We start from the raw sequence: 41876 nt of genomic DNA on the forward strand, positions 1-41876 counted from the left end.
TATTCCACGCCTCCTCGTGTCAGCGCATGATCCGCCCGATCCGTATCAGCACCCCGCTGGGGTCGCTGACCGCGAATTCATAGGTGCCCCACGGCTTGGCATGCGGCGCGTCCGGTTCGATGATCCGGTCGCGCACCCGGTCGGCGACGGCGTCGACATCCTCGACATAGAGGTACAGGCCGAAGGGATTGTCTTCCACCCGCGCCGGCCAACCCGGCATGTGATTGAGGTGGAGGTGCCAGCCACGGCCGTCCTCCAGGATGCGATACGCCCCGAAATCCGCCGCCACGGAAGGGCCGAGCAGCGCGTAGAAGGCGGTGCTGGCTTCCATGTCGCTGGTCGGTACGATTGCCACCGCATGATTCGCCATGCTCTATCCCCTCACATCCATCGCGCGAGCGTGGCGCATATCCGCCCGCTAGTCGAGCAGCCTCAAAGCGGATCGCCTAGGCGGCAGCGTTCCAATTCGACCGGATCATGCGCGCAGGTCAGCGTCACCTCGTCGCGCCGCTCGATCGACAGCGTGCGCAGCCGGGCCTGGTTGGCGATGCGGCTGGCGGCGTCGACCTCCATCAACCGCTGATAGGCGCGCAGGCCGGGCGTGCAGCGCCGCCGCGCCTGCCGCATCTCGCCACGATAGAAATAGGCGTCGCCGGCATGAAGCAGCCAGCGGCCGCCATCCTGTCGGATCGCAACCCCGGCATGGCCCCATGTATGCCCGGGCAAGGGCACCAGCAGGATTTCGGGCGGCAGACCGGGCAGGTCGCGGACCGAATCGAACCCGAACCATGGCTCGCCCCCGGCACCATGAAGCCGCCAGCGGGTGATGCCGTCCCATTGCCGCGACCGCCAGCGGTTGCGCGCGACGATGCCGGCATGGGGGCCGGCCGCATCGTCATATTCGCGGCGCATCACATGCACCGTGGCATTCGGAAAATCCTCCAGCCCGCCGGCATGATCGAAGTCGAGATGGGTGAGCAGGATGTGGCGCACGTCGCGCGGATCATGCCCCAGCGCCTCGATCTGGCGGATCGCGGTTTCGTGTTCGCGCAGGCGGATGTTGAGCATCGCGCGCCATGGCAGGGTGATGCGCGGATCGGGATGGCGATGCGGATGCGCGACGTCCTTCAGGCCATAGCCCGTATCGACCAGCACCAGACCGCTATGATCGGTTTCGACCAACAGGCAATGGCACACCAGATGCCCCAGCGGCCCGCGACTGCATCCGTCGAACAGCGCCCCGCCCAGGGGGCAGTCGGTGCCGCAGTTGAGGTGATGGATACGCATGTCGCCCCAACCGGGGTCCGATCGGCAGGTTCCGTATTTTTACCATTTCTATCAAATGGATAACTATGCTTTAAAATGGCACTGACCTGGATCAGGATCGGGAACCCCGGCCGCCCGGCGAACGCTGGTGGGCGATACGCAAGAGAGGATGTTCCATGTCGGTCAGGCTATTCGCGACCGTGTTCGGTCTTGTCTTTCTGGTGGCGGGGGCGGCCGGCTTCGTGCCGGGGCTGTCACCGCTTCACGCCCATCCCGACCTTCATGTTACCGCCGCCTCGCGGCTGGCGCTGGGGCTGTTTCCCGTCAACATCCTGCACAATCTGGTGCATCTGGCCTTCGGCGTCTGGGGCCTGCTCGCCGCGCGCAGCATCGCGGGGTCGTTCGGCTATGCGCGGGGCGTGGCGGTGATCTATGCCGTGCTGACGCTGCTGGGGTTGATACCGGCGACGAACACTCTGTTCGGGCTGGTGCCGCTGTACGGCAACGATATCTGGCTGCACGCGCTGCTGGCGCTGGTCGCGGGCTATTTCGGGTTCCTGCATACCGAACATGACCGCGCGGACCGCATCCTGCCACGCTGAACGCCAGCCGCCACGTCAGGCGGCGTTCCCCTCCGGCTCGCTGAGAGAAAGCGGGATGGCGATGGTGCAATGGACGCCGTCGGCCTCCAGCCGATAGGTGGTGCGGGCGTTCATCTGATAGGGTAGCGCGCGTTCGATCAGTTCGCGCCCCTGCCCCGTGCCTTGCGGCGCGGCGCCCTCGGGCGGCATCGGCACGCCCGTCTCGCGCCAGTCGATGTGCAGCCAAGGCCGCATCTCCGCGCTGGCCGGTTCGAGCGACCAGCAAATCGTCAACCGCCCAGCCGGATGCGCCAGTGCCCCATATTTGGCGGCGTTGGTCCCCAGTTCATGCAGCGCCATCGCCAGCATCTGCACGGTCGAGGAGCGCAGCCGCACCCCCGCCGGCCCGTCGAGCGTCACCCGGTCCGGCCCGCCGCCCAGCGCCGACACCTCGGTGCGGATCAGGTCCTCAAAGGTCACGCGGTCATGGTCGTTGAGCCGCGACAGAAGGTTCTGGACCCGTGACAGCGCGTCCAGCCGATCCCGGAACTTCTCGTCGAACTCGGCCAACGTCGTACTCGACCGCGCGGTCTTCTCGGCGGTCGAGCGCACCACCCCGATCAGGTTGCGGGTCCGGTGCTGCAACTCCGCGATCAGCACCTGTTGCCGCTCGTCCCACATCCGGCGATCGGTGGTCTCGACGATCGCACCGACCATGCGGGTCGCGCGCCCCCGTTCATAAAAGAACCGCCCACGGCTCTGGAGCCAGTGGATCGAGCCGTCGGGGTGGACGACGCGAAACTCATGGGCGAACGCGCCATTGCCGACCCGCGCGGCGTCCAGCAGCGTCTCGGTCTGCGCCCGGTCGTCGGGGTGAACGCGCGCGATCCAGTTCTCGTAGCTGGGCCGCACCTCGTTGACGGCATAGCCCTCCATGCGGAAATGCTCGTCCGACCAGTGTATCTCGTCGGTGGTGACGTCCCAGTCCCACAGGCCGAGGCCCCCGACCTCGACCGCGTTGCGCAACCGCTCCTCGCTGCGTTCGATCCGGTCCTGCACCAGCTTGGCGTCGGTGATATCCTCGCCGATACCGCCGATCAGCCGGATTTGGCCCTGTTCGTCGGCGATCGGAAAGCCGGTATCGCGAAGCCAGCGGATCGCACCGTCACCGGGGCGTCGGATGCGATATTCCACGACACCATGTTCGCCGCCGCGCACGCGCCCGATATGGTGTTCGGCGCGCGGCCGGTCGTCGGGAACGATCATCGCCAGCCAGCCCCGATAGTGATCGCCCGCCAGCATATGGTCGCGCGCCAGGCCATAGATCGCCTCGAACGCCGGGGTCAGATACTCCCATCTCAGCGTGTCGGCATCGCGCAGCCACAATATGTCCTGCGACGCTTCGCCGAACCGTCGCAGCCGTTCCTCGCTGGCACGCAAGGTCGCCTGGATGCGGACATGCTCCATCGCGGTCCACAGCCGCTCGGCGACGTCTTCGATCAGGGCGATGTCACAGCGTGTCCAGCGCCGGGGTTCGGCGCTGATCACACCCAGCGAGCATATCGGCGCCTTCTGCCCCTTGTGCGGCACCACCGCGATCAGCGCGCCGATCCCCAGTTCGCGCAGCCGCCGCCGCTCCGCCTCGCCAAGCTCCGCCACCGTCGATACGTCCTCCAACGCCAGCGCCCGCTCCAGCGCCGCCCGCGCCGCCTGCGGGAAATCGGACCGCCGGATGCGGCCCGGCAACGGCGGGGTGCGATCCCCCCCGACCTGGTCGACGATGTCGATCCGGTCGGTGCCCGGCGTACCATGCGCGATATAGCATCGGTCGAGCGCCAGCCGCTCGGCCAGCAAGGCCAAGCCACAGCGCGCGACCCCCGCGACATTGGTCTCTCCCCGCAACGCGTCGGACAGCTGGAGCAGGAACACCTGGCGTTCCTCGCTTTCGCGCAGCGCCTTCGACCGCTCCTCGACGCGGACCTCCAACTCGGACTGGCTGATCCGCGCCGCTTGCAGGGCGCGGCTCATCTGATAGCCCGCCGCCGCGAAACGGCTCAACCGATCGAGCAGCCGGCCGTCCTCGCGGTCGAACTTGCGCCTGGGATCATGCGCGATGGTCCAGAGCGTGCCGATCGGCTCGCCCGCATGGAAAATGGGGACCAGCAGCAGTTCGTGGACCGGCGGCTCGAGATCGCCGCCGCCGAAGAAGCGCGCGGGGTTCTCGAACAGCTGCATCTCGCGACGGGCCACCACGACGCCGCATGGGCTGGCGTCGATCGGCATCACCCCGCCGCGAAACGCGGACCAGGCCCCCGCCAGCGCAACCCATTGAAACCGCGTACTACCGTCCGCGCTCTCCAGCAGGCTGACGCCGGCAGAACCGGCCACGCCCGTCGCGACCAGACATTCGCACAGTGTCTGCAACAGCCTTTCGGGCCGGGACGCCAGCTCCTCGGCCAGCGTCGCCGTGACATCGGCCTCCAGCCGGTGGTCGGCGGCACGCGTCGGCCGGTGCGCCAGTGCTTCGGTGATGACCACATCGTCGAGGCGGCAGAGCGGGTCCGGCGCCGCCCATGACGGATCGGTGCCGGGTCCGGGTTCCCCGCTCCTGTCGGTCGCCTTTGCGAACGCGTCCATATCCGCCACCTCATGGTTCGCCCCATGCCCATGGTGGCGCGGGGCCTGTCGGCCCATGCGGGCATATTCCATGCCCGGTGGCATCCACGCAATCCGGCTTGGGGACGCGCGCCTGCGTCAGGGGACGGGACCATCCGATCGATCGCGGCGCGATCCCTGGCTAGAGATTGGCCTGGTCCTCGACCGGCAGATCGTCATCGGGGCCATAGTATAGCCGGGCGCATTCCTCGGCCAGACAGCCGCCTTCGATCACGATATCGTCGCGATAGGCATCGGCGATGAAGCCGAGCGTGTCGACATGCCGTGCCTCGAAATACATGGGGTGGACGTCGGCCCGCCCCGCGCCATAGACGACGCGGCCGACCTTGGACCAGATCGACGCCATCGTGCACATGCCGCAGGGTTGCAATGTCGAATAGAGCGTCGCGTCGCGAAGCTCCATCTCGCCCAGGCTTTCGCAGGCGCGCCGGATCGCCATCATCTCGGCATGGGCGGTCGCATCGGGCAGTTCGTGCGTCTGGTTGCGCTCGGCGGCCAGCACGGCGTCACCGCGAACGATCACGCAGCCCAGCGGAGAGGTCGACGGATCGCTGCCCTTGGACCGCGCGACCTCCAGCGCCAGCCGCATCCATCGTTCATCGGTCGCCTTGTCCATGCGTCTCCACTCCCATCATGCCGATGGTGAACGCACGGGATCGGTTTCCAGCGCCGCAATGAGACGGACCCGGCCGCGCCCTGTCGAGTTTTGAACGTGGGCAACCACAGGAACATGACATGAAGACCGGCAATGCGGTGGTGATCGGCGGGCTTCTGGCCGGCCTCGTGACGACGGCCGCGATGGTGGCGGGGCGCAAGTCGGGCGTGCTGGGCAAGACGCTGGACCGCGATTCGGTGGACTGGATCGATCGGCATACCGGGTCGCGCGCGGTGATCGGCGATGCCGGGACCAGTGCGGTTGAGCTGGCCAATCATCTGGGCGCCTCGGTCGGTTTCGCCGCGCTCTATCCCCCGCTGCGCCGGGCGATGCCCGATCTACCGCCCGCGACGCTGGGAGCGCTTTACGGCACGGCGCTGTATGCGGTGAACATCGCCGGTATCGCGCCGATCCTGGGCATCACCCAGGGCGAGATCGCCGCGGGCGCGCGCAAGGCGACCAAACGCTGGGCGATCCATGTGCTGCAAGCCGTGGTGACGGCGGTGGCCATCGATCGGCTGACACGGGGCGATTCGGGCACGGCGGCATAGGAACCACCCCCTCGCCCCCCTTCGATGCCATGCCGTCGATGCGCGGCATCGGTCGCGCGGTCGCAAAAGGCGAAGAGGGTTCCGAAACCCTCTTCGCATGCAAGGTTTCACGCGCCGGCGGAGAGGGGCCCCGGCGGCACGTGACCGGAAGGATCAGCCGACGTTGATCCCGCTGGTCTTGATCAGCCCGTTGACGCCGTTCGGGAAGAACCCGCCCGAGGCAACCGACGCACCATTGGCGTAGAGAATACCCAACGCCTCCTCAGGGGTGCGTCCCAGGGCGATCCAGTTGCTACCGTCGCGCAGGACGATGCGCGAACCGAAATTCTCCGAACCATCGAACCATCCGATGCCGTGATCCAGGTCGCGGGGGCCATCGAGCCGGTTGCGAGCCTCCGCCATGCGCCAGGACCGTTCGAACAGGATCTCGGTCTCCGGCAACGATCGCTTCTGGAGAATCGACCGCTGGTACAGCGCATTGCGGATGACGCCGTCACTCGCCCCGGCCCCGGCGGCCAACGCCGCCACCGGCCCCGCCATGCTGGTGCCGACCTGATACCCTTGATCCTTGGCCGTGGTCGTCGCCACCGACGAGAGGGCCACCGCCCCCAGCAGGAATTCGTCCTGTGAGGCATAGGGGTTGAAATAGGTGGTCGGCGCAGTCGTGGAGGGAACGCGCGCGATCGCGTCGAACGGTCCGTTCTGCCCGCCGGCAATATTGATCGCCGGCTGCGCCGTCGCCGCCGATCCCAGCGTGCGACGCAGGAAACCGATCCGGCCGATCACGGCGTTGGCGATCTCGTTGACCGCCGCCTGCGTCATGGGGTCGGTGAAGGTCACCGCCTGCCCCCCGCTGACGCTCCCCGCCGTGCCGGTGCCGGTCGTGAGGGTCGCGGGCAAGGTGCCGCCGTTCAGGCCACGCACCAGATAGGCACCATAGAGATAATGGACCTGAAGTACGAAGTTCAGCCGGTCGTTGTCGGTGGCGGTATAGGCGGGCGGCCCGGATTGCGAGCCGGTCGCGGTTCCCGTGGACGTCGGCGTCGGCGTCGGCGCATTTTCCGAACCCACGACGTCGTCCTTGCAGCCTTCGAGCAGAGCCAGCCCGCCCGCCATCACCGAGGCGGTGCCGAACCAGCGGATCATCTGGCGACGCGTGGCATCGAACGCGCCCAGTTCCTTGTCGGAAATCGTCATGTCATCCCCCTTTGGGAATCAGTCTGTTGCGGTCAGTTCGCGGCGCTGGTCTTGATCGTCCCGTTGATCCCGGTCGGGAAGAACCCGCCCTGGGTCGCCGCGGCCGAGGTCATGAACAGAACGTTGAGCGCCTGCGCCGGCGTACGCGTCAGGTGAAGACCATCGTCGCCCGTCAGGCTGAGCCGCGCCGTCGTCTGGCCGTTGATCACGACCGGCGACATGCCGCGATCGGTCGTCGTCGGACCGTCGATGGTGTTGCGCCAGGCGGCGATGCGGTCGACCATCGTCACCAGCTCGGGTCGGGTGGTGGAGCCGGCCATCAAAATGGTCCGCAGCGTCGTGACGTCGTTGGCGGTGGCCATGGCCAGCGCCAGCATCGACGATCGCAGGATGACATGGGTGAACTGCGACGCCAGATTGGCGAGCGTGGTCGCCTGCACGGCCATGACCGTCTCCGCCGCCAGCGCCAGGTTCAACGGCGAGGCATAGGGATCGAACGTCTCGTTCGGACCGATCGCCCCGGCCATGCGGAACATGGCGGTGAAACGCTCCGCCGTCATGTCGATCTGCTTCTGTGCCGGGGCATCCGCCCGCAACAGGGCACGCAACATCAGCGTCCGGTACCAGAGCGAATCGCCGATTTCCTGGATTCGGGCCTGGATGTCGCGGGTTCCGACCGGAAAGGCCACCTGCTTCGCCGAGGTCGCCGAGACGCCCGGCTGATCCGTGGTTTCGCCCCCCCGGATATATTGCGCGGGCAACTGACGATTCACGCCGTAAATGGCCAGCTGCAGCATGTTGGTCGACAGATAATGGAGATTCAACGCGACCTGCAGTGCCGTCACGTCCGACGACACCAACGTCTGCGCCGATGCCGATCCAGAGGTGCCGATGATCGCCATGCCGGCCAACATCGCGGCGAAGAGTTCGCGACGCCCCGTTCCTACGGGAACGTCCTGGTCCATGGATATGGTTTCGATGTCTTTCATTTCCCTCCCCTTTTTGTTCGCCGCCGCGCCCTGTTGACCGCCGGCGTCACGCGATGTCCGACCCTCTATGGGGTCATAACATCCACCATCGACGACACTTCCTGGCGCCTCACCACAATTTCGACGCCGGATTCGACCTATATGCACGTTTTAAGTTGTCGGACTTTAAAAGTCTAGATACATTGCGTATCGCTGAGCAACAAAGTTGCCGTAAACGTTTTAGGGGGAGGTTAGGATGCTGTCCATACGCGGGCTCGCAAGCGGGGTTGCCTTTACTGCACTGGTCGCTGCACTTCCGGTCGATCCGGCCGCAGCGCAAAAAGCGCCGGATGCCACTCAAAAGGCGCAGAAAATTCTGACGGGCAAAAAGCCGCCGAAGCAGAAGCGCAAGCTGACGAAGCGCGAGGAACGACTCGAAAAGGACGCCTCGAAAAGCAGCGAATCGCAGCCCAAGGTCTATAACGACAATGGCCGCCTGCAGGGCGATATCGTCGTCATGGGGCTTCGCGAGAATCTGAAATCGGCGCGCAGCGCCAAGCGCCGCGCCTCGCAGATCGTCGACGTCGTCGTCGCCCAGGACATCGGTAAGTTGCCTGACAAGAACATTCCCGAGGCGCTCGCCCGCGTCCCCGGCGTCACGATCGACCGCAATCGCGGCGAAGGCGGCGATGTCCTGATTCGCGGCCTGGGCGGCGTCATGACGACGATCAATGGATCGCCGACCTTCTCAGCGGGCGACCGCACCACCTATCTGAATGACATCTCGTCCGACATGGTTGCGGCGATCGAGGTCTATAAGACCCGCACGCCCGATCAGGTCGAAGGCAGCCAGACCGGCGTCATCAACCTGACGCTGCGGCGTCCGACCGATTTCAAGAAGGGCGCCACCTACGCGTTCAGCGTGCGCGGCGACTATGCCGATCAGGTCAAGAAGGTGAACCCGTATGTCAGCGCGCTGGTCGCCTATAACGCCGACACGGCTATCGGCCAGCTGGGTTTTTCGGTGAATGGTTCGTACAACTACGTTCAATATAACGAGGCTATCCGGTGGAATGGGTTGCCAGAGATTCCACGCGATCCGCGACTGACCTTCCTGCCAAGCACGGCTCCGCGCAATGTCTATATGCCTTATGCCGTCGGCTTCTCCGGCCGCGACGGCTGGTCCAAGCGCGCGGACGTCAAGGTGTCGACGCAGTGGCGCCCCGACGACCACTGGTCGATCACGCTGGAAGGCGGCTATCTCAAGCAGCGCATGTTGTGGTCGGACAACCAGTTCGACCTTCCGATCGCCTATTCGTCGTCGAACGCCCCGCCGCCGATTTTGTCCAATGTCGTCCTGAGCGACGACGGCCGCCTGGTCAAATCAATATCGGGAACCTCGCTCGACCCCTTCGGCCCTGGCCGCAATTCCGGTCTTCATGAAAGTACGACCTATAACGGGCGCTTTCAGGTCGATTTCAAGAATGAACGATTCGAGTTCAACAGCTGGCTCAATTGGACCCGCGCCGAAAACGATTCCAATAATATCTTCCACTGGATTCGGTTCAATCAACAACCGGATTTCGATGTGATCTTCAACGACACCCGGGACCCCTTGGGCGGATCGAACCTCACGTTCAAGAACCTGGATCTTCTTGATCCGAACAACTACCTCTATATCGACGGATTCAACCAGGGTAAGCAGTATACATATAGCTCGGACATCGAAGCAAAGTGGGACCTGAAGGTATATACCGACTCCAGCTTTATCGACTATCTGAAGACGGGTTTCCGCTATAACAACCGCACCTATTCCCGCGAAGCGGGCGGCCGCGGATCCTATGCGAACCTTCGCATTCCCATTGCCAGCCTGCCCAACTATAAGCTCGTCAGCAACGGGAAAGGCTTTCAGGGCTCGCCGTCCGTGACCACCGCCGAATGGTTGATCGGCGACAGCAATTCTATCCGCAGCAGCTTCGCTGACATCCGCGCGCGGCTGGCCGGCATCTACCCCGAATTGGCGACGCCAAATCCAGAATATAATCCGCTGGATGCGTTCGGCGGTTCGGACGGCAGTTTCGCGGGCTACGGAATGCTGCACTATAACGTCAAATTGCTGTTCCCGATCGACGGCGTGATCGGCGCGCGCCTCGTCAACACGCTGACCAATCTGACGGCTCTCCAACGGCAGACCCAGTTCGTCAATGTTGACAACCGACTGGTCGAAACGACGACGGAGGTGATCAACCGTCCCAAGGGGAATTACCTGGACATCATGCCCAGCGTGAACGCCATCATTCACTTCACGCCCAAGCTGCAACTTCGTACGGCCTATACCTCTGAAATAGGACGGCCGAGCGCCTATCAGATCAATCCGCGCCTGGTCCTCGACCTGCGAAGCCAGGGCAATCCGACGGGGTATGGCGGCAATCCTCGCTTGGGGGCCGTTACGACTACCAAATATGATGCCTCGCTCGAATGGTATTTCGGGCCGACCGGCTTGGCCAGCCTGGCCGTCTGGCAATGGAACCAGTCCGGGCTGGTCGGGGATCGCACGTTACCCGAAATATTGCCGGAAGCACCGAACGCCCCCGTTCTGATCCGCCGCCCCTATAATCTGGGGCGAGGCCGTCATCGTGGCATCGAAGGCAATCTCTATACCTTCTTCACCTTCCTGCCCGGTATCCTCAAGAGTTTCGGCGTCCAGGCCAACGGCACCGTCAATCTGACCCGACAGGCCTATCCGCGCTTCCAGGATGAAACGAAACTCGACAGCGAAGTCGAGTTCGTGTTCGGCCCTTATCTCAACGTGCCGAAATACACGTACAACCTGATCGGCTTCTTCGAGAAGGACGGACTGAATATTCGTGTTGCCTATAACTGGCAGTCTCGCCGCCAGTGGGAAGTGAACACGAACAATCCATATCTCAACCGGTTCGTCGATCCGGTCAAGCGACTGGACGCCTCGATCAACTATGACGTCAACAAGAATCTGACACTGGCCCTGGAAGGAGCCAATCTGACGGCCGACGGCAACCGCAGCTATTTCGGTTCCTATGACGTCCCGCAGGATGTGCGCGTTTTTTCGCGCAACATCAGCTTCTCGGTCCGCACCCGCTTCTAAAGCCATCTCGCGGCACAACCAGACGGGGGCGGCAACCACGATTGCCGCCCCCGCCCTGGCTTAAACGGGCTTGCGAGCGAAGTGCTGGCCACCCCAAAGAACGACGCACATCGACTATGCGCCTCGGGCGGTCACGCCTCACTCCTCCGCGAGCGGCTGGGACAGGACCGGTGTCTGTTGATGCTGGACGACCCGCCACACCTCGTGTTCCAGGCGGCGGATCACCGAGGTGCAATGGGCTTCATAAGCCTCCTCGCCCCGGCTTGCCGCGACGTGATAGCCGATGACGATCAGCCCCTCTTGCGGCCGCGACACCTGCCGCTTGCTCAACTCGGCACGCTCCCACACGGGCGTGTCGGCGACCGCCGCGATCGCGGCATCACCGTTCAACACGAAGGGTGGCTGCGGCAGGACCATCACCACTTCGGGATCCACCTTTTCCCGGTAATTGTCCGGCCCTTGGGTCCAAAGGCTTTCCTCAAAACTCCAGACGCGCTCGTCGTCCATGGCATATGCTCCCGGTTGAAATGGTCAGGATGTCGAGGGCCCGGCCCCCAGGCGTCACTCAGGCGAAATCGCCCCTCGCCGCCGCTTCGTCCTCCGCGCGCTCGGTGATGGCCTTTTCATCCGAGACATCGGGATGGGCAGACGACGTTTCCGCCCGCTCCTCGTCACGATGCTCTTCGCCTTGTTTAGCGGCGTTCTGAGAGTGGGGATCGGACATGACGGCTCCAACGGCTATCGCCGACGCTTCGCTGTCGGTCAGATGCACAACGCCGAGCGACGCGATCGGAGCCAATGCGGCAGAAATTCCCGTCAAGGACAATACTGGACAGCTTGAGCGCGAAGCACGGGCGGCTTGAGAGCGGAGCCCATTCAAATAGCCAAAAGACGCTATGCGACCATCGACCGCCTATCGCAATGGCGTGGTGCTTCGCTTCAACGTGTCGCCCTTGTGGCGGCCCGCTCAGCGGCGAACACTGAACCGCCCCGGGTTTGCCGGAGGCCATGGGTTGTGAGTTACGCTGCCATATCCAGGTTCTCCGCGGCAGCATAATATTGCTCTTTGGCTTCGGCAGGCGGGATGTTGCCGATGGGCGCCAGCAGCTGGCGATGGTTGAACTGGTCGACCCATTCGAGCGTGGCGTATTCGACGGCTTCAAAGCTGCGCCACGGCCCACGCCTGTGGATCACCTCGGCCTTGTAGAGGCCATTGATCGTCTCTGCCAAAGCGTTGTCATAGCTGTCGCCGACGCTGCCAACCGATGGCTCGATCCCGGCTTCGGCGAGGCGCTCGGTGTTCTTGATGGACACGTATTGCGACCCCCGGTCGCTGTTATGGATGAGACCGCCCCGATGGGCCGGCCAGCGATCATGGAGAGCCTGCTCCAGGGCATCGAGGACGAAGCTTGCATGCGCCGTTCTGCTCGCCCGCCACCCCACGATCCGCCTGGCGTAGATATCTATGACGAAGGCGAGGCAGACGAAACCCGCCCAGGTCGCGACGTAGAGCCTGCCCCGGCGAAGGCCGGGGTGAAATCCGACACCCACAGCATGTTCGGCGCTGGCGCGTAGAACCTGCGGTTGACGTGATCCAGCGGGCACGGCGCTGCCTTGTCGCTCATCGTCGTGCGAACCGGCTTGCCCCGGATCACGCCCTGTAGACCCATATCGCGCATCATCTGCCGCCAGACCTTGCGGACGCCGTAGACCGCGGAGTTCTCGGCGAACACGCGAGCCACCTCGGGCTTGAGAACCTGATCTCGCTGCGCCCGCGCCGACAGGCGCATTGGATCCTGCCGCTGCGCGACACGCTCGAAATACGTCGATGGGCGATCGGCAAGACGCGGCAGATCGGCTCGACCCCATAGGCTTTACGGTGAGCGTCGATGAAGGCGATCATCGCCGGAACGGGGCGGTCGAGCTCCCGCCTGGGCAAAATATGCGGATGCCTTGCGCAGGATCTCGTTGGCCTGTCGCAGCTCGCGTACTTCGCGTTCTAGCGCCTTCATCTTGTCAGCGACCTCGGTCGGAACGCCAGCGCGCTTGCCGCTGTTCACCTCCGCCTTCTTTACCCACTCAGGCAGCGTCTGCGGAACGCAGCAGATCTTCTCGGCAATGGGCACTACCGCTGCCCATCGCGATGGGTGATCGCGCTCGTGATCCAGCACCATCCGTACCGCTCGCTCGCGGACCTCAGGCGCAAAACTTGTTCGTCATCTTGCTCATACAGGCTCCACCTTCTCAGGCGCCGAAGCCTCCAACAAACCCGGGGCGGTTCCAAGAGCACGTCAGCTCCAAAACAGAACCGGCTTGAGGATATCCGCTCAGTAGCCTTTCCACGGGATCCTAGCCGCGTCATAGCGTGATTGAAGATGCCGCAGATCGTGGCGCCAGCACACGTCGATTACTCGCGAGACCGCGCGTTTCAGACGTCGCCGGTCAATGTCGAAGGGGCTTTTGTGGCTGTACTATTCACGCAACGATCGGGAATATCGACACGCCACGATCCGTCGTTCGTGATGAGGTTCGCCCGACTGGGATTCGCGATCCTCGCCTTGTCGGTGTTGTCGGGCTGCGCGGCACTCAACCACGGCATCCTCAATGCGCAGGGACCGGTTGCCGGTCACGAGCGACATCTGCTCCTGGTCGTGTCAGGTATCCTGCTTTTCGTATGGGTCCCGGTGGTCATCCTCGTGCCCTTGATTGCCTGGCACTATCGGCATTCGAACGCCAAGGACGCCTATCGACCAAAATGGGCGTTCTCCTGGCCGCTCGAAGGGTTCATCTGGATACCCCCGATCGGCATCGTCATCCTGCTCGCCTTTCTGCTCTGGCCGGCGACGCAGAAGGATGATCCCTATACCCGGTTGACCGGACAAGGGACCCCCGTTCGCGTTCAGGCTATCGCGCTCGATTGGAAGTGGGTGTTCATCTATCCCGATCAGGGCATTGCCACGGTCAACCAGCTTGCCATCCCGGCGGGTCGCCCGGTGGCAGTCGAGTTGACCAGCGGCACGGTGATGCAATCGCTGCTGCTGCCGCAATTGGCGGGGCAGATCTATGCGATGGCGGGCATGCGGACGCGGCTGAACTTCGCGGCCGATCACCCCGGTCGCTATCTCGGCGAGAACGTACAGTTCAACGGCGGCAAGTTCGCTCACCAGAAGTTTCCCATCGTCAGCATGACCCCGGACGCCTACGCGACCTGGGTAGCCCGCGCACAGCGGGGGACCAAGGCACTCGACGCCTCCGCCTGGGCCAGGCTCTCGCGGCGGGACACCACCGGACCCGAAACGTACGCCCGCATCCCACGCGACTTCTTCAATCACGTCGTGACCGCGACGGGCGGAGCTTCGCACCCCCATTCCGGTCAGCATCCCGCCACACGAAAGGCGCACTGAGCCCGTGCAGACTGCTCATCCTCCGATCTGGCCTGAGGTTCTCGGCCGCTTTAGCTGGCACGATCTGCCCTTCGTCCGCGCCTGGGAGAACCCCACCGCCAGCGAGATCATCGGCGCCGGTGCCGCATCGCTCGTCATCATCGGCTTCGTCGTCACCGTCACGCTGCTGACCCGGTATCGGCGCTGGGGCACGCTGCTCGAATGGGTGACCAGTCTCGATCACAAGAAGATTGGCATCATGTATGTCGTCATCGCGTTGGTGATGCTGTCACGAGCGCTGATCGAAGCCGTGCTGATGCGCATGCAACAGGCCGCGGCCGTCGGCGATCCGGGCTTCCTGTCGTCCGACCACTTCTCGCAGCTGTTCTCCACCCACGGCTCGATCATGATCTTTTTCATGGCGATGCCCTTCCTCACCGGCATCATCAACTATGTCATGCCGCTCCAGATCGGCGCGCGCGACATGGCGTTCCCATGGGCGAACTCGGTCGCGCTGTCGCTGACCGGGGGCGGCGCGGTTCTGATGATGATCAGCCTTGTCGTCGGCCAATTCTCGACCGGGGGGTGGAGCGGGTATCCGCCCTATACCGGCCTTGCCTTCAGCCCGGACGTCGGACCTGACTATTGGATATGGGCCGTAACGCTCGGCTCGATTGGCTCAACGCTGGCCGCCATCAATATCGCCTGCACCATCTTCAAGTTCCGGGCACCCGGCATGACGTATATGCGGATGCCGCTGTTCTGTTGGACGAGCCTGTGCACCAGCATCCTGATGCTGTTCGCGATGCCGGCACTCACCGTCGCGACCGCGCTCCTCGCCCTCGACCGCTATCTGGGGTTCCACTTCTTCACGAACGACCTCGGCGGCAACATGATGAACTATGCCAACCTGTTCTGGCTGTTCGGTCACCCTGAGGTCTACATTCTGATCCTGCCGGCCTTTGGCGTCTATTCCGAGGTCGTCTCCACCTATTCCTCGAAGGAGCTGTACGGCTATGTCTCGCTGGTACTGGCGACGATGGCGATCGCGGTGCTTAGTTTCACCGTCTGGGTGCACCACTTCTTCACCATGGGGCAGTCGGCCAACATCAACGCGGTCTTCGGCATCGCGACGATGACGATCGGCGTGCCGACCGGGGTCAAGATTTATGACTGGATCTGGACCATGTTCCGCGGCGAGGTGCGCTTTGCCGTACCGATGCTCTATTCGCTCGCGTTCATGATCACCTTCGTCATCGGCGGTTTTACCGGGATCATCCTGGCGATCCCGCCGCTCGACTATGTGTTCCACAACACGCTGTTCCTTGTCGCGCACTTCCACAATATGCTGATCCCTGGCCTGCTCTACGGCATGCTCGCAGGCTATACCTACTGGTTCCCCAAGGCCTTCGGGTTCCGGCTGAACGAGCGCTGGGGCCGGGTGTCGTTCGGGTGCTGGGTCGCAGGCTTCTACCTCGCCTTCATGCCGCTCTACGTGCTCGGCGCCAGCGGAATGGCACGGCGGACGCACGAAATCTTCCAGCCTGAATTTCGGCCCTGGCTCTACGTCGCCGGCTTTGGCGCACTGATCCTGCTGGCGGCACTGGCCGCGCTGGTCGTCCAGCTGGTCGTCAGCATCCGTGAGCGGGAGGAGAACCGGGTGTTCGCCGGCGACCCCTGGGATGGTCGCGGACTGGAATGGTCGACTTCGGCACCGCCTCCGGAATACAACTTCGCCATCATCCCCCATGTCGGGGGGCGCGATCCATTCTATGATGGAAAGCGCAAGGACGGGTATTATGAGCGCCATGCCCATTACAGCGCCATCACCGTGCCCAAGAACAGCATTACCGGATTGATGATCGGCGTCGGTGCGACGGCGGCCGCCTTTGGCCTCGTCTGGCATATGTGGTGGCTGGCCGGCCTCTCGATGCAGGCTGTCGTCTCGGCGCTCATCCTGCGCAGTTTCGTGCGTGACAGCGACCGTAGCATTTCTGCGGCCGAAGTTACCAAGACCGAGCATCGCTGGCACGCAGCGATCGATGCGGCTGATCCAACGCCGCGTCCGCTGGAGCTGACGCATCGCAATACCGGCCTTGCGGAGATCCCGGCATGACCCAGCCTTTGCTTCGCCACGCCGGCATCAATCTGGGCGGCACCGAGCAGCATCCGAACGCCAATGCCGAGAGCGGCATCTTCGGCTTCTGGATGTTCCTGATGAGTGATGCGATCATCTTCGCATTGCTCTTCGCCGTCTACGGCACCGCCGTGGCGGCGACGGCGGGCGGCCCAACCCCGGCGAGCGAGTTCAAGCTTGGCAGCGCCTTTGCCGAGACGCTGCTCCTCTTGACCAGCAGCCTGACGATGGGGCTGGCGGTACTTGCCATGAAATATGACGCCGCGCGGCGCCCCGTCTTTGCCTGGATGGGCATCACCTTCATCCTCGGCGTCGCCTTCCTTGCGATGGAGATGCATGACTTCAGCACGATGTTCTCGGATGGCGCCTACCCCACGCGAAGCGCCTTCCTGTCGGCGTTCTTCGCGCTGGTGCCGCTCCACGGGCTGCACGTCTTGGCGGGATGCATCTGGATGCTGGTCATGGGCGGGCAGGTCCTCGCGTACGGCTTCGACACGCGGGTCAAGATCAACATCCTGCGCCTCAGCCTGTTCTGGCATTTCCTCGATGTGATTTGGATCGCCATCCTGACCGTCGTCTATCTTCAAGGGCACGTGCTGTGAACGAGCGTCGTCGCGAAACCCGGACGTATCTGATCGGCTATGCACTGGCCTTGGCGCTGACGCTTGCCGCTTTCGCGGTCGTTAAATGGCCACTGGCTGCGGCCGGCACGACATTCGGGATCATCCTGGGCCTGGCCCTCGTGCAGGCGATCGTGCAGTTCCGCTGCTTCCTCCACATCAGCCTCGCCAAGTCGTCACGCGACGACCTGCTATTAGTGCTGTTCGCGAGCCTCATCGTCACGCTGATGGTGGCGGGCACGCTGGTCATCATGTTCAACCTGCGCGACCGGATGATGTAGCGATGGAGGGAATCGCAACCACCTGCGCCTCGATCTTCGGCAGCGGCAAGGACCTAAGCGTCGCGCAGGAATGTGCGCGTGCGGTGCTGGTGCTCGCCTACGGCCTGTTGACGGTTCGCGTGGTCGGCCGGCGCATCTTCGGAAAATGGTCGGCACTCGATATCGTCGTGTCGATCGTGATGGGATCGAACCTCAGCCGGGCGCTGACCGGAAGTGCACCGCTGCTCGGCACCCTTGCGGCTACCACCGTATTCCTGCTTCTTCACTGGCTGCTGGCGCATCTGGCGGCCCGCTTCCCCGCCATGTCCCGCCTCCTCGAAGGGCAGGCCATCACGATCTTCAAGGAGGGTAAGGCCGATCATGGCACCCGCCTGCGTCACTCCGTGTCCGAGGCGGACCTTGACGAAGCACTGCGTCAGTCTGGAGTGTCGAGCGTGAACGACGCATGCCAGGTCACGCTCGAGCCAAGTGGGAAGATCACCGTCCTGAAACGCTGATCTTCCCTGCCTGCGTCAGACATCCAGTCGCTTGGCTGCGCGGTGCGCCAGATAGCCTAGTCCAGCTACACCGAGGGCATAGAATGCCGTCCGGTGGCGGTCGGTGAAGAACTCCATGCTCCGACGCCGCGAGCTGTCGTCGAAGCGTCCATGCGCGTCATAGTCGCCGGGTACCGGCTCGAATAAATTAGATGGCGCATTTGTGGGCAACGGCTCGTCCGTCAACTGCCCCTTGTAGCCGGCCTTGGCGAGGTAGCGGTCGATCAGCCCCGGCGCGACACGATTGCCGAGGATCGCCTTCACCGACGAGAAACCCAGCCACACGTCACGGCGCTTGTGGGTGGCGGCATAAAAGATCGCCCGCGCCGGAACCTCTGGCTCGAAGATTGGTGCGACGGGGCGTGCCTTCTTGCCCATTTTATTCAAGGCCCAGTCGAACTGGGGCGTGTTGACCGCTGGCAGGTCGACCACCGTCAGGTGTACGTCGATCTTGTCGTGGATGATCTCGGAACGCAGCGAGTCCGTGAACCCCCGGATCGCTGCCTTCGCCCCGCAGTACACCGATTGCAGCGGCACCGATCGGTAGGCGAGGGCGGAGCCGACGTTGACGATCGTGCCACGGCGCGTCCGCATCCGCTTCAATGCACTCATCATGCCATGGACCTGGCCGAGATAGGTGACCTTGGTGCCACGCTCGACTTCCTCGGGCGTCAGCTTGGCGACGGGCGCAAAGACGGTCGCCATGGCGACGTTCACCCATACGTCGATTGGCCCAAGCTCACGCTCGGTGCGATCGGCTGCCGCCTCGACCGCTGCTGCATCGGCGACATCCGTCGGGATCGGCAAAGCACGAACGCCGTACCGGCGCAGTTGCTCTGCTGCGCGCTCCAGCCGATCGGGATCGCGTGACAGCAACGCGACGTCATAGCCTTCGCTCGCGAACTTTTCGGCGGTTGCACGCCCTACTCCTGCCCCGGCCCCGGTGACGACAACGACTTTGCTCATGCCTGGCTCCTGATTGATCGAAGTTGGGAACAGCGCTCGATCGACGGGGTTCCGGCTTTTGCCATGATGGCATCACTTCGCAGCGGATTCACAGATGGCTGAGAACACGCACTACGACCTCATCGTGATCGGCAGCGGCCCTGGCGGTGCAGCGCTTGCGCAGCGGTTGGCACCTACCGGCAAACGTATCCTGATCCTCGAGCGCGGTGACTATCTGCCGCGGGAGGAAGCGAACTGGAGCGGTCAGGCTGTCTTCGTCGAGGGCAAGTATCAGGCCGACGAGAAGTGGGTGAACAAGGATGGCGGCACCTTCGCGCCGCAGCTCCATTACAACGTGGGTGGAAATTCCAAGGTCTACGGCTCGGCCCTGTTTCGCCTGCGCGAGCGCGACTTCGACGAGGTCGAGCATGCCGGCGGTGTGTCTCCTGCCTGGCCGCTGTCCTATCAGGATTTCGCGCCGTGGTACGACGAGGCGGAAGCTCTGTTCCACGTCCACGGCCGACGCGGTGAGGATCCGCTCGACCCCGGTAGCACCGCTTACCCCTTCGTGCCGGTCAAGCATGAGCCCAAGGTGCAGGAGCTGTCCGACAAGCTGACCGCATTAGGGCTTCACCCATTCCACCTGCCGCTCGGCATCCTCCTCGACCAAAAGGAGGATGGCTTTGCGACGCCCACCAGCGTGTGCATGCGCTGCTCCTATTTCGACGGTTTTCCATGCCTGCTGAACGGCAAGGCGGACGCGCAGGTGATGTGCGTCGACCCGACCTTGCGCGATTATCCCAACGTGACGTTGCTGACCGGTGCCTATGCTGAGCGGCTCGATACGGATGCCAGCGGACGCCGGGTGGAATCGATCCTCGTTCAGCGTGACGGCCGACAGGAGCGCTACAGCGCGGATACGGTCGTCGTCGCCTGCGGGTCGCTGTCTTCCGCGCTGCTGCTCCTGCGCTCCGCCAACGCGCAGCACCCGAATGGCCTTGCCAACGGATCGGATCAGGTCGGCCGCAACTATATGCGCCACGAGATGTCGATCGTCATGGCGGTAATGAAACACGTCAACGAGACCGTGTTCCAGAAGACGTTGGCGCTCAGCGACTTCTACTTCGACAGCGGCGATCCCGACTATCCGCACCCGCTCGGCCTCATCCAGATGTGCGCCACCAGCCATGCCGACCAGATCAAGGGTGAGGCACCAATGGCTGCGCTCATGAAGCATCTGCCCGACATGCCCTTTGCCGAGATGGCGCGGCACTCGATGGATTTCTGGCTCCAGACCGAGGATCTGCCGATCCCGGAGAACCGGGTCTATTATCAGGATGGTCAGGTCCATCTCGACGTGACCGAGACCAACGAAGAGTCGCTCAAGCGGCTGAAGGCCAAGCTGGAGCAGGTGCTGTCCGATATTGGTTGGCCTGCCATGCTGATCGAGCGTTCGCTCTACCTAGGCAAGGACATTCCGCTGTCCGGCACCGCACATCAGGCGGGCACCTGTCGCTTCGGCACCGATCCGGCCACCTCGGTCCTCAACCTCGACTGTCGCGCGCACGAGGTCGATAATCTCTACATCACCGACGCCAGCTTCTTCCCCTCGATCGGCGCGGTGAACCCCACGCTGACGATCATCGCCAATGCGCTTCGCGTCGCCAGCATCATCGAGGCCCGGCTGTGACGACCGCAGCCGTCGCCGCGCTGATCGTGCGTTACGGCATCGTCATGCTGTTCTTGCCGTTCAGCGCGCTCGACAAGATCTTCTCATTCGATCACGCTGTGAAACAGGCGCAGCAAGTCTTCTCGCCACGCTGGCTCGCGATCTTGGTCCTGATCGTCGGTCTTTTTATCGAGATCATCTGCTGCGGCGCCATCGTGCTTGGCATCGCCGACCGCGCTGCCGCCTTCGTCGTTGCAGGCTACTGCGCCCTGACGGCGGTCCTCTACAAGCAGTTCTGGAAACCGGGCGACTTTTTCGCTGATCCCGGCGGCAAGGGACGGACCCTGTTCTGGGACTTCCTCAAGAACCTGTCGCTCGGCGCAGGCTTTCTCCTCCTCATCGTCGGCACTGACGGTTCCGGGCTCCAGCCCTTCCTCGATGCGCCCTTCGCCTCCAGCCACCCTTATGGGAGATGATCTCATGTCCGATGCCGGCCCCAAACCATCCGTGCCCTACCAGCATCTCTACACCGACGAGAACGGCGTCAGCCGCTTTCGCGAATGCGCGCTGGAGAATTACGAGCTGAAAGGCGTCGGAGACGCTGATCCGCAGTGGAATGACAAGATGGAGCGCGGCGAAGCGACGGTCGTCTTCACCGTACAGCCGGTTGGCTGGGTCGGCGACTGGCACGAGAACCCAGCCCCACAGTGGATCGTCGTTCTGTCGGGACGCTGGTGGATCGAGGCCATGGACGGCACGCGCATCGAGCAGGGCCCGGGTGAATTCTCGTTCGGCGGTGACCAGAATTGCGTCGAGAAGGACGGCAAGAAGGGGCACAAGTCGGGCACGATCGGCGACGAGCCGTGCCGCCTGATGACCGTGCAACTGCACCGTGACCCGGTCGGACCGTGCGAGCTCCAGTGACTCTCGGTCGCATCGCGGCGTTCCGGCTGGTGACGCAGCAGCCCGAGCTGCTCGTCGCCTTCTACGCGGCGCTGGGCTTCACTATCATCGATCCGCACCCCATCGGTGCAGACGAGATGACCATGCTTGGAATCGCGGGCGTGGGAACACGCTGGCCGATGCGGCTGGGGAAAGCTGCAGTGGAACTGGACTGTTACGATCAGTCTGGCCGCGCCTACCCCAACGGCGCAGACGCCGCCTCGATCTGCTTCCAGCATCTCGCGCTCGTCACCGATGATGCGGAGACCGCCTGGTCCCGCGCGCTGTCGGCCGGTGCGACCCTGATCAGTGATGCGGGGCCGGTTACCCTGCCCAGGTCCTCGGGCGGTGTCACCGCCGTTAAGTTTCGTGATCCGGAAGGACACCCGCTCGAACTGCTCAGCTTCCCCAACGCACTGGAGAAGGGTTGGGGTGGCCGCGGAATGCTCGGCATCGATCATAGCGCCATTGTCGTCAGCGACCGGGCCGCCAGCGAAGCCTTCTACACCGCTCACGGCCTAAGCCGCGGTGACGCCACGCTCAATCAAGGGAGCGAGCAGGCGGCGCTCGACGGTCTGGAAAGCCCCGTCGCCGATGTGGTGCCGATGATGCCAGCCGCTGCGCCTCCCCATGTCGAGCTGCTGCACTATCATCGACGATCCGGCGCATCGTCCGAGCCCGTTGCGGTCAACGATGTCGCAGCGACGCGGATCGTCTGGCATCACGGCCCGCCGGCGCTGCTGCGGGATCCGGACGGGCACCTGCATCAGACCGGCAATTGATCACACCGCGCCGCGCTGCACCACCGGCCGTGACAGGAAGAGGGCCGTATTGACCACGCCCAGATGGGTCAGCGCCTGCGGCACATTGCCGATCAACTGGCGCGTGGGGACGTGGAACTCCTCACTTAGCAGGCCGACATCGTTACCAAGGCCGATCACCCGGTCGAGCATGGTCGCTGCCTCGTCGCGCCGCCCCTGCATCGCCATGCAGTCGGCGAGCCAGCACGAGCAGGCAAGGAACGCACCTTCATCGTGACCGTCGCCCTTCGCCGCCTTGCGCCGAACTAGCCCGCCTTCCATCAACTCGCGCTCCACAGCTGAGATCGTGCCGGCGATACGCGGGTCGTCGGCGGACAGGAATCCGACGAGAGGCAGCAGGAGTAGCGAGGCATCGAGCGCCTCGCCGTCATAGCGCTGCACGAAGTGGCCGAGGCTGGAAGAATAGCCCCGCTCGCATACGGTCTGGTGGATCTGTGTCCTTAAGCCACGCATGCGTCCAACCAGTTCATCGCCGGCCGCCGCACGCATCACGTCGCTCTCGACGAAATGATTGATGCCGACCCATGCCATCGCCTGCGAATAGGTATAGCAGCCCGGATCGCCGCGGCTCTCCCAGATGTCGGCACCAGGCTTGTCCCAGGCACCCTCAAGATATTCGATCAGCGCGATCTCCACCGCGATGTCGCGCGGTGTGCGCTCCACGCCGGCACGGGCGCCAACGTGGAAGCTGTCGATCAACTCGCCATAGACGTCGAGCTGGGTCTGGTCCGAGGCGGCATTGCCGATCAGGACCGGCTTCGCACCGCCGTGGCCCTTCAGCCATGTCGCCTCATATTCCTGCAATCGACGCCCACCATCGATCCGGTACATGATGCGCATGTCGTTCGGATCACCCGCAATCGCGCGCAGGATCCAGTCCCGCCAGCGGACCGCCTCGTCACCGAAGCCGGCATTCAGCAGTGCGGTCAGCGTGAAGGTTGCATCGCGCAGCCAGCAGTAGCGGTAATCCCAGTTCATTGCGCCACCCGGCACCTCGGGTAGAGCCATCGTGGCCGCAGCGACCAACCCGCCGGTTCGCCGGTCAATGAGCGCCTTGAGTGTCAGAAGCGAACGCTTGAGCGGCGCACCCCAGCGATCGGGTGCATCGAAGCGTGCGATCCAGTCATGCCATGCCTTGTCGGTCTGCTTCAGCAGCCTCGTCGTGTCCGGCTTCTTGGGCAGCTCGGCATAGGAGGGTGCGTAGGAGAGTGCGAAGACGAGCCGCTCCCCCTTCTTCACGCGGAAGGTCGCGCGCGCATCGCCGTCAACGGCCTCAAGCGCACAAGGAGCATGCAGGACGAGCTGATGGGACCCCGCGTCGGCGCACAGGCCACCGTCGAACGGCCGCATCCATGGCGGCACGCGGCCATAGTCGAAGCGGGGGCGGAGCAGACTGGCCATCTCGACCTCGCCCGACAGACCCTCTACCACCCGCACGACCATCGGTTCGCCGTCATGCCACGGCATGAAGTCGGTGACCCGAACCGCGCCACTTTCCGTCGAATGATCGGTCTCGAGGATCAACGTGTCGCCGCGATAGCGGCGCTCCACGGCGGTCACGAAGCCGGTTGGGGCGATCTGCCAGCAGCCGTTGCTCTGATCGCCAAGCATGGCTGCAAAGCATGCGTCGCTGTCGAAATTCGGCAGGCACAGGAAATCGATCGAACCGTTGCGGGCAACCATGGCCGCGGTGCGCCCGTCGCCGATCAGGGCATAGTCTGCAACAGGAGAGGTCATGCATCAACCTTCAGATCGAGTGCGAGCAAGCGGCTTCCCGCCGCAATGAAAAGGCGTCGCCCGTCAGAGCCGCCGAAGCATAGATTGGAGACAGTCGCGTCGACCGGCACGAACCCGAGTTTCTCGCCATCGGCGGACCAGACGTGAACACCGTCGGCTGCACTCACCCACAACCAACCGCGTGAGTCCGTGGTGAACCCGTCAGGATAGCCGTGATCTGTTCGGCAGAAGCGTGTTTGCTCCCCCCAGCTACCGTCCGGCTGATGGCGGAAGCGCACCACCTCGTGCTTCGCGCCCGCCGTGAAGCCGGGCACCTCGCCGAGCGACAGTGACGTGTCCGATACGTACAGCGTCCCGCCATCGGCAGACAGCGCGACGCCGTTGGGCTGTTCGAAGTCGGCGACCCTTGTCAGTTCGCCATTTGCGGGATCGAACCGGTAGACGCTGCGGTGATCGAGCTCGGGCTCGGCGAGCGCGCCCTGACTCGGCATGACGATGCCGAAGATCGGATCGGTGAACCAGATCGATCCGTCGGGTGCTATCGTCACGTCGTTGGGCGAGTTGAGGCGCTTGCCCTGAAAGTGCGTGATGACCGGTTCAGGATCACCCATCAGGTCAGCGGAGGAACGGCTGATACAACGACGACCGTGTTCGCAATGCCAAACCGCCCCATCGGGCGCGACAGCATTACCGTTCATGAACCAGGTTGCGTCGATCACGACCTCGACACGACCGTCATCTTCATACCATGCGTTCAGCCGCCGGTTGGAGACGTCGGAAAAGAGGAGACGGCCGTGCGACGCCTGCCATGCCGGTCCCTCGGCATGGACTGTCCCTTCGTGCAGTATGAGCAAGGTCGCGTCCGGCGATAGCACCTCGGCAAGCCGGGGGTCATCGGTCTGACAGCCTGGGAAGTTGTCGGCATGCTTGATGGCGCCGGGACGCCGAAGCAGATGGCCGGGCAGGAGGTCAACGGGGCTCATAAAGGCTCCTCCGATATGGACGCGTGATGACGGGCATCATGCGTTTACCCGCCGCGCTTCGATGCCTGGCGAAGCCGGCAACGCTGAAAGCGGCAACCGGGCCTCGAACCAGGGTGTAACCAGAAGATGAGGAACGGCGAGTGCCGCAATCCCGGCAAACAGGCCGCGGACGCCGCTCGGATCGAACTGCAGCAGCAACCCTGCGGCAACGCCGGCCAGGAGCACGGCAGCGACGAAGATCGGCATCACCGTCTTCAGGTAGACCAAGGTGCTGTTGCACCCCAGCCGGTCGCGACGCTCCTTGGTTTGCGGCAAGGCATGCAGCACCAGAAAGCCGATCGTGAAGCCGATGAGTGGGGGCAGTAGCAACAGCGCGTCAGTGCCCAATGCAAGGTGAAGATCGCGCCGACGCCCGGCGAGCAGCAACAAAGCCGTCCCAGCGAGACCGCCGATGATGGCGAGCACGGGGATCAATGCGGCCAACGTAGACGCCGAACCACCTGCCAGGCCCAGCAGGCTTGCGTAATTCGCACGATTCAGCGTCGCTGGCGCCAGGATCAGGGCCAAGCCTCGGGCAAGTCGCTCGGCCAGTGTTCCATCGCGAGCATCCTCGATGCCGAAATGGATCGCAGACGCCAGCAGGAAGGCTGGCAGTGCAATCGCCGGATCGCTGATCCACCAGATCAGGGTCGACAGTGAGACCAGCCCGTAAGCGGCCAGAAATAAGGGCCACCGTCCTTTCGGAACGACAGCGAGGTCACCGGCGCCGTGGAGCATGCCCACGACACCGATGCCTAGAATCGCAAAGGCCAGCTGAACCGGCAAGGCAGCGGAGGCGGCGAACGCCCCTCCCACGACCAACAGAGCGATGGCGCGATTCACGAACGGCGTTCGTGTTCGTGCAGCGCCTTGTCGAGGTTGCTCGCCGCGTAGAAGGCGTAGATCACCTTGGCGACGATATCCATGATGAGGATCGCCCAGACCGATGCCGGATCGGTAATGATCTTCAGGCCCTCGGGACCGATCAGGAAGACGAGCGGGTAGAGGAACCAGACGGCCGTCAGGAAAACGATGTTCTTGCTATAGGCCTCACCCAGCGCACCACCGCGCTCGGTCGCCATCGCCCGCAGCGGCCCCCAAAGCAGGTACAAGACGCCGAAGAAGGCGACACAGGACCACAGGAACCAGACCCACTTGACCAAAGGTGCTTCTGCCAGCGACGAGATCAGACCGGTTTCGACCATCAGCACGTCGAGAACGATGATTGAGGTCAGATAGCCCCCGACCTCGCCTGTCTTGCCGCGCTCGTGGAAAGCCAGGAGCACCAGACTCGACAGCAGGATCGGCGTCGTGAAGGTCCAGTCTGCGTAGCGAGCAAAATATGTCGCAGAGCCATCGGCTTTGACGAGGGTGCCGATGCCGAAAGCCATAGCCAGATAGGCCGTCGCCGCGATGAACGGCACGGCTGCGTGAAGAAGCGTGTGATGACGTGATGGGGGCGCCTTGCTCCCCTTCGCGTAGATCGCCAGCGAGGCGAGCGACATGACCGTAAAGCCGATCATGAAGGCGGTTTGATCCATATGCGCATCCCCCTGTTCGGGCTTGGCCGTGTGCCAGAACCTGATGACGCTAACGCAAATCAATGAGTTTGGAGCCAGATGCAGAACGACTTCAATGAGAAATAAACAGAAACAGACGTCGTTCGTCATATGAACGCCACGGCATCCGCCCCATAGCACCCGGACATATTACTACTGCGGCCGCCAAGCTATTCCGTATGCGCTTATAAAGATCGGCCGATCATACTACGATCAAGGCAGTCGGGGACGTAGAATACGTTTCGCTAACGAGAAAGCGATCACGCTTTGTGAGCGATAAGGTCAGGCCGAAATGCGCTAGAGGGAGCTGCTTCCAGTTGATCGGACCCTTATTCAGACATTCGCGGCTAGTTCCTTGCCGTCCCACTTCAGTCAGTCATTCAGGTATGCGAGCCGTTTTTCCCTAAGCGTTTTCGGGCGGATCGGCCGAAAACGCTGCTTACTCAAGACGGGCGACGCTTATCGCGCGGTCTAGCCGATCCGCGCGTCAGGCGCCGCCCGTTCATCTGGCTACACCTGTCGCATGCCGCCATCGACGCAAAGTTCGGCACCTGTAATAAAGCTGGCTTCGTCGCTGAGGAGGAAGACGGCAGCGGTGGCAACCTCGTCGGCGCGCGCCATGCGGCCGAGCGGAATTGGCGCGATGAGCATCTGCCGCATCTCCTCGGATACCGCAGCCATCATGTCCGTATCGGTCGGTCCCGGCGCGACGACGTTGACGCGGATGCGTCGCGGCGCCAGCTCCGCCGCCCAGCTGCGCGCGTAGGAGCGCAGTGCCGCCTTGGTCGCTCCGTAAGTACTGAACGGCGTCACGCCCATCACGTCGGCGATCGAGCCGACCAGCACCACCGATGCTCCGTCGCTGAGCACGGGCAGCGCCGCCTGGATCCCAAACAGCGCGCCGCGCACGTTGACGGCGAAGTGCCGGTCGAAATGCTCACCAGTTTCCTCGACGATCGTTGCCGGCTCCGACAATCCGGCGTTAAGCAACAGCGCGTCAATGCGACCATGCAGACGCTTGGCCTCGACCACGACTTGCTCAAGATCGCCTTGGGACGCCGCGTCGGCTTCGACGCCGTGCGCGGATGGACCGATACTCTCAGCCGCGGCGGCAACCTCGTGCGACCGACGTCCGGTCAGAATGACCGTGGCCCCTTCCTTCGCCAGCCTGCGGGCGGTCGCCAGACCAATTCCTTTCGCCCCACCGACTACCAGCGCGACCTTGCCTGCCATTCTTGCCATCTTCAGCCCTTTCATTCGAGATGGCGAACCAGATATACGAAGCATATCTGCTATCAAGAACGCACTCGGAGTAGCGTAGATATGGCGAGCGATACCGACCTGCAGGCCCTGTCGTGCAAGGCGATGATAGACGTGCCTCGTATCCGCCCAGTGCTGGACAAGATCGCAGACAAATGGACGATCATGATACTGACGGTGCTGTGCCCTCAACCAGCACGCTTCAACGAGATCAAGCGACGGCTCGACGGCATCACCCACAAGTCGCTCGCCGATGCACTGAAGCGCCTGGAACGCCATGGACTGATCACGCGCACTGTGATCCCAACTACCCCGATCGGTGTCGTCTATACGATCACGTCTCTAGGCCACTCGCTTCGCGAACCCTTCGAAGCGCTGTGTTCTTGGGCGCTGGATCATGAGCAGACGATGGCAGAGGCAGTAACCGCATATGACAAATCGCGAAACTCGTCGGTCCCTTGACCCAATTGCGGTCGTTCGCACGTGCTTCCTCGCTTCCCGAAAGCTGCCGCTCGTTCATATAAGCGGATTGGCGGCTTGAGCGAGCCGCTTGGCCACTCGGAACGGCGGAGATGGGTGGGAAGCGGTCATTCGACAGGCGGTCGAGGACCGTAGTCATAAGCAAACCATTCGGCCGCTAAATTAAGTCGTGCGGCATTTTTCCGCTGCCAATTCGCAAGGCATATCAGGTCGCTTTTCCCTCGACCGGGTTGCGGGTCTCCCGCATAGAACATCCGCGTAGTTCCGGGACGGACTTCAAGGCGCAGCTCAACAATTCCGCAGTTCCGTGCCGCCCGCGCCGCTTTAACAATACTTTCGAACGGCCCCTCCGCGAGGGGCACCGGTGGCGAGTTGGCCATTGCTGGAGCGGCAATCGCCAGAATGAGCCATTTCCATAATGACATGACGACACGCCTCGCTTGATATGGGGCTATCATGTGGGCTGCGGTTGAAAAGGCAACGTCCGGTTCTCGGGCGCTAGCGGAAGTTGGCTTTAACTTGCGTCCCGGAGCACGGTCAGCGAGGTCGCACCATATCGAAGCACGTACGGCGCTTCAGCGAGTTCTGCGACTGGCAGTTCGCCGCCGAAAAATGCGACGTAGCAGTCAAACATTCCGATCCCCGCCTCGAGCCAGCAATGGACCACCACGCCGAACTCGGAGGTGGCCTGGTCATCGTCGTTGACCAAGCTGTCAAGCCGGACGCAAGTGCCAGGATCAAGGTAGCGATCTCCTTTTCCCGCATCAGCTAAAACGGTCATGGTGTATCCCGGATAGGCTGCCTGCCATAGCCCCCTAGCCGCGTCTGCCAGCCCGTCGCCTCGCGACGGCGGGCGTCATCCCTCGGCGCACGTGTAATGCCCACGCCCGACGCGCCGGGGGATGATTTCGCATGGATGTTGGCCGCATTGATGTCCGAACCCAATTTCGGCTCAAAGATACACAGCAAAGTCAACTAGTTGTCGGCATTCTAGGCGGAACCTATATCCGCCATTGCATTTCAATTCGGACTGTCGTGATATTCCTTATGGAAGAGCGCATGAGCGCGCTTCACGACCATTAGGAGCGTCAACAGGAAGTGTCCGTAGAGGAACACCATAACCGCTGGAACAACGTCGCTATTGAACTGCTTTATGAATGAAAGCAGTGATAGGACAAGGGCAGCGCAACAAACAAGAATTAGATAGGACAGATTGGCATTAAGTTCGATCAGAAGTTTTTTTCGATCCGCAAGTGTATCGGCCATCGAAGCGGCGATACGTTTGTCGGACGGCAACTCCCATTTCCGCTGGAATATTGAGAACATCGCCACCTGAATGTTCAAGATAAGGGCAATGAAGATGCCGAAGAACGTAATCGAAATATTGTAGGCATCAGCGCGCAGGCTAAGCCCGATAAAAAATGCCGCGCTAGCCGCAATGGAAGGAGCAACGTAGAACAGCAGAAGGTCTGCGACAGAAGTGCGGTTGCTTCTACCATCGTAAAGGGTCTCGAAGTGATCCCGAACGATCGAGGCTACATTTATCTTCATTGTTTCTTATTAGTCAGCACTTCGTAGAAGTCTACTAATATAGTATCGCACTGCTTAGTCAAGGACTCATAAGTCGGATGGCCATCTGCGCCACGAACAATGTCTTCGGTAATATCGATCACGCCAGCATTCGAGTCGCTACCGAAGACGCCCACAGGGCGATACTTGCCACCGATCTTAACATCGGCATACACTTCGCTGAATTCGATACCGTCGTGCAGCACTAGTCCTGCGTCACTTTTCCTTAATGCGCCCGTGACTTCTCCGAACGATCCGAGGATTTTGTTTCGATTAGTTGAAAGCCGAACTTCGAAGTTCACCTTATCGGGCACGCGCCTCCCAAGGTATCGATCGGTAACGTCCTGCGGTGCATTGCGCTTTATCAGGCGAAGTCGCTTCACAGGCGCTTTCCCGTAGAGGCTGCTGCCTTCGCTTGGCAGAAGCTTCTGATACTTCTTATCAGGCGAAGTCGCTTCACAGGCGCTTTCCCGTAGAGGCTGCTGCCTTCGCTTGGCAGAAGCTTCTGATACTTCAGTATGCATCCCGGATTGGCTGCGGAGAATTCCTCCTGCGCTTGATCCATAACGAGGCCGATGCAGGATCGTCCTTGAAAAGACTGAAAAGCTGCGAAGCAGAAGTCCTTATCTTCCGGGTACCAAAACTCGTAAAAGAGCGGAATTTCTTCAATGTCATCGACCTTGCGACGATAGTTTTTGGCCTTCGTTTTCCGATCAACAAAATTGCTTTCGAAGCCGAACGTGCCATAATGCGTATGGCCTTTGCTGTTGCCGAGGCCATCCTCTTCGCGCTCTTCGAAATACCAGCTACGCTCCTTCTCGGCGTGCTGAATGGGCGCGTTATGCGCTCCGACAAAATTCGTGAAAAATTGCGGCGGCGACACCTTCAGTTCGCCAGAGTCGAATGGCAGCAGCGCACGCTCACCCTTCTTGTGCGCCGTTATCAGATACCCGCGAAGTCCAATTGCGCTAGCCATTCTGCGTCAACTCCCCCAATCGGTTGAGTTTGGCAGACATTTGCAATTCGGTGCAACGCTAATGAGCGAGCAACGCGCCTGCGGGCACTTCGGGCTAGGCATACGGCTCGTCCCACGAATCGCGCTTCGGCTTCTATATCGTTCCTGCTTCGTTCTGCGCAAGCCCACCATACCCCTAGAATGCGATCCGCGTTCGGCTTGAGGGTGCAGAAAAAATGATGGCGCAAAATTCGAGCGAAACCGGCCCCAAAACCTGTGGCCACAAAGATGGCCGGGATGTTGGCCGCGACCGCACCAACGGCGCCAAGTGATTAATTTCGTTGTAGAATTGGCGGAGACGGAGGGATTCGAACCCTCGGTACGGTTTCCCGTACGACGCTTTAGCAAAGCGTTGGTTTCAGCCACTCACCCACGTCTCCGGTTGCGGCGAGGTGCGGCTATAGCGGGGCCGGGGGAGGCAATCAACTAGGGATGGACGCGATTTTATGCAGAAAATTGGCTAGAGCCGGGCGGGTCATTCATTACACTGCAAGGCGGCGGCTGGTTAACGTCGCATCGTCGGTCCGCCGGGGGAGTTGAGTACATGCGTTTGGTCAGTCTGGGTCTGTCGGTTCTCTGCGGCCTGTCGATCGCGGGGGCGGCGACCGCGCCGGCTCTGGCCCAGGTGCGCACGATCGACCCCAATCAGGGGATCGACAGCGATCTGGGCACCCAGCCGTCGCGCCCCGCCCCGCGCCAGTCGACGCCGGCCAATCCCACCCCGTCATACCCGCCCGCGCCCGTCCAGACCGATACGCCGCCCCCCGTCACGACCACCCCGGTGACGCCGGAAAGCCGTGCGACGCAGACCAGCCAGGCCGCCGACACGTTCGAACGCGACGACCTGCTGGCGGCGGGTGAAGGCGTGTTCGGCAAGGGCGCCGAGGGCCTGGCCGGCATGATCGAGCGCATCCTGCGCGAACAAGGACGCCCCAATGCCTATATCGCCGGGCGCGAAGCCTCGGGCGCGTTCGTCGTGGGGCTGCGCTATGGCTCGGGCATCATGACTCACAAGGTCGAGGGGCAGATGCCGGTGTACTGGACCGGGCCGTCGCTGGGCTTCGACATCGGCGGCGATGCGAACAAGGTGTTCGTGCTGGTCTATAATCTTTACGACACCGAGGAGCTGTTCCATCGCTTCCCGGCGGCCGAAGGGCGGCTGTATTTCGTGGGCGGGTTCGCAGCGACCTATCTGCGGCGCGGCAATGTCGTGCTGATCCCGGTGCGGCTGGGCGTCGGTTGGCGCGCGGGCGTGAATGTCGGGTATATGAATTTCACGCATAAGGCGCGCTGGTTGCCGTTTTGAGGTTTCGGGGCCGAGGAATTCCTTTGGCCTTCGACTTCGCTTAGGTTGAACGGAGCTTGGGATTGGCGCTACGCTCAAACAGCCGTTCAGCCTGAGCGAGGTCGAAGCCCGCGCCCCAGCCTATCCCCGCACCAGCAGCCGATAAGGCTCGCTCACCGCGATGACCGGCACGTCCCAGGGGTGCGTGGCCAAGAGAGCATCGGTCAGCGCCTCCACACCCGCCGCCGCGTCATAAATCGCGGTCAGGATCACGGTCGGTGACCAATTCGCCTCACCGACCACGCCCAGCGTCGGCACGGCCCCCTCGCCCGGCCGGAACCCCTCATAGCCGAGTCCGAGTTCCACCACTTCGCGATACCGCCCGAAATCCCCGAGCGGTGGTATGCGCAGGATAGCCAACAGCGCAGCGGCGGTGGGGTCCTGCTCCACCGCCGCCGGATTTCCGGCCATCAGCGCCGCGAGTGTGGCGGGCGCGACCGGGCAGTACACCCGGACATCCCGCACCCACCGGCTTGCCCTCATCCGAAGTCGACCGCCTCGAAGCGAATCGGCTGGCCGGTCGGCGCGTCGGCCAGCTGGTCATCCCACATCGCCACCTGGCCGCGCACGATGGTGCCGATCGGCTTGCCGGTCAGTTCCATGCCGGTAAAGGGCGACCAGCCGCACTTGGACTGAAGCCATCGGTCCTCGATCGTCCAGCGCTTCTTGAGGTCGACGATGGTGAAGTCGGCGTCATAGCCCGCCGCGATCCGCCCCTTGCCGACGATGCCGAAGATGCGCTGCGCCCCCGCGCTGGTCAGCTCGATCACGCGCTGGAGCGACAGGCGGCCGTGCGCAGCATGGTCTAGCAGCAGCGGCAGCAGCGTCTGCACGCCCGGCATTCCGCTGGGGCTGCCCGGATAGGGCTTGGCCTTTTCCTCCAGCGTGTGCGGCGCATGATCCGAACCGATGACGTCGGGCACCCCCTGGTTCAACCAGTGCCACAGACCGTCGCGATGCGCGCCCGAGCGGATCGGCGGATTCATCTGCGCCAGCGTGCCGAGGCGCGGATAGGCTTCCTCACCCGCCAGCGTCAGGTGCTGCGGCGTGACCTCGCAGGTCGCGATGTCCTTATGCTGCGCAATATATTCCAGTTCGGCGGGCGTGGTGACGTGCAGGATATGGATACGGCGGTTCGCCGCGCGCGCCAGCCGCAGGATACGGCGGGTGGCGAGCAGCGCGCTCTCATCATCGCGCCAGACGGGGTGCGAGGATGGATCGCCCTCGATCCGCTCACCCGCGCGCGCGTTCATCCGGTCCTCGTCCTCGGCATGGATGGCGACGCGGCGATGGCCCGAGGCGAGCACCTCGGCCAGCCGCGCATCCTCCGACACCAGCAGATCGCCGGTCGAGGCGCCCATGAAGATCTTGACGCCCGCCGTGCCCGGCATCCGCTCCAGCTCGGCCAGGTCGCGGGCATTGTGATTGGTGGCGCCCACGTAAAAGGCATGGTCGCAATACATGGTCTTCGCGCGGGTCAGCTTGTCGGTGATCGCGTCGGCCGAATCGGTGTTCGGCTTGGTGTTGGGCATTTCGAAGACGGCGGTCACACCGCCCATCACCGCCGCGCGGCTGCCACTGGCCAGGTCTTCCTTGTGCATCAGGCCGGGCTCGCGGAAATGCACCTGGCTGTCGATCACGCCGGGCAGGATGTCCAGCCCGGTGCAGTCGATCACGCGGCCCGCATCGCCGGTCGCGCCGATCGCCACGATCCGGCCGTTTGTCACGCCGACATCGGCGCGAACCGGGCCGCCGGGGGTGTGAACGGTGCCGCCGGAGAGAAGCAGATCGAAGGTCATGGCAAACGGGCCTTTCGCATAGGGTCCCGCCCTCCTACCTTGCCGGCATGAGCGATACCACCCCGGCCACGACCACCATGACCACCCTGACCGACCGGGCGCTGCTGCGCATCGCCGGCGAGGACGTTCGTGGCTTTCTGCAAGGCCTCGTGACGCAGGACGTCATGGGCCTGACGCCGGAGGCCCCGCGCTGGGGCGGGTTGCTGACGCCGCAGGGCAAGGCCCTGTTCGATTTCCTGCTTTGGGCACAAGGCGATGCCATCCTGATCGACGCGGAGGCAAGCCAGGCCGAGGCGCTGGCGAAACGGCTCACCCTCTATCGGCTTCGTCGGGCGATCACGATCGAGCCGGTCGCGAACCTGGCGGTGCATTGGAGCCGCGCGGCGGACGGGCGGCCCGACGATCCGCGCCTGGCGGAACTGGGCCAGCGCTGGCTGGCACCGGCCGGGGCGGCGGCGACGGACTGGACCGCGCATCGCCTATCGCTGGGCGTAACCGAGGGTGTGGGCGAACTGGGATCGGGTGAGACGCTCTGGCTGGAGTGCAATGCGCGCGAACTGAACGGGGTCAGCTTCACCAAAGGCTGTTATGTCGGGCAGGAGAACACCGCGCGGATGCACCACCGTGCGAAGGTCAATCGCCGTCTGGTCGTCGCTCCCCTGGGGGAAGCGGGTGATCGAACGCGCGCGACCTATCCCGCACTGGGGCTGATGGTCGAACATCGCCGGGTCGAGGCATTGGGCGATGCGTTGCGTCCGGCCTGGCTGGAGCAAGCGATCCGGCTATCCCAGTAGGAATAGGCGGGCGGCCGGATCAATCGACCAGGGCGGTGGTCTGCGGCTTGTCCAGCGACAGGGCGGAATCCAGCTGCCGCATGGGGTTGCCGAGCATCTGGGCCACCTGCATGGCGATCGCGATCGCCGCGACCAGCCCGAAAAGACACAGCGCACTGAATTGCAGTCGGCTGGAAATGGCCTGGCTGCGTTCGATCCGTCGCGCCGCGTTGATTTCGATCGCGATCCGATCGTTCGCCGGCATGGCGGCGGGCGACGGGTTCATGTCGGGATTTCGTCGCTGGGCTGGCTGCTGGAGGCGTGGTTCGCGCAACAGGGCCTCGACATCGATTACGTCCTGCGTTCGTACACCCGAAAACCGTTCGCGCTGCCACACGACGCGCCCGATCACCGTCTGCTGACCGCGTCGGATCTCGATATAGGCGCCAGGTGACAAGGCGACATCCGATGCGATCATCATTCCGCGCGACGAGACGTTATGGATGCACACATCCCCCCATCCCTGGGCGGACTTCATCTGGCAGGCGATCAGCACTTGCCGACGCGGCTCACGCGTTTTGAAATATGGTGCCACACGCGGCATTCGGTTGCCCTCAGAACTCGAATATCATGTCCTATCCGGCAGGCACCAATAAAAGATGAATCATGGGCGGGAGGTCCGCGACGCTTCGCCGATGGTCTTGCGATGCGGGTTCGCCACTTGGACGACAGGCTAAATCAACGGCCATGTCCCATCATGATCCCGCCCTCACCGACTTCACGCGGATGGCAGCGCGCGAGCGTTGAGCCGCACGTCCTGGCATAGCGCATAAAAAAAGAGAGGCCGGCTTTCGCCGACCTCCCTCTTTCTACAATCAGCCTTGGCTGAGCGTGGCTTACTGGCCAGCGCCCGGACCGTAGGTGATTTCGACGCGACGGTTCTGGACCTCGCGGACGCCGTCCGCAGTCTGAACGCGCAGCTTGTCGCGCTGTTCGCCGAACGCTTCGGTCATGATCGAGCCGTCCGGGATCGAACGCGACGTCATGTACGCCTTCACCGCGTCGGCACGACGCTGCGACAGACCCATGTTGTAGCGCGGCGTACCCGAGGTATCGGTGAAGCCGGCGACCATCACGCGGGCATTGCCGCAGCTCTGGTACTGGGTGATCGCGTTGTCGAGGATCGACGCTGCTTCCGGGGTGATGTCCGACTTGTCCCACTCGAAGAAGACAATGAACGGACCCGGCGAGCAGACCACGGGCTCGGGAGCCGGCGGCGGGGGCGGCGGGGGAGGAGGCGGCGGGGGGCGGCGGGGGCGGCGGCGGCGGCGGCGGCGGCGGAGCAGCCGGTTCGCCGAAGTTGTACGCCACGCCACCCAGGATCGAGTGCGAGCGGAAGCGGCCGTCGAACGTGTTGTTCGCGACATCGACCAGCTTGACGTTCTCGGCGTTGAAGAAGCGATACTTCAGCGTCGCGTCGATGTGGTCGGTCAGCGGAGCACGGATGCCCGCCAGAGCCTGCCACGCGAACACGGTGTCCGAGTCGTTCAGGAAGTCCGCACGGTTGTTGAGGGCGTAGTTCGCCTTGACGCGAGCCACACCGACACCGCCGCCGACAAAGCCCTGGATGCCGTCATCGGCACCGAAGTCGAGCAAGCCGTTCAGCATGAAGCTGAGCGCCGAGGTCGAACCGCCGGCATAGTCATAGTTGCCAGCCGGAACGGTGCCAGTACCGATGCCGGTGTTGGTCAGCGCGGTCGAGCTGAAGCCGTCAACGGTGGCGCGACGGTAGCCGACTTCGGTTTCCAGACGGAAACCACCGAAGTCGTAGCCCATCACGGCGTCGACGTCATAGCCATAGTCGTGATCGACACTGGCAACGCCAGTACGGCCGGTGCCGACAACATCATAATCGATGTCTTCGACGATCATCCCGCCGCCTTCGATGCCAACGTACCACGACTTGTCGCGGGCGAGGGCAGGCGAAGCCAGAGCGGTGGAGGCGAGTGCCAGAACAATGGCAATCTTCCGCATCATAGTCCCCTTTCTTGGTTGTCACTACGGACAGCGCAAACCCACTATCGGAGCGTTGGTTTCCACGCAAGAAAACAAAAGACCGCCGGTGTTGCATTAAGGGCACAGATTTTTGCTCAAGCCGACGCCAGCAAACCATGCGCCCGCAACGCGCCGATTACCGCATCCAGCGCCAAACGCGCTTCTGAATCAACAACTTGACCACCATATGGCGGTACGATCGCGGGTTGTTGCGCGCCAACAACCTTTTTTCCATCGACTTGAATCTCCCGCGCCGGAACCAAACCGCGACGCCACACCTCGCCGTCCCAGTCGCAACGATGGCGATCCCCCCGGCTCCACACCGCCATGCCGATGCGCGGCCCCACGAACCGCCAGCCGCCATCGGTCCAGGCGGCGAGCATCCATGCGCCCCCCGTCCATGCCCCGGTCGGTTGCCCACCGACGATCCACGCCTGTCCCACGATCGGCGCGGCGGGCGGCGCATCCACCCCCACCGCCTCGACGCAAGGGTGGACGAGCAGGTCGATGAGCGTCAGCGCTTCGTTATGCGTCATTTCCTTCTGCGCCTGCCCGGCCGCCAGGAACGGCAGCGCCCAGTTCGGTGTGGCATCCGTCATATCGTTTCTCCCCCGATGATTCCGACCAGTGGCGGCGATACGGCCCATGTGCCAATCTGTCGCACCGCCACCCTGGTTCCCTCTGCCGCCGCGCCGACCCAGCGGGGTCCCGACACCTCCTCGTCCCGGTCGCCGATCGTCACGCGGTAGCGTTCCGCCTCTTCGACCAGCGGCACGTCGACCCGGTCGATCCAGCGCCAGCCGCTGCGGCTGCGGCGGGTCCAGCCGATGGTGACCAGCCCGTCGGGCCCACGCCGGCACAGCCAGTGGACGGGCGATGGCGGGCGGATCGACTGGCCGGTCACCGCCGCGATCGCTTCCACGCCGGCGACCCCGTCCCCGACGCCATGCGCCAGGAACCGGACCCGCGCGTCCAGCATCGTCAGCGGCAGATCGATCATGCGGACCGCCGGCGCCTCCATCAGGACGAAGGGGTCCCCCGCCGCTGCGCGCCCAATCATCGCTTCGGTTCCGCGCAGACCGCGCCGCAATTCGCTCAGGCGCCAGTGGCCGTCCCCCAACGGCTCGGCCCGCCCATATTGCAGCAGCTCGCCGCCCAGCCAGGCGAGGTTGGTGCCCGCATCGATGGCGGCGGGGTCGGCGTCCGTCAGATCCCCGGCGACCGCGACGACCAGCGCACCGCGCCGGTCGAGCAGCGCCGCGCCACCGCCGGGCCTCACCGAAACGAGGGTGCCGATCATGCCCGGCATCGCCGTCGTCCCCAGCGCGGTCCAGCTCGCGCCCTCGTCCAGGCTGTAGGACAGGCTCGCCTGCCGCCAGCCGGGGCCGCCGGCCGCGACCACCGCGATGCGCGGACCGGCGAGCGGCCGGTCGTCGAGCGGCGGCGGCTCGAACGCGATCAGGCGGGTGGCGCCGATCACCCGGTCGGGGGCGGCCGCGATCCGGCCCGGCGAGGCGGCCATGACCGGCGCGGCATGGGCCAGCGGCGTGCAGGTCAGGCGCACCGCCATCGCCTCCCACGCCGTCTCGGTGACATGCCAGCGGCCCGGCTCACCATCGATCACGACGACTGCGCCCGGCGCGATGGCCAGCGCCTCCGGCCCCAGCGTGACGGTGCGCCGCACCCGCCCCGCGACCAGCCGCGCCAGCCGGTCCTGCGCCAGCGTGCGCGCGGTCGTCGCATCGATCGCGGCGGCCAGATCGCGTCGCTCGTCCCGCACGCCGCCGGGTCGCGACGCGCGCTGCGCCCCGATCTGGTAGTCGCGCGCCGGATCGTAATGCGCGATCGTCACGCTGGCGGGCAGGCCGGCCTGGCCTGCGATCATGCGCTGGCCGCGCCGGCCGGGCCCCCGCGCGCCCATGCCTTCGTCGCGGATTGCGCGGGGCGCCGCATCGGCGCGGGGAACCGACAGGCGGATGCCGTCGTCCTCTGCCACCCATCGCCCGCCGCTGATGTCGGCCAGCGTGGCGAGGACCGCGCCGATGCTGCCGCCACTGGCGGCGAAGCCCGCGACCGTCACGCCATCGTCGCCGGGGCGGACATGGGGCGACAGGGCCCGCGCGATCGCCCCGCACGACAGCGGCCCGGCATCGGCCTCCACCTCGAAGGTCAGTTGCGGGATGCGATTGCCGAACTCAGCCAGCGCCAGCCCCTCGAACACCGCATAGGCGATGCCGCGATAGGCCGAGGCGCGCGGCCCTTCGATCGAGGCGATCAGCGGGTCGACCGGCTGGTCCGCGCCGCCCACATGCAGGCGGAACCCGGTCGACACCTTGAAATCGCCGCCCTCGCCGCGCAACAGCCGGCCATCGGCCCAGATCCGCCCCACCCGCCGGATCGCCCGACCCGACAGCGCGACCGCGAAATGGGCGGCATAGCTATAGCTCTCCGTGCCCGGCCGCCCCTTGCCGCCGCCCACGGCTCCGCGCGTCTCGATCAGGTCGGTCGCCCAGATCACCGGCCCGGCCACGCGCATCGTGCCGAAGATGGCGGGCATCTGCGTCCCGTAGGTGGAAGTCTGCACCGACAGTTCGACCAGCCGTGGGCCCTGCCGCCGGGGTGCGCCCAGCACCGCATGATCGACCCGGTTGCCGATCAACGCGCCGATCGCGCCCCCCACCGGGCCGAGCAGCGCCCGCCCCACCGTCCCCAAGACCAAGGTCGCCATCATCCCTCCCCCTTCCAACAGCCCAGCACCGGCCAGGGCGGCGTGCCGGGCCGCCAGGCGACGCGGCGCAGGCCGGCATCGGCATGGACGATGCCGTCGCTCACCCGGATCGCCAGATGCAGCTGCCCCGGCCCGGCCCGCAGCAGCAGCACCGCGCCAGGCCCGTCCGCGCCGCGCGCGAATTGCGCATCGAGCAAGCCCGCCACCCGCGCCGCATCACCGCCGCGCCAGCCATAGCCGGTCGGAGCCGCCCGCCCCGTCGCCGCCGCGACCAGCCCGACGCAATCCAGCCCGTGTTCGGCATCGCGCCCGTGCAACCGGAACCGCGTGCCCACCAGCGCACGCGCCGCCGCCTCCACCGCGTTCATCGCCCCGGCCCTCATGCGCCGGGATAGCGGGTAAGGAGGTCGATCCCCGGCAGGAAGGGCTCGCCGCGAAAGTTCACGACGTTGCCGAACCGGCCGAGACAGGTGTCCAGCCGCTTGTCGCATCCCTCGACCAGTTCGATCAGCGGCGCGCCCTCGACCGCGAAGCCGGGCGCGGCGAACAGCCACAACCCGTCGCCGTCCGACCGGTCGATCACCGCCTCCAACCCCGTATTGGCGCCGCCGAACCAGATCAGCCGCCCCTGACCATAGGCATTGGCGACCGGCTCGACCGCGTCGACGGTCAGCCGGCGTTCGCCGTCCCAGCCGACGACCCGCGCGAACCGCCGCCGGCCCGCCATCGCCACGCGGCATCGCCGGTCGCCCAGCGTCGCACGGCAATCGGGCGCGGTCTCCTCGGCCACCGGTCGATCGAGCAGCGCGCCGACGCCGCGCAATTCGGCGGTGAAGCCCCCCTCGCCCAGTTGTACCGCGCCGATCGTCCCGTGTCCCAGCGGCACGGGCGCTTCCTGTCCGGTCCAGTCCACCGCGATTGCCGCGACCCGCGCCTCATCCCAACGGCCGGCCAGCAGGTCGCGCTCGCCGATCGCCGCGCTGGTCAGCGCGCCCGACGCCTCCATCAGATCGACCTCCAGCCCGTCACCGCGTACCACCGCGCTCGGCGTCAGGCCCGGCGCGCTGCGATAGCACAGGCCATCCAGCCACAGGTCGCGGTCATGCCCGGTCAAGCCGATCGTCACCCCGTCGCGCCGCGCGATCCGCCAGCACAAGACCCAGCCGGTCAGGCTATCGGCGCTCATGCCTCGCGCACCTCGACCAGGGGCACCGATGGCGCCATGCCCGCCTCGAACCCGGCGAGCGTCACGCTCAACCGGTCCTCGGCGAAGCGCACCGGCACGTCGAAGACGAAGCCGGCGGCGATCGCCGCGCCGGCGGCGGGCGCCGTGTCGAACAACAGCCACCCGCCCGGTTCGACGACGAAACCGGCGACGGGCCGGCCTGCGACCGTCACCGACACGCTGCCCGCCACCGGCCGGGTGATCCGGCGGCGCTGATCGCCATAATGGCGGACCAGCGCGAAGCGGCGCGTGGTGCCGTCGCCCACGCCGATCGCCTCGTCCGTACCGACGCTGTCGAACGGATCGCGAAGCCGAAAGCCGCGCGCTGGGCCCAGCCGTGCCCGAAAGAAGGACAGCAGCACGGCGATGTCCGCCGCCGAACGAATGCCGGGTCCGACATCATAGGTCGTGCGCGCCTCGGCCCAGCTCGCATTGCGCGCCTCGCGTCCGCCCGCACTGGTCAGGACCGCCGTGGAGAAACCCGGCGTCACCTCCGCCGCGCGCCCCAGCGCGAGCGGGAATAGCACATCGTCGAAAGCCTGCACCGCGTCCTCTCCCCCTTCCCAACAGACAAAGCCGTCGCGCATCACCTGCGGCATCGCCCACAAAATGGTCGCCGCGACACCGCGTGCCCGCGCGACCCCCGCAGCCTCGGCGATCCGGCCCCATTGCGATCGCTGATCGGGGCGCAGCACGAAGCCCGACAGATAATGCTGGCGCGCCGGCGGATAGCCGAGCCGTGCCTCGGCCAGCGCCACGCCCTTCCGCGTCGATGCGGTGTCCCCCGCCGTCACCCAGTCATAATCCTCCAGTTGCAGCACATCGAAGGCCGGGCTCGCCCAGCCGACGGGCATGTTCGCGCGCTTGGCCTCGGGTGCCTGCGCATCCAGCACGGTCGGCAGATAGGTGAGGAGATGGGTGACGCAGTCCGGCGCCGCCGCCCGGGCCGCCGCGCAC

The 41876-nt window shown here is 64.3% G+C and carries 41 protein-coding genes, 1 tRNA gene, 2 pseudogenes and 1 other annotated feature; of the genes and pseudogenes, 15 read left to right on the forward strand and 29 right to left on the reverse strand.

Annotated features, from left to right (window positions below; translation table 11 throughout):
* Positions 1–19: 19 nt before the first annotated feature.
* Positions 20–370, reverse strand: a complete 351-nt coding sequence (locus ACQKJZ_RS04160; RefSeq protein ID WP_427730057.1) for a VOC family protein — start codon at positions 368–370, stop codon at positions 20–22.
* Positions 371–432: 62 nt separating this feature from the next.
* Entirely contained in the window at positions 433–1287 is an 855-nt protein-coding gene (locus ACQKJZ_RS04165; protein WP_427730058.1) for an MBL fold metallo-hydrolase, read from the reverse strand.
* A gap of 155 nt (positions 1288–1442) precedes the next feature.
* On the opposite strand from ACQKJZ_RS04165, the gene ACQKJZ_RS04170 reads away from it, so the two are divergent.
* A complete protein-coding gene (locus ACQKJZ_RS04170) occupies positions 1443–1868 on the forward strand; it encodes a DUF4383 domain-containing protein (RefSeq protein WP_312489800.1) in 426 nt (141 codons plus the stop codon).
* A gap of 15 nt (positions 1869–1883) precedes the next feature.
* Here the strand turns inward: ACQKJZ_RS04170 and ACQKJZ_RS04175 are convergent, their stop codons facing one another.
* Entirely contained in the window at positions 1884–4541 is a 2658-nt protein-coding gene (locus ACQKJZ_RS04175; protein ID WP_427730059.1) for a PAS domain-containing protein, read from the reverse strand.
* Positions 4542–4644: 103 nt separating this feature from the next.
* Positions 4645–5139: a nucleoside deaminase gene (locus ACQKJZ_RS04180; RefSeq protein WP_427730060.1), complete on the reverse strand. Its 495-nt coding sequence runs from the start codon at positions 5137–5139 to the stop codon at positions 4645–4647.
* 119 nt (positions 5140–5258) lie between these two features.
* On the opposite strand from ACQKJZ_RS04180, the gene ACQKJZ_RS04185 reads away from it, so the two are divergent.
* Positions 5259–5729 (forward strand): hypothetical protein, encoded by a 471-nt coding sequence (locus ACQKJZ_RS04185; protein ID WP_427730061.1) that lies wholly within the window; start codon positions 5259–5261, stop codon positions 5727–5729.
* Positions 5730–5882: 153 nt separating this feature from the next.
* Here the strand turns inward: ACQKJZ_RS04185 and ACQKJZ_RS04190 are convergent, their stop codons facing one another.
* Positions 5883–6926, reverse strand: a complete 1044-nt coding sequence (locus ACQKJZ_RS04190; protein ID WP_427730062.1) for a ferritin-like domain-containing protein — start codon at positions 6924–6926, stop codon at positions 5883–5885.
* Between the two features lie 32 nt (positions 6927–6958).
* On the reverse strand, positions 6959–7915 hold the full coding sequence (locus tag ACQKJZ_RS04195; protein ID WP_427730063.1) for a hypothetical protein: 957 nt from the start codon (positions 7913–7915) through the stop codon (positions 6959–6961).
* Positions 7916–8150: 235 nt separating this feature from the next.
* Between ACQKJZ_RS04195 and ACQKJZ_RS04200 the strand changes: the two genes are divergently transcribed.
* Positions 8151–11018 (forward strand): TonB-dependent receptor, encoded by a 2868-nt coding sequence (locus tag ACQKJZ_RS04200; RefSeq protein ID WP_427730064.1) that lies wholly within the window; start codon positions 8151–8153, stop codon positions 11016–11018.
* A 138-nt stretch (positions 11019–11156) separates the two neighbouring features.
* Here ACQKJZ_RS04200 and ACQKJZ_RS04205 read toward each other — a convergent pair whose 3' ends face one another.
* From ACQKJZ_RS04205 to ACQKJZ_RS04215, 3 genes and pseudogenes are all read right to left on the reverse strand, one after another.
* Positions 11157–11525 (reverse strand): DUF4440 domain-containing protein, encoded by a 369-nt coding sequence (locus ACQKJZ_RS04205; RefSeq protein WP_427730065.1) that lies wholly within the window; start codon positions 11523–11525, stop codon positions 11157–11159.
* A gap of 58 nt (positions 11526–11583) precedes the next feature.
* Positions 11584–11838: a hypothetical protein gene (locus tag ACQKJZ_RS04210; RefSeq protein WP_427730066.1), complete on the reverse strand. Its 255-nt coding sequence runs from the start codon at positions 11836–11838 to the stop codon at positions 11584–11586.
* A gap of 200 nt (positions 11839–12038) precedes the next feature.
* Positions 12039–13247, reverse strand: a pseudogene (locus ACQKJZ_RS04215) (IS3 family transposase).
* Positions 12848–12965: a sequence feature (AL1L pseudoknot), on the reverse strand. (Overlaps the previous pseudogene by 118 nt.)
* Positions 13248–13393: 146 nt before the next feature.
* Between ACQKJZ_RS04215 and ACQKJZ_RS04220 the strand changes: the two are divergent.
* From ACQKJZ_RS04220 to ACQKJZ_RS04240, 5 genes are read left to right on the forward strand one after another with little or no spacing between them, the layout of a single operon-like run.
* Positions 13394–14422, forward strand: coding sequence for a cytochrome ubiquinol oxidase subunit II (locus ACQKJZ_RS04220; protein ID WP_427730067.1), 1029 nt, complete (start codon positions 13394–13396; stop codon positions 14420–14422).
* Positions 14423–14426: 4 nt separating this feature from the next.
* Positions 14427–16517, forward strand: a complete 2091-nt coding sequence (locus tag ACQKJZ_RS04225; RefSeq protein ID WP_427730068.1) for a cbb3-type cytochrome c oxidase subunit I — start codon at positions 14427–14429, stop codon at positions 16515–16517.
* Positions 16514–17140 (forward strand): cytochrome c oxidase subunit 3, encoded by a 627-nt coding sequence (locus tag ACQKJZ_RS04230; protein ID WP_427730069.1) that lies wholly within the window; start codon positions 16514–16516, stop codon positions 17138–17140. The genes ACQKJZ_RS04225 and ACQKJZ_RS04230 overlap by 4 nt, the downstream gene beginning before the upstream one ends.
* Entirely contained in the window at positions 17137–17439 is a 303-nt protein-coding gene (locus tag ACQKJZ_RS04235; RefSeq protein WP_427730070.1) for a cytochrome o ubiquinol oxidase subunit IV, read from the forward strand. Before ACQKJZ_RS04230 ends, ACQKJZ_RS04235 begins: the two co-directional genes overlap by 4 nt.
* A gap of 2 nt (positions 17440–17441) precedes the next feature.
* The gene (locus ACQKJZ_RS04240) at positions 17442–17936 is read left to right on the forward strand and encodes a DUF421 domain-containing protein (protein WP_427730071.1); all 495 of its coding nucleotides are present in this window, start codon (positions 17442–17444) and stop codon (positions 17934–17936) included.
* A 15-nt stretch (positions 17937–17951) separates the two neighbouring features.
* On the opposite strand, the gene ACQKJZ_RS04245 is transcribed toward ACQKJZ_RS04240, so the two are convergent.
* The gene (locus tag ACQKJZ_RS04245) at positions 17952–18941 is read right to left on the reverse strand and encodes an SDR family oxidoreductase (protein WP_427730072.1); all 990 of its coding nucleotides are present in this window, start codon (positions 18939–18941) and stop codon (positions 17952–17954) included.
* Positions 18942–19035: 94 nt separating this feature from the next.
* Here ACQKJZ_RS04245 and ACQKJZ_RS04250 point away from each other — a divergent pair, with 94 nt between their 5' ends.
* From ACQKJZ_RS04250 to ACQKJZ_RS04265, 4 genes are read left to right on the forward strand one after another with little or no spacing between them, the layout of a single operon-like run.
* The gene (locus tag ACQKJZ_RS04250; RefSeq protein WP_427730073.1) at positions 19036–20610 is read left to right on the forward strand and encodes a GMC oxidoreductase; all 1575 of its coding nucleotides are present in this window, start codon (positions 19036–19038) and stop codon (positions 20608–20610) included.
* Positions 20607–21065: a DoxX family protein gene (locus ACQKJZ_RS04255; protein WP_427730074.1), complete on the forward strand. Its 459-nt coding sequence runs from the start codon at positions 20607–20609 to the stop codon at positions 21063–21065. The genes ACQKJZ_RS04250 and ACQKJZ_RS04255 overlap by 4 nt, the downstream gene beginning before the upstream one ends.
* Positions 21066–21069: 4 nt before the next feature.
* A complete protein-coding gene (locus ACQKJZ_RS04260; RefSeq protein WP_312488836.1) occupies positions 21070–21513 on the forward strand; it encodes a cupin domain-containing protein in 444 nt (147 codons plus the stop codon).
* Entirely contained in the window at positions 21510–22313 is an 804-nt protein-coding gene (locus tag ACQKJZ_RS04265; protein ID WP_427730075.1) for a VOC family protein, read from the forward strand. The genes ACQKJZ_RS04260 and ACQKJZ_RS04265 overlap by 4 nt, the downstream gene beginning before the upstream one ends.
* On the opposite strand, the gene ACQKJZ_RS04270 is transcribed toward ACQKJZ_RS04265, so the two are convergent.
* From ACQKJZ_RS04270 to ACQKJZ_RS04290, 5 genes are all read right to left on the reverse strand, one after another.
* Positions 22314–24089: a glycoside hydrolase family 15 protein gene (locus tag ACQKJZ_RS04270; protein ID WP_427730076.1), complete on the reverse strand. Its 1776-nt coding sequence runs from the start codon at positions 24087–24089 to the stop codon at positions 22314–22316.
* Positions 24086–25072: an SMP-30/gluconolactonase/LRE family protein gene (locus ACQKJZ_RS04275; RefSeq protein WP_427730077.1), complete on the reverse strand. Its 987-nt coding sequence runs from the start codon at positions 25070–25072 to the stop codon at positions 24086–24088. Before ACQKJZ_RS04275 ends, ACQKJZ_RS04270 begins: the two co-directional genes overlap by 4 nt.
* A gap of 36 nt (positions 25073–25108) precedes the next feature.
* The gene (locus tag ACQKJZ_RS04280; protein ID WP_427730078.1) at positions 25109–25954 is read right to left on the reverse strand and encodes a Brp/Blh family beta-carotene 15,15'-dioxygenase; all 846 of its coding nucleotides are present in this window, start codon (positions 25952–25954) and stop codon (positions 25109–25111) included.
* The gene (locus ACQKJZ_RS04285) at positions 25951–26781 is read right to left on the reverse strand and encodes a bacteriorhodopsin (protein ID WP_427730079.1); all 831 of its coding nucleotides are present in this window, start codon (positions 26779–26781) and stop codon (positions 25951–25953) included. The genes ACQKJZ_RS04280 and ACQKJZ_RS04285 overlap by 4 nt, the downstream gene beginning before the upstream one ends.
* A 399-nt stretch (positions 26782–27180) precedes the next feature.
* The gene (locus ACQKJZ_RS04290) at positions 27181–27903 is read right to left on the reverse strand and encodes an SDR family NAD(P)-dependent oxidoreductase (RefSeq protein ID WP_427730080.1); all 723 of its coding nucleotides are present in this window, start codon (positions 27901–27903) and stop codon (positions 27181–27183) included.
* Positions 27904–27993: 90 nt separating this feature from the next.
* Between ACQKJZ_RS04290 and ACQKJZ_RS04295 the strand changes: the two genes are divergently transcribed.
* Positions 27994–28392 (forward strand): winged helix-turn-helix transcriptional regulator, encoded by a 399-nt coding sequence (locus ACQKJZ_RS04295; RefSeq protein WP_427730081.1) that lies wholly within the window; start codon positions 27994–27996, stop codon positions 28390–28392.
* Between the two features lie 532 nt (positions 28393–28924).
* On the opposite strand, the gene ACQKJZ_RS04300 is transcribed toward ACQKJZ_RS04295, so the two are convergent.
* The 5 genes from ACQKJZ_RS04300 to ACQKJZ_RS04320 all read right to left on the reverse strand — a co-directional run bounded on the left by ACQKJZ_RS04300 (position 28925) and on the right by ACQKJZ_RS04320 (position 31374).
* The gene (locus tag ACQKJZ_RS04300) at positions 28925–29191 is read right to left on the reverse strand and encodes a hypothetical protein (protein ID WP_427730082.1); all 267 of its coding nucleotides are present in this window, start codon (positions 29189–29191) and stop codon (positions 28925–28927) included.
* 239 nt (positions 29192–29430) lie between these two features.
* Positions 29431–29961 (reverse strand): hypothetical protein, encoded by a 531-nt coding sequence (locus ACQKJZ_RS04305; protein ID WP_427730083.1) that lies wholly within the window; start codon positions 29959–29961, stop codon positions 29431–29433.
* Positions 29958–30293 carry a hypothetical protein gene (locus tag ACQKJZ_RS04310; RefSeq protein WP_427730084.1) on the reverse strand — a complete coding sequence of 112 codons (336 nt, stop codon included), beginning with the start codon at positions 30291–30293 and terminating at the stop codon, positions 29958–29960. The genes ACQKJZ_RS04305 and ACQKJZ_RS04310 overlap by 4 nt, the downstream gene beginning before the upstream one ends.
* Before the next feature lie 65 nt (positions 30294–30358).
* Positions 30359–30955, reverse strand: coding sequence for a hypothetical protein (locus ACQKJZ_RS04315; protein ID WP_427730085.1), 597 nt, complete (start codon positions 30953–30955; stop codon positions 30359–30361).
* 329 nt (positions 30956–31284) lie between these two features.
* A tRNA-Ser gene (locus ACQKJZ_RS04320) sits at positions 31285–31374 on the reverse strand.
* Positions 31375–31538: 164 nt separating this feature from the next.
* Here ACQKJZ_RS04320 and ACQKJZ_RS04325 point away from each other — a divergent pair.
* Entirely contained in the window at positions 31539–32300 is a 762-nt protein-coding gene (locus ACQKJZ_RS04325; protein WP_427730086.1) for a DUF1134 domain-containing protein, read from the forward strand.
* A 120-nt stretch (positions 32301–32420) separates the two neighbouring features.
* Here the strand turns inward: ACQKJZ_RS04325 and ACQKJZ_RS04330 are convergent, their stop codons facing one another.
* Complete coding sequence (locus tag ACQKJZ_RS04330; RefSeq protein ID WP_427730087.1) at positions 32421–32822, reverse strand: hypothetical protein; 402 nt, start codon at positions 32820–32822, stop codon at positions 32421–32423.
* Positions 32819–34138, reverse strand: a complete 1320-nt coding sequence (locus ACQKJZ_RS04335; RefSeq protein WP_427730088.1) for a dihydroorotase — start codon at positions 34136–34138, stop codon at positions 32819–32821. Before ACQKJZ_RS04335 ends, ACQKJZ_RS04330 begins: the two co-directional genes overlap by 4 nt.
* 47 nt (positions 34139–34185) lie before the next feature.
* Here ACQKJZ_RS04335 and ACQKJZ_RS04340 point away from each other — a divergent pair, with 47 nt between their 5' ends.
* Entirely contained in the window at positions 34186–34932 is a 747-nt protein-coding gene (locus ACQKJZ_RS04340) for a YgfZ/GcvT domain-containing protein (RefSeq protein ID WP_427730089.1), read from the forward strand.
* 19 nt (positions 34933–34951) lie between these two features.
* On the opposite strand, the gene ACQKJZ_RS04345 is transcribed toward ACQKJZ_RS04340, so the two are convergent.
* From ACQKJZ_RS04345 to ACQKJZ_RS04375, 7 genes and pseudogenes are all read right to left on the reverse strand, one after another.
* On the reverse strand, positions 34952–35392 hold the full coding sequence (locus tag ACQKJZ_RS04345) for a hypothetical protein (protein ID WP_427730090.1): 441 nt from the start codon (positions 35390–35392) through the stop codon (positions 34952–34954).
* Between the two features lie 415 nt (positions 35393–35807).
* A pseudogene (locus tag ACQKJZ_RS04350) lies at positions 35808–36945 on the reverse strand (OmpA family protein).
* A 116-nt stretch (positions 36946–37061) separates the two neighbouring features.
* Complete coding sequence (locus tag ACQKJZ_RS04355) at positions 37062–37613, reverse strand: DUF2793 domain-containing protein (protein ID WP_427730091.1); 552 nt, start codon at positions 37611–37613, stop codon at positions 37062–37064.
* Positions 37562–39697, reverse strand: a complete 2136-nt coding sequence (locus ACQKJZ_RS04360) for a phage tail protein (protein WP_427730092.1) — start codon at positions 39695–39697, stop codon at positions 37562–37564. The genes ACQKJZ_RS04355 and ACQKJZ_RS04360 overlap by 52 nt, the downstream gene beginning before the upstream one ends.
* The gene (locus ACQKJZ_RS04365) at positions 39694–40062 is read right to left on the reverse strand and encodes a peptidoglycan endopeptidase (protein WP_427730093.1); all 369 of its coding nucleotides are present in this window, start codon (positions 40060–40062) and stop codon (positions 39694–39696) included. Before ACQKJZ_RS04365 ends, ACQKJZ_RS04360 begins: the two co-directional genes overlap by 4 nt.
* Before the next feature lie 11 nt (positions 40063–40073).
* On the reverse strand, positions 40074–40880 hold the full coding sequence (locus ACQKJZ_RS04370) for a DUF2163 domain-containing protein (protein WP_427730094.1): 807 nt from the start codon (positions 40878–40880) through the stop codon (positions 40074–40076).
* On the reverse strand, positions 40877–41876 hold a 1000-nt coding region (locus ACQKJZ_RS04375; RefSeq protein ID WP_427730095.1), incomplete at its 5' end, for a DUF2460 domain-containing protein. The genes ACQKJZ_RS04370 and ACQKJZ_RS04375, both read right to left, overlap by 4 nt.

This window comes from Sphingomonas sp. NPDC019816 (assembly GCF_050274375.1).
Taxonomy (GTDB): Bacteria; Pseudomonadota; Alphaproteobacteria; order Sphingomonadales; family Sphingomonadaceae; genus Sphingomonas.

Coding starts and splice junctions, on each gene's coding strand:
- ACQKJZ_RS04160 (WP_427730057.1), bottom strand. CDS start 370: ATGGCGAATCATGCGGTGGCAATCGTACCGACCAGCGACATGGAAGCC.
- ACQKJZ_RS04165 (WP_427730058.1), bottom strand. CDS start 1,287: ATGCGTATCCATCACCTCAACTGCGGCACCGACTGCCCCCTGGGCGGG.
- ACQKJZ_RS04170 (WP_312489800.1), top strand. CDS start 1,443: ATGTCGGTCAGGCTATTCGCGACCGTGTTCGGTCTTGTCTTTCTGGTG.
- ACQKJZ_RS04175 (WP_427730059.1), bottom strand. CDS start 4,541: ATGGGCCGACAGGCCCCGCGCCACCATGGGCATGGGGCGAACCATGAG.
- ACQKJZ_RS04180 (WP_427730060.1), bottom strand. CDS start 5,139: ATGGACAAGGCGACCGATGAACGATGGATGCGGCTGGCGCTGGAGGTC.
- ACQKJZ_RS04185 (WP_427730061.1), top strand. CDS start 5,259: ATGAAGACCGGCAATGCGGTGGTGATCGGCGGGCTTCTGGCCGGCCTC.
- ACQKJZ_RS04190 (WP_427730062.1), bottom strand. CDS start 6,926: ATGACGATTTCCGACAAGGAACTGGGCGCGTTCGATGCCACGCGTCGC.
- ACQKJZ_RS04195 (WP_427730063.1), bottom strand. CDS start 7,915: ATGAAAGACATCGAAACCATATCCATGGACCAGGACGTTCCCGTAGGA.
- ACQKJZ_RS04200 (WP_427730064.1), top strand. CDS start 8,151: ATGCTGTCCATACGCGGGCTCGCAAGCGGGGTTGCCTTTACTGCACTG.
- ACQKJZ_RS04205 (WP_427730065.1), bottom strand. CDS start 11,525: ATGGACGACGAGCGCGTCTGGAGTTTTGAGGAAAGCCTTTGGACCCAA.
- ACQKJZ_RS04220 (WP_427730067.1), top strand. CDS start 13,394: ATGCCGCAGATCGTGGCGCCAGCACACGTCGATTACTCGCGAGACCGC.
- ACQKJZ_RS04230 (WP_427730069.1), top strand. CDS start 16,514: ATGACCCAGCCTTTGCTTCGCCACGCCGGCATCAATCTGGGCGGCACC.
- ACQKJZ_RS04240 (WP_427730071.1), top strand. CDS start 17,442: ATGGAGGGAATCGCAACCACCTGCGCCTCGATCTTCGGCAGCGGCAAG.
- ACQKJZ_RS04245 (WP_427730072.1), bottom strand. CDS start 18,941: ATGAGCAAAGTCGTTGTCGTCACCGGGGCCGGGGCAGGAGTAGGGCGT.
- ACQKJZ_RS04250 (WP_427730073.1), top strand. CDS start 19,036: ATGGCTGAGAACACGCACTACGACCTCATCGTGATCGGCAGCGGCCCT.
- ACQKJZ_RS04260 (WP_312488836.1), top strand. CDS start 21,070: ATGTCCGATGCCGGCCCCAAACCATCCGTGCCCTACCAGCATCTCTAC.
- ACQKJZ_RS04270 (WP_427730076.1), bottom strand. CDS start 24,089: ATGACCTCTCCTGTTGCAGACTATGCCCTGATCGGCGACGGGCGCACC.
- ACQKJZ_RS04275 (WP_427730077.1), bottom strand. CDS start 25,072: ATGAGCCCCGTTGACCTCCTGCCCGGCCATCTGCTTCGGCGTCCCGGC.
- ACQKJZ_RS04285 (WP_427730079.1), bottom strand. CDS start 26,781: ATGACGAACGACGTCTGTTTCTGTTTATTTCTCATTGAAGTCGTTCTG.
- ACQKJZ_RS04290 (WP_427730080.1), bottom strand. CDS start 27,903: ATGGCAGGCAAGGTCGCGCTGGTAGTCGGTGGGGCGAAAGGAATTGGT.
- ACQKJZ_RS04295 (WP_427730081.1), top strand. CDS start 27,994: ATGGCGAGCGATACCGACCTGCAGGCCCTGTCGTGCAAGGCGATGATA.
- ACQKJZ_RS04300 (WP_427730082.1), bottom strand. CDS start 29,191: ATGACCGTTTTAGCTGATGCGGGAAAAGGAGATCGCTACCTTGATCCT.
- ACQKJZ_RS04305 (WP_427730083.1), bottom strand. CDS start 29,961: ATGAAGATAAATGTAGCCTCGATCGTTCGGGATCACTTCGAGACCCTT.
- ACQKJZ_RS04315 (WP_427730085.1), bottom strand. CDS start 30,955: ATGGCTAGCGCAATTGGACTTCGCGGGTATCTGATAACGGCGCACAAG.
- ACQKJZ_RS04325 (WP_427730086.1), top strand. CDS start 31,539: ATGCGTTTGGTCAGTCTGGGTCTGTCGGTTCTCTGCGGCCTGTCGATC.
- ACQKJZ_RS04330 (WP_427730087.1), bottom strand. CDS start 32,822: ATGAGGGCAAGCCGGTGGGTGCGGGATGTCCGGGTGTACTGCCCGGTC.
- ACQKJZ_RS04335 (WP_427730088.1), bottom strand. CDS start 34,138: ATGACCTTCGATCTGCTTCTCTCCGGCGGCACCGTTCACACCCCCGGC.
- ACQKJZ_RS04340 (WP_427730089.1), top strand. CDS start 34,186: ATGAGCGATACCACCCCGGCCACGACCACCATGACCACCCTGACCGAC.
- ACQKJZ_RS04345 (WP_427730090.1), bottom strand. CDS start 35,392: ATGATGATCGCATCGGATGTCGCCTTGTCACCTGGCGCCTATATCGAG.
- ACQKJZ_RS04355 (WP_427730091.1), bottom strand. CDS start 37,613: ATGGGCCGTATCGCCGCCACTGGTCGGAATCATCGGGGGAGAAACGAT.
- ACQKJZ_RS04360 (WP_427730092.1), bottom strand. CDS start 39,697: ATGATGGCGACCTTGGTCTTGGGGACGGTGGGGCGGGCGCTGCTCGGC.
- ACQKJZ_RS04365 (WP_427730093.1), bottom strand. CDS start 40,062: ATGAACGCGGTGGAGGCGGCGGCGCGTGCGCTGGTGGGCACGCGGTTC.
- ACQKJZ_RS04370 (WP_427730094.1), bottom strand. CDS start 40,880: ATGAGCGCCGATAGCCTGACCGGCTGGGTCTTGTGCTGGCGGATCGCG.